Origin of the sequence: Ventrimonas faecis, assembly GCF_040096075.1 — a bacterium.
Classification (GTDB): Bacteria; Bacillota; Clostridia; order Lachnospirales; family Lachnospiraceae; genus Brotaphodocola; species Brotaphodocola faecis.
Map to the genome: position 1 here is coordinate 1 of NZ_JBBMFJ010000017.1, position 56,829 is coordinate 56,829.

Annotated in this window: 59 protein-coding genes and 7 pseudogenes (1 of these 66 only partly in view); 42 read left to right on the plus strand and 24 right to left on the minus strand. The window is 45.0% G+C overall.

The features are described 5' to 3' along the window. Positions 1-4,356: InlB B-repeat-containing protein (locus tag WMO41_RS08975; protein ID WP_349229467.1), on the plus strand; the 4,356-nt coding region annotated here is incomplete at its 5' end. Positions 4,357-4,567: 211 nt separating this feature from the next. On the opposite strand, the pseudogene WMO41_RS08980 reads toward WMO41_RS08975, so the two are convergent. Then, a pseudogene (locus WMO41_RS08980) lies at positions 4,568-4,897 on the minus strand (6-phosphogluconolactonase); the annotation flags it as partial. Here WMO41_RS08980 and WMO41_RS08985 point away from each other — a divergent pair. The 11 genes and pseudogenes from WMO41_RS08985 (at position 4,883) to WMO41_RS09035 (ending at position 11,396) form a co-directional block, all read left to right on the plus strand. Beyond that, complete coding sequence (locus WMO41_RS08985; protein ID WP_349229515.1) at positions 4,883-5,242, plus strand: hypothetical protein; 360 nt, start codon at positions 4,883-4,885, stop codon at positions 5,240-5,242. The pseudogene WMO41_RS08980 and the gene WMO41_RS08985 sit on opposite strands and share 15 nt — an antisense overlap. Positions 5,243-5,293: 51 nt before the next feature. Then, positions 5,294-5,668 (plus strand): TnpV protein, encoded by a 375-nt coding sequence (locus WMO41_RS08990; RefSeq protein WP_001129922.1) that lies wholly within the window; start codon positions 5,294-5,296, stop codon positions 5,666-5,668. A 366-nt stretch (positions 5,669-6,034) separates the two neighbouring features. Continuing rightward, positions 6,035-7,954 carry a tetracycline resistance ribosomal protection protein Tet(O) gene (gene tet(O) / locus WMO41_RS08995; protein ID WP_000691758.1) on the plus strand — a complete coding sequence of 640 codons (1,920 nt, stop codon included), beginning with the start codon at positions 6,035-6,037 and terminating at the stop codon, positions 7,952-7,954. A 54-nt stretch (positions 7,955-8,008) separates the two neighbouring features. Then, positions 8,009-8,179 carry a cysteine-rich KTR domain-containing protein gene (locus tag WMO41_RS09000; protein WP_004614788.1) on the plus strand — a complete coding sequence of 57 codons (171 nt, stop codon included), beginning with the start codon at positions 8,009-8,011 and terminating at the stop codon, positions 8,177-8,179. 490 nt (positions 8,180-8,669) lie between these two features. Then, positions 8,670-9,179: a sigma-70 family RNA polymerase sigma factor gene (locus WMO41_RS09005; protein ID WP_105116765.1), complete on the plus strand. Its 510-nt coding sequence runs from the start codon at positions 8,670-8,672 to the stop codon at positions 9,177-9,179. Between the two features lie 94 nt (positions 9,180-9,273). Beyond that, positions 9,274-9,699 (plus strand): RNA polymerase sigma factor, encoded by a 426-nt coding sequence (locus WMO41_RS09010; protein WP_000323895.1) that lies wholly within the window; start codon positions 9,274-9,276, stop codon positions 9,697-9,699. An 83-nt stretch (positions 9,700-9,782) separates the two neighbouring features. Beyond that, positions 9,783-10,257: pseudogene (locus tag WMO41_RS16085) on the plus strand (RNA polymerase sigma factor). Between the two features lie 154 nt (positions 10,258-10,411). Further along, positions 10,412-10,591 (plus strand): annotated as a pseudogene (locus WMO41_RS16090) (AAA family ATPase); the annotation flags it as partial. After that, positions 10,583-10,825: pseudogene (locus tag WMO41_RS16095) on the plus strand (hypothetical protein); the annotation flags it as partial. The pseudogenes WMO41_RS16090 and WMO41_RS16095, both read left to right, overlap by 9 nt. Then, positions 10,822-11,034: a transposon-transfer assisting family protein gene (locus WMO41_RS09030; protein ID WP_004607965.1), complete on the plus strand. Its 213-nt coding sequence runs from the start codon at positions 10,822-10,824 to the stop codon at positions 11,032-11,034. The pseudogene WMO41_RS16095 and the gene WMO41_RS09030, both read left to right, overlap by 4 nt. Next, the gene (locus tag WMO41_RS09035) at positions 11,031-11,396 is read left to right on the plus strand and encodes a cysteine-rich VLP domain-containing protein (RefSeq protein WP_002569182.1); all 366 of its coding nucleotides are present in this window, start codon (positions 11,031-11,033) and stop codon (positions 11,394-11,396) included. Before WMO41_RS09030 ends, WMO41_RS09035 begins: the two co-directional genes overlap by 4 nt. Before the next feature lie 177 nt (positions 11,397-11,573). Here WMO41_RS09035 and WMO41_RS09040 read toward each other — a convergent pair whose 3' ends face one another. The 4 genes from WMO41_RS09040 to WMO41_RS09055 all read right to left on the minus strand — a co-directional run bounded on the left by WMO41_RS09040 (position 11,574) and on the right by WMO41_RS09055 (position 14,146). Beyond that, positions 11,574-11,825, minus strand: a complete 252-nt coding sequence (locus tag WMO41_RS09040) for a helix-turn-helix domain-containing protein (RefSeq protein WP_002569183.1) — start codon at positions 11,823-11,825, stop codon at positions 11,574-11,576. 63 nt (positions 11,826-11,888) lie between these two features. After that, positions 11,889-13,235 (minus strand): relaxase/mobilization nuclease domain-containing protein, encoded by a 1,347-nt coding sequence (locus WMO41_RS09045; RefSeq protein ID WP_002569184.1) that lies wholly within the window; start codon positions 13,233-13,235, stop codon positions 11,889-11,891. Next, positions 13,196-13,525 (minus strand): plasmid mobilization protein, encoded by a 330-nt coding sequence (locus tag WMO41_RS09050; RefSeq protein ID WP_002569185.1) that lies wholly within the window; start codon positions 13,523-13,525, stop codon positions 13,196-13,198. The genes WMO41_RS09045 and WMO41_RS09050 overlap by 40 nt, the downstream gene beginning before the upstream one ends. Before the next feature lie 267 nt (positions 13,526-13,792). Then, entirely contained in the window at positions 13,793-14,146 is a 354-nt protein-coding gene (locus tag WMO41_RS09055; protein ID WP_002569186.1) for a helix-turn-helix transcriptional regulator, read from the minus strand. A 384-nt stretch (positions 14,147-14,530) separates the two neighbouring features. On the opposite strand from WMO41_RS09055, the gene WMO41_RS09060 reads away from it, so the two are divergent. The 4 genes and pseudogenes from WMO41_RS09060 to WMO41_RS09075 all read left to right on the plus strand — a co-directional run. Next, positions 14,531-14,710, plus strand: coding sequence for a cysteine-rich KTR domain-containing protein (locus tag WMO41_RS09060; RefSeq protein WP_002588768.1), 180 nt, complete (start codon positions 14,531-14,533; stop codon positions 14,708-14,710). 23 nt (positions 14,711-14,733) lie between these two features. After that, entirely contained in the window at positions 14,734-15,723 is a 990-nt protein-coding gene (gene rlmN, locus WMO41_RS09065; protein ID WP_002569187.1) for a 23S rRNA (adenine(2503)-C(2))-methyltransferase RlmN, read from the plus strand. Positions 15,724-15,973: 250 nt separating this feature from the next. Continuing rightward, a complete protein-coding gene (locus WMO41_RS09070; protein WP_009243795.1) occupies positions 15,974-16,159 on the plus strand; it encodes a hypothetical protein in 186 nt (61 codons plus the stop codon). A gap of 101 nt (positions 16,160-16,260) precedes the next feature. Continuing rightward, positions 16,261-16,641 (plus strand): annotated as a pseudogene (locus WMO41_RS09075) (sigma-70 family RNA polymerase sigma factor); the annotation flags it as partial. 100 nt (positions 16,642-16,741) lie between these two features. Here the strand turns inward: WMO41_RS09075 and WMO41_RS09080 are convergent. Genes WMO41_RS09080 through WMO41_RS09090 form a run of 3 tightly spaced genes read right to left on the minus strand, consistent with a single transcriptional unit; the run spans position 16,742 to position 18,488 of the window. Continuing rightward, complete coding sequence (locus WMO41_RS09080; protein WP_002569165.1) at positions 16,742-17,218, minus strand: PcfB family protein; 477 nt, start codon at positions 17,216-17,218, stop codon at positions 16,742-16,744. 41 nt (positions 17,219-17,259) lie between these two features. After that, on the minus strand, positions 17,260-17,481 hold the full coding sequence (locus tag WMO41_RS09085; RefSeq protein ID WP_002569164.1) for a DUF5348 domain-containing protein: 222 nt from the start codon (positions 17,479-17,481) through the stop codon (positions 17,260-17,262). A gap of 23 nt (positions 17,482-17,504) precedes the next feature. Next, positions 17,505-18,488, minus strand: a complete 984-nt coding sequence (locus WMO41_RS09090; protein WP_002569163.1) for a DUF6017 domain-containing protein — start codon at positions 18,486-18,488, stop codon at positions 17,505-17,507. A gap of 285 nt (positions 18,489-18,773) precedes the next feature. On the opposite strand from WMO41_RS09090, the pseudogene WMO41_RS09095 reads away from it, so the two are divergent. The 14 genes and pseudogenes from WMO41_RS09095 to WMO41_RS09160 form a co-directional block, all read left to right on the plus strand. Further along, positions 18,774-20,461, plus strand: a pseudogene (locus WMO41_RS09095) (recombinase family protein); the annotation flags it as partial. Beyond that, positions 20,447-20,797 (plus strand): annotated as a pseudogene (locus WMO41_RS09100) (amidohydrolase family protein); the annotation flags it as partial. The pseudogenes WMO41_RS09095 and WMO41_RS09100, both read left to right, overlap by 15 nt. Before the next feature lie 223 nt (positions 20,798-21,020). Beyond that, complete coding sequence (locus WMO41_RS09105) at positions 21,021-22,391, plus strand: MFS transporter (protein WP_349229469.1); 1,371 nt, start codon at positions 21,021-21,023, stop codon at positions 22,389-22,391. A gap of 58 nt (positions 22,392-22,449) precedes the next feature. After that, entirely contained in the window at positions 22,450-24,351 is a 1,902-nt protein-coding gene (locus WMO41_RS09110; RefSeq protein WP_349229470.1) for a glycoside hydrolase family 2 TIM barrel-domain containing protein, read from the plus strand. Continuing rightward, positions 24,335-25,288, plus strand: coding sequence for a beta-galactosidase small subunit (locus WMO41_RS09115; RefSeq protein ID WP_349229471.1), 954 nt, complete (start codon positions 24,335-24,337; stop codon positions 25,286-25,288). The genes WMO41_RS09110 and WMO41_RS09115 overlap by 17 nt, the downstream gene beginning before the upstream one ends. A gap of 76 nt (positions 25,289-25,364) precedes the next feature. Next, positions 25,365-26,021: a DapH/DapD/GlmU-related protein gene (locus tag WMO41_RS09120; protein WP_349229472.1), complete on the plus strand. Its 657-nt coding sequence runs from the start codon at positions 25,365-25,367 to the stop codon at positions 26,019-26,021. A 45-nt stretch (positions 26,022-26,066) separates the two neighbouring features. Beyond that, positions 26,067-27,347, plus strand: coding sequence for a galactokinase (locus WMO41_RS09125; protein ID WP_349229473.1), 1,281 nt, complete (start codon positions 26,067-26,069; stop codon positions 27,345-27,347). 9 nt (positions 27,348-27,356) lie between these two features. Beyond that, entirely contained in the window at positions 27,357-28,358 is a 1,002-nt protein-coding gene (galE, locus tag WMO41_RS09130; RefSeq protein WP_494338441.1) for a UDP-glucose 4-epimerase GalE, read from the plus strand. A gap of 14 nt (positions 28,359-28,372) precedes the next feature. Beyond that, a complete protein-coding gene (locus WMO41_RS09135; RefSeq protein WP_349229475.1) occupies positions 28,373-29,860 on the plus strand; it encodes a UDP-glucose--hexose-1-phosphate uridylyltransferase in 1,488 nt (495 codons plus the stop codon). A 237-nt stretch (positions 29,861-30,097) separates the two neighbouring features. Further along, positions 30,098-30,631, plus strand: coding sequence for an HAD family hydrolase (locus tag WMO41_RS09140; RefSeq protein WP_349229476.1), 534 nt, complete (start codon positions 30,098-30,100; stop codon positions 30,629-30,631). A 62-nt stretch (positions 30,632-30,693) separates the two neighbouring features. Further along, a complete protein-coding gene (locus tag WMO41_RS09145; protein WP_349229477.1) occupies positions 30,694-30,966 on the plus strand; it encodes a hypothetical protein in 273 nt (90 codons plus the stop codon). A 65-nt stretch (positions 30,967-31,031) separates the two neighbouring features. Next, a complete protein-coding gene (locus WMO41_RS09150; protein ID WP_349229478.1) occupies positions 31,032-31,655 on the plus strand; it encodes a winged helix-turn-helix domain-containing protein in 624 nt (207 codons plus the stop codon). 520 nt (positions 31,656-32,175) lie between these two features. Then, positions 32,176-33,027, plus strand: a complete 852-nt coding sequence (locus WMO41_RS09155; RefSeq protein ID WP_349229479.1) for a tyrosine-type recombinase/integrase — start codon at positions 32,176-32,178, stop codon at positions 33,025-33,027. Continuing rightward, positions 33,020-34,171 carry an IS91 family transposase gene (locus tag WMO41_RS09160; protein ID WP_349229513.1) on the plus strand — a complete coding sequence of 384 codons (1,152 nt, stop codon included), beginning with the start codon at positions 33,020-33,022 and terminating at the stop codon, positions 34,169-34,171. Before WMO41_RS09155 ends, WMO41_RS09160 begins: the two co-directional genes overlap by 8 nt. 277 nt (positions 34,172-34,448) lie before the next feature. Here the strand turns inward: WMO41_RS09160 and WMO41_RS09165 are convergent, their stop codons facing one another. The 5 genes from WMO41_RS09165 to WMO41_RS09185 form a co-directional block, all read right to left on the minus strand. Next, positions 34,449-34,763: a DUF3784 domain-containing protein gene (locus WMO41_RS09165; RefSeq protein ID WP_349229480.1), complete on the minus strand. Its 315-nt coding sequence runs from the start codon at positions 34,761-34,763 to the stop codon at positions 34,449-34,451. 146 nt (positions 34,764-34,909) lie between these two features. Further along, positions 34,910-36,454, minus strand: coding sequence for a hypothetical protein (locus WMO41_RS09170; RefSeq protein WP_494338442.1), 1,545 nt, complete (start codon positions 36,452-36,454; stop codon positions 34,910-34,912). 43 nt (positions 36,455-36,497) lie between these two features. Then, positions 36,498-36,944: a hypothetical protein gene (locus tag WMO41_RS09175; RefSeq protein WP_349229481.1), complete on the minus strand. Its 447-nt coding sequence runs from the start codon at positions 36,942-36,944 to the stop codon at positions 36,498-36,500. Positions 36,945-36,958: 14 nt separating this feature from the next. Beyond that, a complete protein-coding gene (locus tag WMO41_RS09180; protein WP_349229482.1) occupies positions 36,959-37,969 on the minus strand; it encodes a site-specific integrase in 1,011 nt (336 codons plus the stop codon). Between the two features lie 195 nt (positions 37,970-38,164). After that, positions 38,165-38,389: a hypothetical protein gene (locus WMO41_RS09185; protein ID WP_353963971.1), complete on the minus strand. Its 225-nt coding sequence runs from the start codon at positions 38,387-38,389 to the stop codon at positions 38,165-38,167. 152 nt (positions 38,390-38,541) lie between these two features. On the opposite strand from WMO41_RS09185, the gene WMO41_RS09190 reads away from it, so the two are divergent. After that, entirely contained in the window at positions 38,542-39,057 is a 516-nt protein-coding gene (locus WMO41_RS09190; protein WP_349229483.1) for a JAB domain-containing protein, read from the plus strand. An 817-nt stretch (positions 39,058-39,874) separates the two neighbouring features. Here WMO41_RS09190 and WMO41_RS09195 read toward each other — a convergent pair. The 7 genes from WMO41_RS09195 to WMO41_RS09225 all read right to left on the minus strand — a co-directional run bounded on the left by WMO41_RS09195 (position 39,875) and on the right by WMO41_RS09225 (position 43,880). Next, positions 39,875-40,003, minus strand: coding sequence for a hypothetical protein (locus tag WMO41_RS09195; RefSeq protein ID WP_349229484.1), 129 nt, complete (start codon positions 40,001-40,003; stop codon positions 39,875-39,877). A gap of 35 nt (positions 40,004-40,038) precedes the next feature. Then, positions 40,039-40,416, minus strand: coding sequence for an SdpI family protein (locus WMO41_RS09200; protein WP_349229485.1), 378 nt, complete (start codon positions 40,414-40,416; stop codon positions 40,039-40,041). 26 nt (positions 40,417-40,442) lie between these two features. Beyond that, positions 40,443-40,859, minus strand: coding sequence for a hypothetical protein (locus WMO41_RS09205; protein WP_349229486.1), 417 nt, complete (start codon positions 40,857-40,859; stop codon positions 40,443-40,445). A gap of 51 nt (positions 40,860-40,910) precedes the next feature. Beyond that, complete coding sequence (locus tag WMO41_RS09210; protein WP_349229487.1) at positions 40,911-41,282, minus strand: DUF2500 domain-containing protein; 372 nt, start codon at positions 41,280-41,282, stop codon at positions 40,911-40,913. Positions 41,283-41,543: 261 nt separating this feature from the next. Next, a complete protein-coding gene (locus WMO41_RS09215) occupies positions 41,544-41,690 on the minus strand; it encodes a hypothetical protein (protein ID WP_349229488.1) in 147 nt (48 codons plus the stop codon). A gap of 77 nt (positions 41,691-41,767) precedes the next feature. After that, positions 41,768-42,316: a hypothetical protein gene (locus tag WMO41_RS09220; RefSeq protein ID WP_349229489.1), complete on the minus strand. Its 549-nt coding sequence runs from the start codon at positions 42,314-42,316 to the stop codon at positions 41,768-41,770. Positions 42,317-42,554: 238 nt separating this feature from the next. After that, a complete protein-coding gene (locus WMO41_RS09225) occupies positions 42,555-43,880 on the minus strand; it encodes a DUF2812 domain-containing protein (RefSeq protein WP_349229490.1) in 1,326 nt (441 codons plus the stop codon). Positions 43,881-44,418: 538 nt separating this feature from the next. On the opposite strand from WMO41_RS09225, the gene vapB reads away from it, so the two are divergent. Beyond that, a complete protein-coding gene (gene vapB, locus WMO41_RS09230) occupies positions 44,419-44,649 on the plus strand; it encodes a type II toxin-antitoxin system antitoxin VapB (RefSeq protein ID WP_118562441.1) in 231 nt (76 codons plus the stop codon). Beyond that, positions 44,646-45,050 (plus strand): type II toxin-antitoxin system tRNA(fMet)-specific endonuclease VapC, encoded by a 405-nt coding sequence (gene vapC, locus WMO41_RS09235; RefSeq protein WP_349229491.1) that lies wholly within the window; start codon positions 44,646-44,648, stop codon positions 45,048-45,050. The genes vapB and vapC overlap by 4 nt, the downstream gene beginning before the upstream one ends. A 325-nt stretch (positions 45,051-45,375) precedes the next feature. On the opposite strand, the gene WMO41_RS09240 is transcribed toward vapC, so the two are convergent. Next, positions 45,376-45,846, minus strand: coding sequence for a methylglyoxal synthase (locus WMO41_RS09240; RefSeq protein ID WP_349229492.1), 471 nt, complete (start codon positions 45,844-45,846; stop codon positions 45,376-45,378). Between the two features lie 529 nt (positions 45,847-46,375). On the opposite strand from WMO41_RS09240, the gene WMO41_RS09245 reads away from it, so the two are divergent. The 6 genes from WMO41_RS09245 to WMO41_RS09270 all read left to right on the plus strand — a co-directional run bounded on the left by WMO41_RS09245 (position 46,376) and on the right by WMO41_RS09270 (position 52,323). After that, a complete protein-coding gene (locus tag WMO41_RS09245) occupies positions 46,376-47,755 on the plus strand; it encodes an ABC transporter substrate-binding protein (RefSeq protein ID WP_349229493.1) in 1,380 nt (459 codons plus the stop codon). A gap of 83 nt (positions 47,756-47,838) precedes the next feature. After that, entirely contained in the window at positions 47,839-48,729 is an 891-nt protein-coding gene (locus tag WMO41_RS09250) for a carbohydrate ABC transporter permease (protein WP_118586863.1), read from the plus strand. Continuing rightward, on the plus strand, positions 48,719-49,546 hold the full coding sequence (locus tag WMO41_RS09255; RefSeq protein WP_118656217.1) for a carbohydrate ABC transporter permease: 828 nt from the start codon (positions 48,719-48,721) through the stop codon (positions 49,544-49,546). Before WMO41_RS09250 ends, WMO41_RS09255 begins: the two co-directional genes overlap by 11 nt. A gap of 16 nt (positions 49,547-49,562) precedes the next feature. Then, positions 49,563-50,762 carry an ABC transporter ATP-binding protein gene (locus WMO41_RS09260; protein WP_349229494.1) on the plus strand — a complete coding sequence of 400 codons (1,200 nt, stop codon included), beginning with the start codon at positions 49,563-49,565 and terminating at the stop codon, positions 50,760-50,762. Further along, positions 50,731-51,525: a sugar phosphate isomerase/epimerase family protein gene (locus WMO41_RS09265; RefSeq protein ID WP_235388732.1), complete on the plus strand. Its 795-nt coding sequence runs from the start codon at positions 50,731-50,733 to the stop codon at positions 51,523-51,525. Before WMO41_RS09260 ends, WMO41_RS09265 begins: the two co-directional genes overlap by 32 nt. A 3-nt stretch (positions 51,526-51,528) precedes the next feature. Next, positions 51,529-52,323 (plus strand): HAD-IIA family hydrolase, encoded by a 795-nt coding sequence (locus tag WMO41_RS09270; protein WP_349229495.1) that lies wholly within the window; start codon positions 51,529-51,531, stop codon positions 52,321-52,323. 810 nt (positions 52,324-53,133) lie between these two features. On the opposite strand, the gene WMO41_RS09275 is transcribed toward WMO41_RS09270, so the two are convergent. Beyond that, complete coding sequence (locus WMO41_RS09275) at positions 53,134-53,532, minus strand: hypothetical protein (RefSeq protein WP_349229496.1); 399 nt, start codon at positions 53,530-53,532, stop codon at positions 53,134-53,136. Between the two features lie 258 nt (positions 53,533-53,790). Here WMO41_RS09275 and WMO41_RS09280 point away from each other — a divergent pair, with 258 nt between their 5' ends. The 3 genes from WMO41_RS09280 (at position 53,791) to WMO41_RS09290 (ending at position 55,747) form a co-directional block, all read left to right on the plus strand. Beyond that, complete coding sequence (locus tag WMO41_RS09280; protein ID WP_349229497.1) at positions 53,791-55,002, plus strand: AAA family ATPase; 1,212 nt, start codon at positions 53,791-53,793, stop codon at positions 55,000-55,002. A gap of 179 nt (positions 55,003-55,181) precedes the next feature. Then, the gene (locus WMO41_RS09285) at positions 55,182-55,460 is read left to right on the plus strand and encodes a type II toxin-antitoxin system RelB/DinJ family antitoxin (protein ID WP_349229498.1); all 279 of its coding nucleotides are present in this window, start codon (positions 55,182-55,184) and stop codon (positions 55,458-55,460) included. Further along, positions 55,457-55,747, plus strand: a complete 291-nt coding sequence (locus WMO41_RS09290) for a type II toxin-antitoxin system YafQ family toxin (RefSeq protein ID WP_015536524.1) — start codon at positions 55,457-55,459, stop codon at positions 55,745-55,747. Before WMO41_RS09285 ends, WMO41_RS09290 begins: the two co-directional genes overlap by 4 nt. Positions 55,748-55,854: 107 nt before the next feature. Here WMO41_RS09290 and WMO41_RS09295 read toward each other — a convergent pair whose 3' ends face one another. Then, a complete protein-coding gene (locus WMO41_RS09295; protein ID WP_349229499.1) occupies positions 55,855-56,427 on the minus strand; it encodes a hypothetical protein in 573 nt (190 codons plus the stop codon). Continuing rightward, positions 56,424-56,829, minus strand: the 3' portion of a protein-coding gene (locus tag WMO41_RS09300; RefSeq protein WP_349229500.1) for a MobA/MobL family protein. It continues 182 nt past the right edge of the window; 406 of the gene's 588 nt are visible here — the last part of the coding sequence; the start codon falls outside the window, past its right edge; it ends in the stop codon at positions 56,424-56,426. The genes WMO41_RS09295 and WMO41_RS09300 overlap by 4 nt, the downstream gene beginning before the upstream one ends.

Genomic DNA, 56,829 nt, shown 5'->3' on the forward strand with positions numbered 1-56,829 from the left:
ACGCTGGAATGCTATTCACAGGAAATCATATCAGAAAATGAGGCCACCCCATCCGAGGCGGATGAGCCTGTTGAGTGTAGCCATATATGCAGCGCGGAAAGCGGCTGTATCACAAAAAAATTAAACTGTCAGTATGAGGGCAGCACTCCGGCAACTGCGAAAACACCGTTGGAAAATGAAGCTGAAGAAGAAACAGAACAAGGACAAGAAGCAGAAATTGCCACCTCGTCCAATGCACAGGAAGGCGTTACCGTGGAAAGTGTACAGGCCATGATTGACGCATTGCCAGACGCGGAGGAAATCAGCGCCGATAACGCCGAGGACGTAAAAGCCCAGCTTGAAGCCATTGACGAAGCAAAGTTGCAGCTCTCCGACGAGGAATTGGCTACACTCGATTTTTCACGCTATACGGAGGCCGCTGCTGTGCTGGCAGGTCTGTCCGCGCCTATGCTGACCGTAAGCGGAGCAGAAGAAGTCTCTACAGCGGATGCACTGACTTCTGCGCTGGCGGATAGCAGCATTCCTAAGATTACACTGATGGGAAATATTGAAATCGGCGATACCCTGACGGTGGATCGCACCGTATCGTTGGATCTGAATGGTTTTGTGCTGCGAATGACTGACAGCGGCAGCGTAATCAGGGTGGAGCAGGGCGGCAATCTGATAATCGAGGACAGCAACACGATTGCACAGCACAAATTCACTACAGGCAGCAATGGTCTGTGGGTGCTGGACGAAACCAACGGTACAGAAACTGTCTCCGGCGGCGTTCTTACCGGCGGCAATGCTAATGACGGCGGCGGTGTGTATGTTCTTACCGGCGGTCAGCTTACCATGACAGGAGGAAACATCGTTGGCTGCTCGGCAACAGGCGTGGGCGGCGGTGTATCCCTGGAAGGCTGGCGTAGCACGGTCGATCAGACAACGTTTACAATGACCGGCGGCAGCATCACCGGCTGTTTTGCAGCCGCCACAGACGGAGGCGGCGGTGTGAATGTTACGGGAGGAACCTTCACCATGGCTGGCGGTAGCATCATGGAATGTACCGCCCACAACTCCGATGCCTTCAGCACCAGCTATGGCGGCGGTGTGCATATCCGGAACGGTGGCAGCTTCACCATGTCTGGCGGCACCATCCAAAACTGCAAGAGCAGCGGCAATCAAGCAGCTGGCGGCGGCGTGTACGTTGGGAAAGGTCAATTCACCATGAACGGTGGCAGCATCACAGGATGTCGGGCGGAGGGAACTTCAGGAAATGAAAGATTTGCCCGGGGCGGTGGTGTCTATAACTACGGCGGCTTCACCATGTCCGGCGGTTCCATTGAAAGCGACTGCACGGCAGACGGCAGCGGCGGCGGGGTGTACAACATAAACACGCTGTACGCCAACGGCGGCGAAATTGCTGGGGATGTGATGAACGGTGTGCCAAATCAATCAACCGGAACGATCACCGGCAGTGGCGGCACCAGGTTTTCCGGCAAGGTGACCAACAACAAAGGCGACTACGACGACAAAAGTACCATCGAAAGCGGCACGTTCACCGGCGAGGTGATCAACGACGGCGGTACGATTTTAAGAGGTGATTTCAGCGGGGCCACCCTAAGCGGTACGCTTGTAATCACTTTTGACCCAGATAACGGAGAGCCGACCAGTACGCAAGAAGTGAATTGGAGTAGGGACGGAGCAACACTTACCGCACCGACCCCGGTTCCCACCAAAGAGGATTATACGCTTGACGGCTGGTATTACGATAACAGCGGTACAACAACGAAATGGAACTTTGATACGGATAAGGTCAAATACACCATGACGCTTATGGCGCATTGGAAAGAACAGTCGACCGCAAGCCCAACGGCAGAAGTTTCCACGGCGGTGGAGTTGACTTCTGCACTGGGAAACAGTGCGATTACTACCGTCAAGCTGACCGCAGACATTACTATTAACGCCACACTGACCGTCAACCGTACTGTCACCCTGGACCTGGACGGCTATGTGCTCCGGTATGACAGCGCGGACCGGGGCAGTGTCTTCGTAGTCGATGGCGGTCACCTGACCATTCAAGACAGCAACACCGGCGGGCGGTCACACGGCTTCACACCGACCGGCGACGGATTGTGGATACTGAATGAGACAGGCGGCACGGAGACCGTCTCCGGCGGCGTCATAACCGGCGGCACAGGACATCCGATTCTCCTCGGCGGCAGCTCTTATACCTACTACAACTACTACGGCGGCGGTGTGTATATCGCCAATGGGCAACTGACCATGACCGGCGGCAGCATTGTCGGCTGCTCCGCGACGGATGGCGGCGGCGTGTGTATGAATCCGCCGACCGGTCAAATGGACCAGTTCTGGATGACCGGCGGCAGCAGCATCGCCGGGTGCGTCGCCTCCGGTGGCGGCGGCGGCGTGTACGCCTGCGCGGCAGGATCTTTTTTTGACATGCGCGGAACCGCGGTCATCCACGACTGTCGGTGCGGCGGTGGCGGCGGCGGTGGCGTTCGCGCTTACGGCACGTTTCGGATGTTGGACCAGGCGGTCATCCGCGGCTGCACCGCCGAAAGCGCGACCCAAAAGGTTTACGGCGGTGGCGTATACGTCGCCAGCAGCAGCGGCTTTGAGATGTCCGGTCAGGCCAAAATCGAGGACTGCCAGGCAATCTCCACCTCTTCTTCCTACGCCTCCCTCGGCGGGGGCGTCTATATCACAAACAATACTTCACTCACCCTGTCCGGCAGCGCCGTGATTCAAAATTGCACGGCGAAGAATTCTGCTGACTCCAGCGAAGCCTATGGCGGCGGCGTGAGCACCTCTCGCATGAGACAGATCACCTTGGAGGACAGCGCGCGCATTGCCCTATGCAAAGCGGCAAACGGAAGCGGACTATACCTCACCGGCGTTCCGAATAATTCTAGCTATGGGAAGTTTTACGCCGACGGCGGTTCGGTCGACGGCGACGTCGTGCTGGGAAATGGCAAAGATCTCTGTACCATTAGTGGCTCCGGCGGGACGAAGTTCAACGGCAAGGTGACCGTCACCCCCGGCAGCACCAGCGAAAACGGCACATTCAACAGGAAAGTTATCAACAACGGCACGATCTCCGGCGGCACGTTCAACGGCGAAGTCATCAACAACGGCACGATCTCCGGCGGCACGTTTACCGGCACAGTCTCCAATAACGGCTCCATCACCGGCGGCACATTTACCGGAACCGTCATCAACAGCGAGAGCGGCACGATTGCCGAAGGCGTTTCAATCAATCACCTGCAATTTGTCGTGACCTTCGATGCCAACGGTGGAACGGGAGCGATGTATTCCCAGAATTGCACCTCCGGCGAGGAGGAGAAGCTTTTTTACAATACTTTTGTCCGCGACACTTATGATTTTGTTGGATGGAATACGGAGAGAGATGGAAGCGGCACAGCATATAGTGACGGACAATACATTATCGTTTCAAAAGCTATGACGCTCTATGCGCAGTGGAAAAAAACTGTTCCATCCACGCCAATTACTCCAGGCGGTATCCGCTATATCGTGGAGCATTATAAGGCCAGTGGTAGCGGCTATACGCTGGAAGAAACCGAGTATTCCACAGGTAAAATAGGCGATACCGTTACGGCAACGCCAAAAACCTATGATGGCTTTACCTATCATCCGTCAATCTCCACCTCCAGCGGAATACTAAAAAAAATCAGCAGTGCGGCAGATATCGTGACCTTAAAACTTTACTATGATCGAACTGTTTACGCTGTGATCGTAGAAAACGATGGGAACGGTTCCGCATCCGCTGCTCCTGCTTCTGCAGCGATGGGAGACGAAATTACCCTGACCGCTGCGCCAAATAGCGGCTACCGTTTTAAGGTGTGGGAAGTTGTTTCTGGTGGTGTGACTATCAGTAATAACAAATTTATTATGCCAGCAGGCAATGTGACCGTAAAGGCTATTTTTGAACGAAAGTCAAGTGGCAGCTCCGGCGGTGGTGGTGGAAGTAGATCCTCTGGAAGCATTTCTTCCAAAGAGCAGCACCGCCCGTCCATAGTCGATGATCAGGCCCGGTGGGTACAGAATGGGACTGACTGGAAACTGATCTTAAGCAGTGGTGAGACTGCGGCAGACCGCTGGGTACAGAAAGGCGGTTACTGGTACTGGCTTAAGACAGATGGTATCATGGCACACAGCGGGTGGCTGCTTTACATGGGCCATTGGTACTACTTAAATGCAGGCGGAGACATGATCACTGGCTGGTTGTTCTGGAATGAGCATTGGTATTATCTGAAACCGGATGGTATCATGACAGCAGATGAGATGACTCCGGACGGCTACAAGATTGGACCGGACGGAATTTGGGTTCAGTAAAAACTGAAATAAGCCATACAAAAGGAGCCTTGCCTGGCATATGCCGGGTGGAGGCTTTTTTTGTATGGATGTTGTAAACTGAAAAGAGGATTTTTCAAAGGAAAATGCCGAAGAAAGTAACAAATGAATACTAAAAAGAATACCGGGTAGCCACTTAGCAATATGCCAAATGGTTATCCGGTATTTTATATTTGGATGAGATGCAAAGAGTTTACTTAATTTTACTAAGAGCTGCCTCATCTGCAACGATGGTTACATCGTTATGAAGCTGTAGGATGGATGCAGGAACTTGAGGTGTGATGGCACCATAGAGGACCTCTTTTAAAATATCTGCCTTATCCTCTCCGCTTACGACAACCAGGATCTTTTTGGCCTGCATGATGTTCTTAATACCCATGGTGTAAGCCTGTCTCGGGACATCATCTTCTGAAGCGAAGAAGCGCTTATTTGCCTCAATGGTGCTTTCGGTCAGATCAACACAGTGGGTTTCCTTTTCAAATGCAGCACCCGGCTCATTGAAACCGATATGGCCGTTGTGACCTTCCTGAAAGCATCCAATGGGCTTGTGAAATTTATCGGGCTGGCTCCGGAAGAGAGCAGCAATGCAATTGAATTTATTCAGGAAGTAAAAGACCGGGTGAATGTTTCCCTTGCGCATACCAATGCTGATTATGAAACTGTGGCGACTGCATTTGTGGCCGGAGCCAATCATGCGGTTCATCTGTACAACGCAATGCCTGAATTTACGCACCGGAAGCCGGGCGTAGTAGGGGCAGTGTTTGACAATAAGCATGTAATGGCAGAAATTATCTGCGATGGGATACACATCCATCCAGCAACGATCCGGGCAACATTCCGAATGATGGGAGCAGACCGTATGATGTAGGACGGATTTTGCGGACATTCAAAATAAAAAAGAATGTGGAGGTAACAGACAATGGCAAAATCATTATTTGAGGAACTGGGCGGCAAATACGAAAGGCAAGGGGATTATTTGATACCGTGCTTAACTGTACCCGCCGAAGAAGAACAGGCAATAGGCATCTGGGGGCAACGGCATTTAGATTATCTAAAACAGTACCGTAAAGTTACATACACCAATCTTCTTACAAGCGGCAGGCTAAACGCCTACCTTGCCGACATCAACAGACAGGCACAGGAACGCTTTGAAAGGCTCATAGAGGGTATGAAACAGGCACAGGGCATAACGGAACAGCTAAAGGCAGAAAACGCCTTAGAATGGACAGGATGCCTCAATAACATAAGGGCTTGTGCGAGGGAGATTGTGGAAAAGGAAATTATTTTTGCATAAACAGATGATTAGTGGCAGGGGGAAATCCTGCCGCTTTTTCTGCTTTAGTTTGTCAGCTTGACAAATAAAGGGTTAAGGAATATAATTAGATTCAGTATTATACAAGGAGTTAATAAATATGCGGCAAGGTATTCTTAAATAAACTGTCAATTTGATAGTGGGAACAAAAAGTAGCAGTCCCGTTTCACTTTTAATATGGGGCTTAGTTTTTTGTACCCAGTTTAAGAATACTTTTATCATGTAATTTTATATGCCCGAAAACATATAAGTGTTTTGGGGCTATTGGAGTTATTTACCCAGTGATAGGAGTATTTATCACTGGGTATTTTTATGCCCTTTTTTGGGTGTTGATAGGAGGAAAATCACATGAAAATAATTAACTTAGGCATTCTGGCTCACGTTGACGCAGGAAAGACAACATTAACGGAAAGTTTATTGTATACCAGTGGTGCAATTGCAGAACTAGGGAGCGTAGATGAAGGCACAACAAGGACAGATACAATGAATTTGGAGCGTCAAAGGGGAATCACTATCCAGACAGCAGTGACATCTTTTCAGTGGGAGGATGTAAAAGTCAACATTATAGATACGCCAGGCCATATGGATTTTTTGGCGGAAGTATACCGTTCTTTATCCGTATTAGACGGAGCAGTATTATTAGTTTCTGCAAAGGATGGCATACAGGCACAGACCCGTATACTGTTTCATGCACTACAGATAATGAAGATTCCGACAATTTTTTTCATCAATAAAATTGACCAAGAGGGGATTGATTTGCCAATGGTATATCGGGAAATGAAAGCAAAGCTTTCTTCGGAAATTATAGTGAAGCAAAAGGTTGGGCAGCATCCCCATATAAATGTAACGGACAATGACGATATGGAACAGTGGGATGCGGTAATTATGGGAAACGATGAACTATTAGAGAAATATATGTCAGGGAAACCGTTTAAAATGTCAGAACTGGAACAGGAAGAAAACAGGAGATTCCAAAACGGAACGTTATTTCCCGTTTATCACGGAAGCGCTAAAAACAATCTGGGGATTCGGCAGCTTATAGAAGTAATTGCCAGTAAATTTTATTCATCAACGCCTGAAGGTCAATCTGAACTATGCGGGCAGGTTTTTAAGATTGAATATTCAGAGAAAAGGCGGCGTTTTGTTTATGTGCGTATATATAGCGGAACATTGCATTTGAGGGATGTTATTAGAATATCTGAAAAAGAGAAAATAAAAATCACAGAGATGTGTGTTCCGACAAACGGTGAATTATATTCATCCGATACAGCCTGCTCTGGTGATATTGTAATTTTACCAAATGATGTTTTGCAGCTAAACAGTATTTTGGGGAACGAAATACTGTTGCCGCAGAGAAAATTTATTGAAAATCCTCTCCCTATGCTCCAAACAACGATTGCAGTAAAGAAATCTGAACAGCGGGAAATATTGCTTGGGGCACTTACAGAAATTTCAGATGGCGACCCTCTTTTAAAATATTATGTGGATACTACAACGCATGAGATTATACTTTCTTTTTTGGGGAATGTGCAGATGGAAGTCATTTGTGCCATCCTTGAGGAAAAATATCATGTGGAGGCAGAAATAAAAGAGCCTACTGTTATATATATGGAAAGACCGCTTAGAAAAGCAGAATATACCATCCACATAGAAGTCCCGCCAAATCCTTTCTGGGCTTCTGTCGGGTTGTCCATAGAGCCGCTCCCTATTGGAAGCGGAGTGCAGTATGAAAGCAGAGTTTCACTTGGATATTTAAATCAATCGTTCCAAAATGCGGTTATGGAGGGGGTTCTTTATGGCTGCGAGCAGGGGCTGTATGGATGGAAAGTGACAGACTGTAAAATCTGTTTTGAATATGGATTGTATTATAGTCCTGTAAGTACCCCCGCAGACTTTCGGCTGCTTTCCCCTATCGTATTGGAGCAGGCTTTAAAAAAAGCAGGGACAGAACTATTAGAGCCATATCTCCACTTTGAAATTTATGCACCGCAGGAATATCTCTCACGGGCGTATCATGATGCTCCAAGGTATTGTGCAGATATTGTAAGTACTCAGATAAAGAATGACGAGGTCATTCTGAAAGGAGAAATCCCTGCTAGATGTATTCAAGAATACAGGAACGATTTAACTTATTTCACAAATGGGCAGGGAGTCTGCTTGACAGAGTTAAAAGGATACCAGCCAGCTATTGGTAAATTTATTTGCCAACCCCGCCGCCCGAATAGCCGTATAGATAAGGTTCGGCATATGTTCCACAAGTTAGCTTAACAGCTTGCAAAAGTCATATAAAATGAGATTTGAAAGGATTAGAGACTAATTATGATGAAATGCGAATGGATATTGTGTCCTGTTTGTGGGAGCAAAACCCGTAATAAAATTAGGAAGGACACTGTTTTGGAGAATTATCCCCTTTATTGTCCAAAATGCAGACAAGAAAGATTGATTAAAGTTGACAACTTGAAGATAACTGTCATCAAAGAGCCAGACGCTTAAGACGCAGAGCCGATGAAATTGTGGAACAATTCACGAATCATCGGCTCTTTTTGTTTCGTATTTGAAAGAACAAACTCACCAAATAAAAAAAACGATATTCGGGTGGGTTATTTTGTTATACCCTAAATTACCCTCTGAATTTGTTTTTAAATTTGGAGGGATTTTTTTATGTCCTTTTTTCGGGCAGTTATCTATCTGCTCATACGAAGCAAAATTTATCAATACATAGCATATCAGAGAACGGCAGGAAACCAGTTAAAAAAATTTCTGCCAGTGCAACGGTACTTCTCACCTTGAAAGTAGAAGTACAATCTCCATACAATAGAATTACTATTTCCTATAACCGTAAAGGTCACAGAGCCTTTGCGGTTTTTCTTTTGTCGATTTTTGTTGGAAAGTGCCGTAGGGCTGTTTCTGATATGCGGTGTCGTTCTCCGCCTCTCCATCTGGATTTTTTACATTTCAAAAATTCAGATGGGAGGTATTTATGGTGAAATATGCACCAAGAAAGGTATATATCAGAGAAAGTGGCGGCTATGTGGAATTATCCTACACGGAGTTCTGCCGTTGCAGGGAATCCGACCAGACCTATATGGACAAGCTGTTTATCCCCATTCAAGGCTGTCTGCTTGAAGTCGTGAGGGAGCAATACACAGACTTCTACCGTGACAAGGAACGGTGGCGTTATCTGCAAAAATTAGATACAAAGAATAGACTGCTATCTCTCGACGGATTTACGGACAGCGAGGGGAATCCTCTGGACTTTATCACTGATGAAGCGGTGGACATTGCAGAAACCGTTGTCAATGCGGTCATGGTGGACAGGCTGAAAGCCGCCCTGCCTTTGCTGTCGGATAGTGAACAGGAGCTGATACAGGCAATCTTTTTTGACGGACTTTCCGAGCGTGAAGTCGGGGCGAGGTTGGGCATAACCCAGAGCGTTGTAAACAAACGCAAAGCCAGAATCCTAATAAAACTAAGAAAGATAATAGAAAATTAAAATTTAAGGCGTTCAGCCCCCTTGTTTTTTCCTTTGGGAAGATGAGGGGGCTTTTCTCTGCCCTCTCAATCAATTCTGATTGGAGGAAGTAAGAATGGCATACAACCACGGACGGGAGGACAGGAAATGGCGTATCTGGAAAGAAGCGGAGGAAAAGCTGCTGCGTGAGTGCGGCGTTGATGAAGCGACCATTGAGCAGATACGCATGGCGGACAGGGCAGACTTCAATTCCAACAGGCGGTTTTACCGATGGACGAATGACGTTGCGGAATATCTTGAGGACATGGCAGGCAGGGAGCGGCAGGCGGAAGTGGGTACGGTTGCGGAGTTACTGGAAGAGATTGAGAGCGAAAATCTCTATCAAGTATTAGTCACGGTGGACGGGCGTACCTTGAAAATCGTCCTGCTGAAAATGCAGGGGTATTCCACAAAGGAGATTGCCCCGCTTGTGCATTTGACGACTGGTGCCATCTATGCGAGGTTAGACCATCTGCGGAAGAAGCTGCGGAAAATTTTATAGCTTCTAAAACAGCCTGCCATCCTGCGGGCTACTGGGTGAGGGATGGAAATCCCCTCACTCATTTTTTGCAGGAGGACAACAGGATGGCATACAGGGTTAAGGCATACACGCTTCGGGAGGAATCCACGGAAAGCGGCACAAGGTATTTTATCAGCTTTAAGGACGGGCAGGGCAAATCCCACGAGTTGGAAGTGTCGGAACAGTTCTTTATGGAGTTTCGGCAGATGGAGCGCAGGAACAGGAATCTTTTCTAATGGGACGAGCGGCACAGGGAGTTTAACGAGGTATGGGACGAAACCCTTTACAGACGGGCGTTGCGTGTGCCTAAGAGCCTTGATGAACGCATGGTTGAGGAAGAACGGAATGAAACGCTCTATAAGGCGGTTGGGAGCCTTCCAGAGATACAAAGGCGGCGTTTCCTGCTCTACTACGAGTATGAGTTCAATTTTTACCAAATCGCCGCTATGGAGCATTGCACCGCTTCGGCAATACAGAAATCTGTTGCGATTGCAAAGGAGAAAGTAAAGGCGGAAATTGAAGAAATATCTCCAACCGTGACCGACACCGCCCGAAAAAGAAATCTGTTTTTTATTTGTGTGGGATTGGCGGCATTACATACTCTCACTTTTTTCCGTGGGAGTAAATCTATTTTTAAGGAGGTCAACGCCTATGTGCAACGAAAACAAAGACACCGCCCGAAAGGAGGAAAGCCATGCAGAAGTTACAGACAGTCAACGCCGAAACGCTCCTTTATGAACCGCTTGAGAAACCATCCTTTGTGGTGGACAGCCTTATCCCGACAGGCTTATCGCTGTTCTGCGGCTCACAGAAGATAGGCAAAAGCTGGCTCATGCTGAAGCTATGCTTATGCGTGTCGCAGGGAATGCAGCTTGCAGCCACAAAGGACACTGACCGCCTTTTCTCCATGCTGCCCTACAAGACCCTTGCCTTTTCCAAAATCGAGGGCAGACATGGGACGTATGCGCTGATTGACAAGGGGGAGAACCGGGACAGGAAGATAAGGAAGCCCCGCCCCTCTATCCGGGCGCAGCTTAAAGCAGACAAGGCAAAGACCGCCCCGAAAAAGGCGGCGGCAAAAACAAAAAATCACGATATGGAGGTATGAGCATGATTAGACTGACTGTTGAAGAAACAAACCTTTTGAGCATTTACAACGAGGGCGGCAAGCGGGCTTTGATTGAGAATGTCAACGCCGCGCTGCCCTACATGGACGCGGATATGCGGGAGCTTGCAAAGCGCACCCTTTCCAAAGTGGACGCTTTGACCGAAGCGGAATTTGCAGAGCTTCCCATTTACGCCGCTGATGAAGTATGAACGGGGTTAAGCGGCTGACGCCGCCCCAGAGCCGGAAAGTCAACGCCCTTGTGCGCCGGACGTGCTGCAATTATGATAACGGGAACTGTATCTTACTGGACGACGGGGACGAGTGCGTTTGTCCGCAGCTCATTTCCTATTCGCTTCTCTGCAAGTGGTTCCGGGCTGCGGTGCTTCCCGCCGACAGGCTACTCTATGCGGAGCTTTACCAGACAGGGGACAAGAAGAAGTGTACCGAGTGCGGCGCGTTCTTTGCGTCAACCTCTAACAGTGTCAAATACTGCCCCGTCTGCCGGAAGCGTATCACCCGCAGACAAGCTGCCGAGCGCATGAGGAAAAGACGCACCCCTGTTACGCAGTAGGTGCGGAAAATCCCTTGATTTACAGGGCTTTCCGGGCGTGAAAATCGGATAGGCGATACTTTATACCTTTACCCCCGAAAATGGCGTTCTACTGCGTAACATTCACGAAAACAGCACCCATAAAAAGACAGGGCGCGGAAGTCATATACTGGCTTCCGCGCCCTGTTCTTTTTTTGCCTATCTGACATTTCCCTTTTCCATTTCTTCAAGCGGGAACTGCGGGAGGGCTTCTATCAGCTTCTTTGTGATAGACTGGCGCATATCTTCGTTGATTTCCTGTTTCGTGCTTCCGTCTGGCTGTCTGACCGCTACCGTCGATAGCCTGTCGATTTCGTCCTTGTAGCAATCCACGACTTTCTCCACCGCCCATTTCTCCCCGGCAACGGCGGCGCGTATGGTTTCATATTCCGGCATTTTCTGGTTTTCCATGCTCAACGCTCCTCTGCTTTTTGATAGCCCTATCATAGCACAGCGGCGGGGATTTTGCTATCCTTATCCGCGTTCTGTTTCCTTTTCCCGTTCCGGCTGTCTGTCTGCCTGTAAAATGCTGTCAATGTTCTGCTTGATAATATCATATTCCCGGACTTTCTTTTTCAATTTTCCATAGTCGGCGTAAAGGGCTTCTTTCTGCGCTTGGAGGGCTTCATACTCCGATTGCAGCGCGGCGAGGTTCGGGAGCTTCGCAATGCCCGCCGCTTTCAGTGACCTTACGGCGGCTTCATGGAGGATAATTGCCTGTTCCTGTCCGGCGCGGTACTTCTCCCTGTTCCTTGCCTTGCGGTATGCGTCATAGACAGGCTTTGTCTTTTGATAGGTGGAAACATTCTTGATAAGCACCGCCATTTCCGCAAGCCGCTTTTCGGCGTTCTTCAATGCGTCTGCCGCCTGTCCGCTTTCCGCTGCCATTTCCTCAATCCGGCTGACTAAATCCGCGTACTGCTCAATCTTATGTTCCGTCAAGAAATTCATTGTTTTAGCTGCCTGTTTCAGATTGTGGATTTTCGCCCACTGTTCATAGCCCTTACTCTGCGCTGCCTTGATACTGTTCTCAATGTCGATAAGCAGCGACACGCCGCGCTGCTCTCTGGGAGCTTTCGCCACCTTTGTCCGTCTGCCCGCTATCCGTTCCCTTACGGCTTCCTCTGTATAGTCTGCGCCGAGGGTTTTAAGGCGGGTGAAGCGTTCCTGTCCGGGGGCGCGGCATGATACATATTTCCCCGGCTTTATCTCATAGCCCGCCGCCTGTAACCGCGTTAGCAATTCCTCAAAACTGGAAACTTGGGGGATAAGCGCGTCAACAGTGGTTTTCAGCTTGCCTTTCCAACTTGTACCCGTCTTTTCTGCCTGGTACTCCGCATAGCTCTTTCCCTTGCTGCCCTTGCCGGGGACGACAACGGACAAGCCATTTTCCCGGCACAGCTTGTCGCTCATGTTCCGTATGCCGTAATAGCTCCTTTTGTTGGAATTGTATTTATGGTGGTCTACAAAGTTCACCGCGCAAAAAATGATATGGTTATGGACGTGTCCTTTGTCAATGTGCGTCGTGAGTACATACTCATGCTGCCCCTTTGTTACCGCGTCGGCAAGCTGCTTTCCGATTTCATGGGCTTTCTGATAATCGACTTCCCCCGGCTCAAAGGACTGTATCAGATGAAAGGCTAAATTGTTCCCCTTTTGGAGTGCTTGCGACAGGGTATATTCAAACTCAATATCTGCCGTTTCATAGGAGCAACCGAAAGAGGACACAAGCATTTTCCCGTCCGTCTTGTCCGGGTTTTCGATATAGTCAAGGGCTTTGCTTAGAGTGCTTTTAATAGGCTTAATCTTTGTAACCGCCATATCTCCGCAAGCACCCCCTTTATTTCCTCTATGTCCTCTTGGTATGCGTTCCCCGTCGCGTTTACGCGGCGTGCTATCTGGTTGACGTTGACACCGATTTTCTGTATCTCTGCGGTCATAGCCTTTATATCGGCGTGGTCTATCTGAATGATATACCCGTCAATGGCAATCTTCCGCAGATACGCCGCCATGTTCCGGGTGGGTACGAGCTTCATTTTTTCCAGTATTAAATCCCGTTCCGCTTCCGTCACTCTGAATTTGATTTGCACTGTCCTTTTGCGTCCGTCCATGTGTTCGCTCCTTTCCTTTCCGTTCCGAGGGTTTGGGACACTTCCCAACAAGCAATTTTCAACCGACGCGCCGCAGCGCGGGAGGGCGAAAATACGGAAGTGGTACCCGCTTCCTATGCTTGCTACGAATGTTTTTATCCTTTAGGCTCTTATCACCTACTACGGAGAAAAAGCGATTTTGCCAAACTTACGCAAAAGAAAAACGCTGCAACCTCAAAAAAGATTACAACGCTTTCTAAATCCTGTTCAGTTTTAAGTCGGACATTCCTATTCGCCCTCTTTTTCGACTTCGGAAATCTCCTTTGCCGTTGCGGTTACAATCCGTATGCCTGTATCGCTCATACCGTCAAGAAGCGCGTCAAGCTGCCGCCGCTGCGTGTTCTTCTCCGGCGGCGTTTCTAAAAGGAATTGGTCTACGGATATATGGTAACGCTGTATCAGCTCAAAGAATATCTGTAAACTTGGGTGCTGCCCCTTGTTCTCAATGTTCGCAAGGTAGCGCGGCGAGATAAACATTTCGTCGCCTACTTTCTTGCGGCTCTCCTTGCATCCCTCACGCGCTGCCTTTATCGCTGCCCCAAAAGCCTTAAAGTCGTATCGTGGTACTGGTCTTTTTGCCATAGTTATTCACCCTATTACATTTTACTGTTCCCCTTTCTTCTTGGATATGTCTACGTAGTTCTATCAGTTAGCCAAAATAATTCATATATATATATGTTGACAACAAGCTGCTTTTGTATATAATATTATATAAAAGGGGGGGAATGTTTATGTTACATAGCATGCGTATTCGATAAGCATTGAAATCAAAAAAGATTTTTCCCATTTTCAATATGGGCTTTTTTGTCATGCTTATTTTGCGTATGCTATACAACAAAACTAACGACGTATAGACATAGTATAAAAACTATGCCTTAATTTTGTTGTAGTATTATATGTATAAATGCAGGTCAATGCTCATGTTGAGAATTGACCTGCATTTTTTTGCGCAAAAGGAGAAATATTATGCTTGAAAAATATTGGATAAAATGTCCAATTTGTAACGGAAAGACGAGGGTTCAAGTATTTTATAATACGGTATTAAGAAATTTTCCTCTTTTCTGCCCTAAATGTAAATTAACGCATATCGTTGATGTTGAAAAACTAGAAATCATAATCAAAAACTCTGAAAAACAAACTTTTTAATTTTGAAAAGGAAGGATATTTAAATGAAACACTTACCTAAAAGTACACCTACGGAAATATTGAATGACCCATACGGATTTACTTACAAAGAAATGTCGGAAGTAATTGGAGAGGATAAAGCAAGAGCCTTATATACGGAATTGTATAAACAGCCATTTCACAAAGAAAATCTATCAATATCAACAAAAAAAGTCTATAAAAGTAGCGATACTGAAAAGTATGTTTATGAATTGAAAGATAACAGGTATATTGAAACGGTTTTTATTAAACGGCGAGATGGTGGGACTGTTTGCGTAAGTACGCAAGTTGGTTGTTCTGTTGGCTGTATTTTTTGTGAGTCCGGACGCAATGGTTTTGTTCGTAATCTAACACCGTCTGAAATTGTGCAGCAGGTTGTATTGATACGTCAAAAAGTAAATCGTATCGTTTTTATGGGAATGGGAGAACCTTTATTCAATTACGACAACTTGATTGCAGCAATCCATATTCTTCGAGATAGAAATGGACTTAACTTTCCAACCGACGGCATTACCGTATCAACAGTTGGTCCAGTTAATCAATTAAAAAAATTGCGCGAAGAACATCTAAAAATTCAGTTGACAATATCTTTACATGCAGCAACACAGGCTGCGAGAAACTGTATCATTCCTCATATGCACATGTACGCTATTGAAGATGTTGTTAAGCAAGCATTGTCCTATTCTCAAAGGCATAATCGAAAAGTGGTATTTGCGTATTTGCTTTTACCAGGTATAAATGACCGTTCCTCAGATATAAGGCAACTTGCAAAATGGTTTAAGGGCAAAAATGTTATGATTAACGTGCTGCAATACAACCCGACGAGTAATTCAAAAATTAGAGCACCACAAAAACAAGAAATGGTTGCGTTCAAACATCAATTAGAGCAAACAGGACTTGAAGTTACCATGAGAGTTTCTCATGGTAGAGAGATTAAAGCAGCTTGTGGACAGTTAGCTAATACATATAATAAAGCCAAAAAACAACAGAAATAATTTAATTAAAAGAGCCAGACGCACAGACGCAGAGCCGATAATATGCAGTTTGAAATACTGCTGTTATCGGCTCTTTTTTGATTTTAATTTGTGCCCCTAATAACCATATTGGAGCAAAATCAGAACTGTTGCTTGTCGTTCTTTGATTTCCGCAGCAGCTTTGAAAAATCAAAGCCGCCGTTTCTTTTTATCTTCTAATGAAATGACGCGGTATCACTGTTGAAATCGGCGGCTAAAGGAGGTAGCCGCCATGAAGCAAAAAGCATATCGACAAAATCCGACAGTTATTGACTTATCAAAAAAAGCCCGCCCACCACCGGGGGAAACTACGCTTATATATATGAACTGTCTAATCATCTGGATACTGCTTACAATGCCTATGCGCCCGTCCGGGCTTTTCGGACGGGCGCATTTTGTACGTTCAAAAAATTTTTGAAGAAATTTCAAAAAATCTTCGGCGTTTTTGAAAAACGCCGTATTGCCCCGCGAAAAGGGGGGAAGCACCACCAACTTTCCAACGAGAAAGGAGGTGAGAATGTGGAACCTAATAGCAGGGAGTTTTACAAACAGTGTGCTTTTCAGAAGTTTTGTAATACGGTATTGCACAATGAAGCTTGCGACACCCATAGAGAACTTCGCAGACACAAGGCAAAGGAAGTGACCTTTTCCGACATGACCTTAGACGAAGCGCGGCAGCTTCATACGTTTGATGAATATTTCAAACGTGAAGCCGCCGAAACCGTCTTTGAGAAAGCCGGGAAGAAAATCACGCCAAAGCTGCTTCTTGAAGCAATCCGTACTTTGCCGGAAGAAAAGCGCAAAGCCATATTGCTGTATTACTTCGAGGGAATGAACGATACCGAGATTGCGGAGCTGTTCAACACGTCGAGAAGCACGATACAGTACAGGCGGACAACGTGTCCTCAAGGCAGAGGTAAAGCACATCGCCCTCCATTGTCGGCATATCCCATAAAGGGATACGGGAGATTTAGGATAAGCAGCTTCTTGATTTCCGGCTTCATAGCGATACCTCCCTGTCCTTGTTCTTGACCTTTGCCCGTTCCGCGTTCTTGCCCTGTGCGGCTTCTTTGAGCGTAGAGAGCAGCTTTCGGATAGAGGGCTTTTTCTCCTGTGTCAGCTTCTTTGCGGAAAACTCCTTAAAGGCTGCGGTCAGCACGTCCGCGTCCCGCCCCTTGAAAAAAACCAGATAGCGGGGCGGGCTTTCCGTTGCGTCCTTTTTCAGCGCAAAGTCGATACCGTACTTTTTCGCCGTACTCTCAAAGGCTTTGATATTGCCCTCGGTAATCTCAATGTTGGAAACGCCCGCGTTCTGCTTCATAAGCTGCTTTAAGCTCTGCTTTCCCTGTGGCGGTTTTGCAAGCTGCTTTTTGCCCTTTGACAGTATGGCTTTCATTGCCTTTTGGAGCGTCTGGGCGGTCAGCTTCCCGGTCTTGATGTAAAGGGCTATGGTCTTTTCGTTTACTTCGTCCTGCAATTCCTCGCGTCCTCCTTTCGCGTTTCTTTATGGGGCGGCGGTCAGATACGCACCCGCAGCCCGTTCAAGTCCTCGGCTCTGATACCCACAAGATACCAGTTGTCGCCGTACTCAATCCGGGTCGGCTTCCACTTGCCCCGCACGAATACGTCAAAGCACTCACCGCAATGCAAGCCCCCGTAGTAGCTGTTTAAGTCAAAGCGAATGTCGTAACGGTCGGTGCGCTCGTCAAATACCAATGCTCCTGTCATTTTCTGTGCCATAATAAAATCCTCCTTTTGTTGTTTTACAGGCTTTCGCCCGGTTTGAATGAATAATAGTCCGGGTCGCCGTACTGCGGCTTCTTCGGTGACAGTGCGCCGCTTGCCATGTCATGGGCGACAAGGGAAGTGTAATAATTGCCGATAGTGGACGGGGCGTTGAAAAGGGCTGCTTTCAGATATTGCTTGATGTTGCGGATTTTCGTTGTGTTCTCCCGCATACAGTCAAGCACAAAGCGGATATGCTCGCCGTCCAGTTTCATAAACTTAGATTTCACAAGCTCTGCCGGGTAGTCGTCCCCCGCAATCCGTACCCGCTTTCTGGCGGTGCATACGGTTTCAAGCATGAGGTCTACAATCTCGTCCAGCCTGTCCCCGTCAAACTTCATGTCCTGTTTGAGAATGTGGTAGTCGATATTGTCCTTGATGATTTCCCGGTATATATCAACTGCGCTCTGTGCTGCCGCTTCCGTTCCTTTCCGTTCCGGCGGCGTAGCCGCTTCTCTGCAAGGAGAGGGGTTAGGGGAAAGGATAGGAATGGAATGGGTACTTGATAAATCTGTATTTGATTTTTCTTTTTTTGGTAAGTCAGTTCTTTGTATATCTTTATTTAATTGCGTTGGATTTTCCAACGTAGGTTTTTCCAATGTTGGTTTTTCCTGCGTTGGATTATCCAATGTTGGATTTTCCAATGTAGGTAAATCCGGCGTAGGCGGCTGCGGCTGCTCGAATATCACATAGTCCGCGCCCCGCAAGCGTCCTTTCTCGTCGCGCTCCCTTGACCGAACGATATACCCGGCGCGTTCAAGCTCCTTAATGGCTTCGCGGATAGCGTCTATCTTCTCCCGGTTGATAAGGGATAAGCCTTTCAAGGTGTAGTCCCAATCTTCGGGGAGTGACAGCATTTGCGACAACAGCCCTTTTGCCTTTAAGGAAAGCTCCTTGTTGCGTAGGTGGTGGTTGCTCATTACGGTGTAGCCCTTGTTCCGTTCCACTCTGAAAACTGCCATAGTAAATCACTCCTTTTGCTGTGGATTTGTTACGCAGTAGAAGCGCGGTTTCGGGGGATAAGGTATAAATCCCTTGCCGCGCCAGATACGCGCCCGCAAAATCGCTTGTAGCAAGGCTTTTTCTGCCCTTACTGCGTAACAAAGGGCATAAAAAAGCGGCGTTCCTGTTCTCCCATGTAGAGAGTAAGAAACGCCGCTTCTGCGTCGTATTCAGTTTTTAGTACAATACCCTGCTTGTCCGTCGCTCGAAAAACCTTGATTTTCCAGTGTTTTCAAAAGTATCGTTATCTAACGTCAGCTTTCCAAAGACCAAGTTTCCAGAATATGATAAAAGACATTGAAAGCGGTCTGATAAACTGCGTGATTACGAAAGATTTATCCCGTCTGGGGAGAAACTATCTTGATTGTGGGTTATATCTGGAAGTTTTCTTCCCAGAGCATAACGTGAGGTATATAGCGGTCAATGACGGCGTAGATACCTTGAATAAATCTGCTATGGACATCACGCCTTTCCGCAACATTTTAAACGAAATGTATGCCGCTGACATATCTGTTAAGATAAAATCGGCATATCGGGCGAGGTTTCAACAGGGGAAATTCATGGGAACTACCGCCCCTTATGGCTATATCAAAGACCCTGCCGACCACAACCATCTGCTGATAGATGATAAAGTGGCACATGTTGTAAAAGAGATATTCGACCTTGCATTAAAAGGGAATGGAGTTGCCAAAATTTGCAGACATCTTAATAAACAGCATATCCTACGCCCTGCCGCTTATGCGGCGGAGCGTGGCGAAACAGGCTTTGAACGTCATTTTGAGGGGAACGAGGACAAACGCTATATTTGGAGTGGGAACAGCGTGAGGAGCATTTTAAGAAGCCCGATATATGCGGGAAATCTTGTAGGCTACAAACGGATTGCCGCCAATATGAAAAGCAAGAAACGCCCCTCTAAGCTGCCCGAAGAATGGGAAGTGATACCCAATACCCATGAGGGAATAGTCACGCAGGAGGAATTTGATATTGTCCAACAGCTTATTACAAGTCGTAGGCTTCCACAGAACAAGGGAGGATTTGTAAATATTTTTGCAGGCGTTATCAAGTGTGTGGACTGCGGATGTGCTCTGCGGGCAATGAACGTACACAGGAGGAAACGCCCAGAGATTATCGACTGTGTACAGTATTCATGTAATAATTATGCAAGAAACGGAAGAAGCGAGTGTAGTGCCCACAATATAGAAGCAAGGGATTTATTCAATGCCGTTCTTGCCGACATCAACTGTTTTGCGGATATGGCAGTGAATGATGAAAAGGCGGTCAGGGCCATAGAAAAGCGGCTCACGGAAACAGACCAGAGCAGGGCGAAAGCATTAGAGAAAGAACGTAAGAAGCTGAACAAACGCCTTGCGGAACTGGACAGGCTGTTTTCCTCTCTCTACGAGGATAAGGTCATGGAGCGTATTACCGAGCGGAATTTTGAGATGATGTCGGGGAAATACCAGAAAGAGCAGCTTGAAATTGAAGCAAGGCTGAAAGAGGTGACGGAAACTCTTAATGAAAGCTACGAGAAATCACGGGGAATCCGTGACTTCCTCGCCCTTATCCGAAATTATCAAGGCTTAAAAGAACTGGATGCAACAGTTATAAACGCACTCATAGACAAGATACTTGTTTCGGAGCGTGAGAAGATGGCAGACGGAACAGTGAAGCAGGAAATCAAGATTTACTATAAATTCATCGGCTTTGTCGATGAATTACATATCATACCTACAAAACGGTGGGCAGCAATGCCCGCTAAAAATTGTACGGTGTGCGGCGTTGAATATGTCCCGGGCTCTGGTGCATCAAGGTATTGTCCTGCTTGTGCCAAGAAGATACGGAGGGAGAAATCAAACGAGAGCAAACGCAGGAGCAGAGAACAGAAAAGGATAGCATGTATGAACTGTCCGCAAAAAATGACCGACTGATCTTGATCAGTGACAGTATTCGGGCAACGAGAATGCCGGATGGTCAGTATACTCTCGGCGGGCAGGATGTAAAAGTGGTTGGAAAGAGGGCTACGCTTGGAAATACTGACACAATTGCTGGATCCGCAACAAACCTGATGGATTGTATGAGAACTGCGGTGAAACAGATGGGATTGCCTTTAGAAATAGCTGTAGGCTGTGCAACTATCAATCCAGCCAGAAGTTTGGATATCGACGATTAGTATGGATCTATTGAAGCAGGAAAGAAGGCACATGTGGTTCTATTGGATAAAGAACTTAACCTGACTGCTGTGATTAAGGATGGAGTAAGAATCTGTTAAATTTCAGGTGTGGATGATTCAAAATAAAAAGGGTGAAAATTCATGTTGGATTGAATTTTTGCCCTTTTATATTTGGCAGGTAAAACAGGTGTTTTAATTCTATCATTTTGTGCATATTCTATCTCATAAAAGATATGGAGTTTTCCCACGCATTTTTGTATAGTAGTTACAACGTATTGAAAAGGCAGGATGACAAAGACTATTATATGAAAAGGGGATTAAAATGGAAGAGAAGACATACCTGAAATGGCATAACAAAGTGGGGTACGGAAGCGGTGATATCGCAGGAAACGTAGTTTATGCGTTCCTGTCATCTTTTGTCATGATTTATCTGACAAATACAATTGGCTTAAATTCAGGAATTGTTGGCACATTAATTGCAGTATCCAAATTATTTGATGGTATAACAGATATCTTTTTTGGAACCATGATCGACCGGACAAAGAGCAAAATGGGTAAGGCAAGACCCTGGATGTTTTATGGTTTCTTTGGCTGTGCTATCACGCTCTACGGAGTTTTTGCAATTCCTACTAATATGGGTAAAACCGCGCAGTATGCCTGGTTCTTTATTTGCTATACCCTTTTAAACGCAGTATTCTATACGGCAAATAACATCGCATATGCAGCACTGACTTCTCTGGTAACAAAGAACAGTAAAGAACGAGTGCAGATGGGTTCTTTCCGTTTCATGTTTTCCTTTGCTACAAACCTTGCAATTCAGTCTATTACTGTAGGAGCCGTTGAATATCTTGGAAACGGTGCAGCAGCATGGAGAATCATTGCACTTATTTACTGTGTGATCGGTATCATTACCAATACGCTTGCAGTATTTTCCGTAAAAGAACTTCCGGAAGAAGAATTAAAATCCAATGGTTCCATGGGGATTGAGGATGATAAGCTTTCTTTCAAGCAGACTGTAAAGCTGCTGTTTGAGAACAAGTATTTTTCCATGATCTGTGTGATTTACATTTTACAGCAGCTTCGTGCGGCAATGGTTAATGTGGGAATCTTCTTTATGACCTATGTTCTTTTAAATAAGAACTTATTTGGCGTGTTCTCCTGGGCTAACAATATCCCTCTGATCATTGCTCTGGCGATTACACCAATGCTGGTAGCAAAGGCAAATGGAATGTACAAGCTGAACAAATACAGCTATGTATTTGCAAGCTTCTCCCGTCTGTTGGTAGTGTTTGCAGGTTATATGGGAAGTATCCCGCTGATGTTGTTATTTATCGCAATGACCTCTTTAGGTGAAGGTCCATGGCAGGGAGATATGAGTGCTGTTATTGCACAGTGTTCCGAGTATACCTATTTAAAGAGCGGCAAACGTATTGATGGTTCCATGTTCTCCTGCACTTCCATGGGTATAAAACTTGGCGGCGGTATTGGTATTGCTCTTTCCGGATGGTTGCTTGACATCAGTGGATATATCAATATGGATAATGCTGTTCAGCCGGCCAGCTGTATCAAAATGATGTACTTTATGTACCTCTGGCTGCCATTTATCTTTGATATCATCATTACGGTTATCCTTTCCTTCTTAAATGTGGAGGGTGCAAACCGCGAATTAATTGAAAATATGCAGGAATCATAAATCAATAGCCTCTAAAGTTTTCTTTAGGGGCTTATTTTAGAAAAGGAGAAGATAGAACATGAATGCAGATATGAAATGGTTGGATAATCCGGAAGTATTCCGGGTAAATCAGCTGGAAGCGCACAGCGATCATACTTATTATGAAAGCTATGAAGCACTGGAAAAGAAGGAAAACGCACTGATCCAGTCTTTAAATGGACAGTGGGAATTTGCTTTCAGTAAGAATGTTAAGAGCAGACCGGAAAACTTCTATGAAGAGGATTTTGATGCGAAAAACTTTGATAAGATCATGGTGCCGGGCCATATTGAACTGGCTGGATATGATAAGATCCGCTACATCAATACCATGTACCCATGGGAGGGAAAAGAATACCGCAGAGGCGCCTACAGCATGGAGAGCACCGGAGACGGAGCCGGAATGTTCAGCGAAGCTGAGTATAATCCGGTAGGTTCCTATATCAAACGCTTTGATCTGGATCCGGAGCTGTGTTCTAAGAGAGTCCGTATCTGCTTTGAAGGCGTGGAAGAGGCAATGTATCTGTGGCTGAACGGTCAGTTCGTAGGATATGCAGAGGATAGCTTTACTCCTTCCGAGTTTGATCTGACACCATTCATCCGGGAAAAGGGCAATGTACTGGCGGTACAGGTGCATAAGATGAGTACGGCAGCATTTCTGGAAGATCAGGATTTCTTCCGCTTTTTTGGAATTTTCAGAAACGTTACCCTGCGTGCGGTTCCTAAGATCCATCTGGAGGATGTGTGGTTCCGCCCGGAATTGTATAAGGATAATGCGAGCGGCAAATTATCCGTAAATCTGAAAGTATCCGCACCTGAGAACCGGAAAATCAATGCCCGGTTTGTGTTAAAGGATCAGGAAGGCAGTGTTGTGCTGGAAAAATCTGCTGCCCTGCAGGAGAAAAACGGAATCTACACTGAAGAAATTCAGACAGATGATGCGCAGGTAAAAGCCTGGGACAACCATCACCCGTATCTCTACCATGCATATGTGGAGCTGACGGATGAAAACGGAAATCTGGCTGAAGTAGTACCGTATGACATCGGCTTTAGACGGATCGATGTGATCGACAAGGTGATCCATTTAAATGGGAAACGCCTGGTCCTGACCGGTGTGAACCGTCACGAGTGGAGCCCTAAAACAGGCCGCTGCATCAGTATGAACGAAATGAAATCCGATATTGAATGCATCTTAAGAAATAATATCAATGCCGTGCGCACCTGCCATTATCCGGATCAGATCCCGTGGTATTATATGTGCGACGCAGCAGGAATCTATATGATGGCTGAAAATAACTTAGAAAGCCACGGAACCTTCCAGAAGCTTGGTGCGATCGAACCTTCCTGCAACGTGCCGGGATCAATCCCGCAGTGGAAAGAGGCTGTGGTAGACAGAGCCAGAAGCAACTTTGAAACGTTTAAAAACCATACCGCCATTTTATTCTGGTCCCTGGGAAATGAGTCCTATGCTGGGGATGATATCGAGGCCATGAACACCTATTATAAAGAGAAACAAGACGGCCGCCTGATCCATTATGAAAGCTCCTTCTATAACAGAGCTTATGAAGACACAATTTCCGATGTGGAAAGCCGTATGTATGCAAAACCGTATGAGATCGAAGAATATTTGGACCATGATCCGAAGAAGCCTTACCTCTTATGTGAGTTCATGCATGACATGGGAAACTCCATGGGTGGACTTGGCACCTATATGCACCTGATTGATAAATATGACATGTACCATGGTGGATTTATCTGGGACTTTATTGATCAGGCTCTTTATGTGAAGGATGAAGTTACGGGGAAAGAAGTGCTCCGCTATGGTGGAGACTTTGATGACAGACCTTCCGATTATGAATTTTCAGGAGATGGAATTGTATTTGCAAACCGTGTAGAGAAGCCGGCTATGCAGGAAGTGAGGTATTATTATGGCTTATACAGATAATGGGAAATTGAGAGTGGTCTATGGTGATTATGTGCTCGGTGTACACGGAAAAGGGTTCGACTATACGTTCTCTTATGCTCAGGGCGGTCTGGAGTCTATTGTAAAAAACGGCTATGAATGGCTGTACCGTTGCCCGAAGCCGACCTTCTGGAGAGCACTGACAGATAATGACCGGGGAAGCAAATTCCATATTAAAAGCGGCAGCTGGATGGCAGCAGATACGTTTATCGACTGTCAGAATGTCGAAATCATCATGGACGGTGAAATGCAGAAGCAGTATGCTCCGGACAATAACGTTTATGGTGGCGATGTATCTGCAGATGAGATCATTGTAAAATTCACCTATAAGACCATCAGCAATCCTTCCGCGACGGTTCTGGTAAGCTATACTGTGACCGGAAACGGAAAGATCAGAGTGGATGTAGAATACCACGGAGTAAAGGGTCTCCCGGAGCTTCCTGTGTTTGGCATGAGATTCATTATGCCGACACTTGCAGACAGCTACATGTATGAGGGCTTATCCGGAGAAACCTATCCGGACCGGAAAGCAGGCGCTGTAAAAGGGGTATATCAGGTGAGTGATTTAAGCCTTACCCCATACCTTGTTCCGCAGGATTGTGGAATGCATATGGATACGGACTGGCTGGAGGTTACGAGATATACGAGCCTTGATAACAGCAGAAGGGATTATTCTTTACAGATCTTAAGAATTGAAAAAACAGACGAGCTATTTGCTTTTTCCTGCCTGCCATATACAGCAGAAGAGATTGAAAACGCAACACACCATGAAGAACTGCCGCCGGCAAGAAGGACTGTTCTGTGCGTTTATGGCGCAGTAAGAGGTGTTGGTGGAATTGACAGCTGGGGAAGTGACGTGGAGGAAGCATACCGCATCAATGCAGAAAATGTTATTTCCTATTCCTTTGCCATCTGCTAAGCCTCCGCGCAACCGGAAAAATAACCATCGTGTGAAACGAAATGGAAACATCTGTGTATTGTATGGGGAATGAAAAATGAATCTGGAAGAACGTATAAAAGCAGGCATACTGTTTTATGAATCCGGGCATGTAGATCCGGTCAATCAGGAGATAGAAGAACGCCTGGAAAATGAGCGGAAAGACTGCAAAGAATGGATGTTTGATTATAATCACTGCAGACCGGGAGATCAGGATCGGCGGCTAAAAATTTTAAAGGAACTGCTTGGTTCTTGTGGGGATCATGTGTATATCGAAGATGGGCTCCATATGTCCTACGGGAAGCATGTATATTTAGGTGATTATTTCTACGCAAATTTTAATCTGACAATCATTGATGATGGAGAGGTACACATTGGAGACCTGACAATGATCGGCCCCAATGTGACCATCTGCACAACTGGGCATCCGGTCGATCCCCACTACAGGGAAATGGCAGCGCATTACTCCCTACCGATCTATATTGGTAAAAATGTGTGGATCGGCAGTAATGCTGCCATTTTGCCGGGTGTTTCCATTGGCGATAATACCGTGATCGGGGCCGGCAGTGTGGTAACAAGGGATATTCCAGCCAATGTAGTAGCAGTAGGAAATCCCTGCAGAGTTTTAAGAGAAATCAGTGATCGGGATAAAGAGTATTATTTCCGGGATATGAAAGTAGATTTCCCGTATGCATCAGAAAAGAAAATGGATTAAGACAGAACCAGAAATGGCTTTCGGATAGCAAAAGGTGGATGGATTATGAGAACGAACAAGATCATTGAGGCAATCCATGAAGGACGGTTGGATGAACGATTAACTGAGATTTATGCGGATTCGTATATTATTCCGTATGAGAAAAAGCGTTATGAGCAGGCACTTTACCAGTATAATGCCACGTTCGGTGCGGATGAAGTAGAGATATTCAGTGCACCGGGCAGAAGCGAGATCGGAGGAAACCATACGGATCATCAGCACGGGGAAGTGCTGGCAGCATCCATTAACCGCGATGCCATTGCCATAGTCAAAAAGTTAAACCGGCCGAGGGTAACGATTTTATCGGATGGCTGTACATCGGAAATTACGGTCGATATTGATGATCTGGATAAACGTAAATCCGAGGAGGGAACAACCGCCGCACTGATCCGTGGCGTTCTCGCGAAGATACAGATAAACGGATACAGCATAGGTGGATTTCAGGCGTATATTACAAGCGATGTGTTAATTGGCGCCGGTTTATCCTCTTCCGCAGCGTTTGAGACACTGATTGGAACGATCGTTTCTTACCTTTATAACAATAATGAAATATCCGCGGTAGAAATCGCAAAAATTGGCCAGTATGCGGAAAATGTTTATTTTGGCAAGCCATGCGGGCTGATGGATCAGATGGCATGTTCTGTTGGAAGCCTGGTCCATATTAATTTTGCTGATGTGAAACGGCCAAAAATCGAGCAGGTACAGCTTGACCTGGATGCTCATGGATACAGCTTATGTATCACCGATACAAAGGGTTCTCACGCAGATTTAACCCCGGATTATGCAGCAATCCCACAGGAAATGAAGCAGGTTGCCGAATTCTTTGGTAAAGAAGTGTTGGGCCAGGTATCCAAACAGGAGATTCTGAGAGACATACCACAGATCCGGGAAAAAGCCGGTGACCGAGCGCTTCTTCGGGCCATTCATTTTATGAATGAGAATGAAAGAGTGCGGCAGGAAGCGGAAGCATTAAAACAGGATCATTTTTCAGAGTTTCTGGAACTGGTAAAAGAATCCGGGAATTCTTCTTATAAATATTTGCAGAATGTCTATACCAGCCGGTATATCCGCCATCAGAACCTTTCGGTAGCGCTGGCTGTAAGTGACATGGTTTTGGGCAAACAGGGAGCCAGCCGAGTGCATGGCGGCGGGTTTGCAGGAACGATCCAGGCATTTGTTCCAGAGAATATGGTGGAAGATTACCGGGAAGCAATGGAAGATATATTCGGTGAAGGCACCTGCCAGGTGCTTAAGATCCGTAAATACGGTGGTGTGAAAGTTTTATAGAAGGAGGACATGAAGATGGGTAGTATTTTGGTATTAGGTGGAGCCGGTTATATCGGATCTCACACGGTATATGAGCTGATCGATGCAGGAGAAGACGTAGTGATTGTTGATAATCTTCTGACTGGTTTTAAAGAGGCTGTACATCCAAAAGCAAGATTTTATCAGGGCGATATCCGGGACAGAGCTTTTATGGATTCTGTTTTTGAAAAAGAGGATATTGACGGAGTAATCCACTTTGCTGCAAGCTCCCAGGTTGGCGAAAGCATGAAAGAACCGCTTAAGTATTACAGCAATAATTTATGCGGTACCGAAGTCCTTCTGGAGAGCATGGTGGCCCATGGAATTGATAAAATTGTCTTTTCTTCCACCGCGGCAACGTATGGAGAGCCTGAGAGTATTCCGATCCTGGAAACAGACCGAACTCTGCCTACCAACTGCTATGGCGAGACCAAACTGTCTATGGAAAAAATGTTCCACTGGACATCCGTTGCCCACAATCTGAGATATGTTTCCCTGCGCTATTTCAATGCCTGCGGAGCACATCCGAATGGAAAAATCGGTGAGGCCCACAATCCGGAAACACATCTGATCCCGCTGATCCTTCAGGTCCCGAACCATCAGAGAGAGTATATTTCCATTTTCGGCACGGATTATGATACAAAAGATGGCACCTGCGTGCGGGATTATATCCATGTCAATGACCTCGCCCAGGCCCATATCCTGGCCATGAACTATCTGCGTAATGGTGGAAAGAGCGATATCTTTAACCTTGGAAACGGAGTCGGTTTTACTGTGAAAGAGGTTGTGGAAACTGCCAGAGAAGTAACCGGACATCCGATCCCGGCAAAGGAAGAAGCACGAAGAGCAGGAGATCCATCAACTCTGATCGCTTCCAGTGGAAGAGCAAAAGGTATCCTGGGATGGAAACCACAGTATGCAGATCTGAAAGTGATCATTGAAACAGCCTGGAAATGGCATCAGGTCCATCCGCATGGTTACAAAGCTGATTAAGGGGGAAGATTGCTATGATCAATACGCTGATCAATGAACTTGTGGTTTATGGCTTAAAATGTGGTCTGGTGTCGGAGGATGATCAGATTTTTGTGACAAATCAGTTATTAGATCTCTTTCGTCTTTCGGAGTTTCATGAAGAAGAAATCCTGAATAGCCGACCATTAGCTGAAATTCTGGAGAATATGGTCTCTTATGCTCACCAGCAGGGGATCCTGGAAGAAGATACCATTACATGGAAAGATTTATTTGATACCAGGATCATGGGGCTGTTAACTCCGCTTCCGTCTGTCGTCAGAGCCCGGTTCCGAAGCCTTTACCAGGAAGACAGCAAAAAGGCCACAGATTATTTCTATAAATTGAGCCAGGATACGAACTATATTCGTACAGACCGCATCGCAAAAGATGAAAAATGGGTAACGGATACCGAGTATGGCCCGATTGATATTACCATTAACCTGTCTAAGCCGGAAAAAGATCCGAGAGATATTGCCCGGGCCGGCGCGGTGAAAAGTACTGGATATCCGAACTGCCTCTTATGCAAAGAGAACGAAGGGTTTGCAGGAAACCTTTCTCATCCGGCAAGGCAGAACCACCGGGTGATCCCGATCAAACTGGGCGGAGAACAGTATTTCCTACAGTATTCTCCGTATGTTTACTACAATGAACACTGCATCATTTTCAATGAAGCGCACCGGCCAATGAAGATTGACCAGGCTGTATTTAAGAAACTGCTGGAATTTGTAAAGATGTTTCCGCACTATACGGCCGGCTCCAATGCGGACCTTCCGATTGTCGGCGGTTCCATTTTAAGCCACGATCATTTTCAGGGCGGCGGCTACGTTTTTGCAATGGCCAAGGCACCTTATGAGAGTAAATTTGTCATTCCGGGCTATGAGGATCTGACTGCAGGTATCGTGAGATGGCCTATGTCCGTTATCCGGTTAAGAGGAACTGATACAGAGCGGATCGCTCTGGCAGCAGACCATATCCTTACCGCATGGCGTGGGTATACCGACAAGGAAGCTTTCATTTTTAGTGAAACAGATGGAACACCGCACAATACGATCACTCCGATTGCAAGAATGCATGAAGATCTGTATGAATTGGATCTGGTACTTCGAAACAACATTACAACGGACGAGTGCCCGTGGGGCGTATACCATCCGTCAGCAGACCTTCACCATATCAAAAAGGAAAATATTGGCCTGATCGAAGTAATGGGACTGGCTGTTTTGCCGGCGCGGCTGAAAAAGGAAATGGCGCTTCTGGAACAATATATCCTTGAAAAACAGGATATCCGCAGCAATCCGGAGATTGAAAAGCATGCGGACTGGGTAGATGCATGGATTGGATCCTATGAAATAACAGAGGAGAACATTCATACCATTCTGCAGAAAGAAATTGGAAAAGTCTTTGTCCGGGTTCTGGAATGTGCCGGTGTATATAAGAATACAGAAGAGGGCAGAATTGCTTTTGGAAGGTTCATTAAAACCTTATAACCCCTTACAAAAAGCAGTTGGACATCAAGCGTTTGAATTTCATAATTAAAAATCCCCTTTCCATTAAAAGACTTCACAGAGTTGGCCTGTACAGCGTCATCTTTGTGAAGTTTTTTGCTAGGGCTTGCGCAGGCAGAGTATATTTGCTAGAATTAAGAACAAATGTTTGCAAAATAAAGAAATAGCTTCCGGAAGCTTGAGATTTTTGAACCAGAAACAAAAAAGGACTGATTATATATGCAGAAGAAAATGATACTAAAAAGTAATATGCGGGTGTATTTTGATATGGATGGGACGATTGCAAAATGGCGCGATGTTCCAGTGGAGGAAAGCAGAAAACCCGGATATTATACAGACCTGGAGCCCGAAACAGAATTATTGGATTTTTTAGGTGCTGCTCTGGAAGCAGATGAGAATATGAATATCCTTTCCTCATACTATACAGATACCAGAGCGCTTTTAGAAAAGAAAAAGTGGCTGGATAAGTACCTGCCGGGAATCAGCTCTTCGCACTGTCTCTTTGTCCCTTATGGAAAGAATAAGGCAGAATTTGTTGAGACCATGCTGCATCGGAAACTGGGGAAAATGGATATTCTGGTGGATGATCATACACCAAACTTGAAACGATGGGAAACGGCCGGAGGTACAGGCATAAAATGGTTGAACGGAATTAATGGAAAGAATGGCCGGTTTGAAGGTATTCGGGTAGGCAGTGTAGAGGAGCTGAAAGTAGCATTCGATAAGATTGCAGATAGAAAAGCGGTTGGATAATAGAAACAGGGGGTCATTCGTGATACAACGGAATACACGGGGAAGCATATGCCAAAAGCGAAATGGAAGCTGAATGCCATACACATATCAGAAAGACTGTAGGAGAGTTTTCGGCCTATCTCCCGCAGCGCTCTGACCACGGTGGTTGTGCCCATGGTTACGGAAAGACAACCGCGGTAAACTGGTATCTGGCTGAGTGCACCAGGACAGAAACCTTAAAGGTTATCCGCATCAGCGTTTATTCCGATAATCTTGCCATCTTTTGGAGAAGTGTGCAGGATGCTTTTGCCCGCGCTGGTTTTGTATTTTTACGTGATTATATCTGCCCGGAATAGCCTGAACCATACGGAACTGGCTGTCTACGCGCACCGGTGCAGAACCAATCTTTCTGAAGCGCAGGTTGAAAGCCTGCTTTATTCCAGCGAGGGGATCCGCGGTTTATCTGAATCTGCTGACACTTTCTGAGTACGGTGTATTGCCGGGACGCACTTCCGATATTTATACCACATTTACCGCGGCTATGATTGATCCGCTGCCAGAGAAGCAGCGGGAGTTTTTGGCAGTCATGGGTCTGGCCGATGAATTTACAGTGGAAATGGCACAGTTTATTACTGGGGATGCGCAGGCAGGACAGACGATTTCTAGGCTGACGGAACAGAATGCCTTTGTAAAGCGGCTACCGGATGGCATTACATACCGTTTTCATCACATGATGAAGGAATGTGCGGAGCACAGCTTTCTGGCTCTGAGTGCAGAAACACAGAAGTTTTATTGGGCGCGGTTTGGCCTGTGGTATGAAACGAGGAAATATTCGGTGAATGGAAAAACATACCGGTACAGCAGCCGTCAGTCAGTTTCCAGTAAACGAGATGTGGGAAAGCAGGTGGTTGGATATTATAAGCCAGACCGGCCGGATCTCATCACGGAAAACCGCCCAAGAAAGCCAGTGTTTGGTGGATTCTTATATTTCTACGGAGCTGTAATCTGTCTGTTTTTCGGAATTATGTCATTTACTGGAATGTGATGGCCAGATGTTGATATCATATAGGGCGCGACTTATAGTGATGTATTACTGGAATATACCAAAGGGGAAAAATTGCAGATATACTGGCTTGCTTCGCCAATATAGCGATTGCGGCGGCATGTTCAGCCCGCTGTTCACCACTACAACGCGTGAACAGCGGGCTGAACATGCCGCAAACATTTTTAAAGATTTACTGCTTATAGGCCGTTGGGATATGCGGTAATATTAAATTGTCAGCAAGTTCTTAAAACTGGAATTGAACAAAATCGCTGCGCGATGGCCTGCCAAGGCTGTGGCATAGCGATTTTCTTTTTCCTATAACAAAACAGTGGAAAGCAAGTCCTAAAAGTAGTATTGTTAAGTCACCACAACGAAACAATCAAACAGGATCGACCTTCCCACTGCCTATGAAAAGAATACCACCCTTCCGCTTGGTTGGCAAGCGGTTTTATGACCCAAATGCACCTCCATATAAAGCAGTGTTTCGGATAACTACTGATTTTATATGGAGGATTTTATTATGTATGAAAAATATTTAGAACAGCTTGAAGAAGCCGGGAAAATCCGTAACCTCAAAGAACGTTCCATCAGTTGCTATAAAAACTATGTTTCTTACTTTCTGAAATATCAGAATAAGAATCCCAAAGAACTTACCTGTCAGGATGTCAGGGCTTTTTTGCTTGCGAAAAAAGAGGAAGGACTGAAAGCCACAACTCTGAATCTTTACAATTCTGCCATCCGTTTTTTCTATCGGAATGTCCTACATATCCTTTGGGATGACATCACAGTTCCACGTATGATTCTAGAACATAAGCTTCCTACTGTACTGACTGCCTCTGAGATTGACCGCCTGTTAGATGCTGTTGATGATATCAAATATAAGGCTATGTTCTCAGTCATGTATTCCTCAGGTATGAGAGTTTCTGAAGTGATCCATCTTCATTATGACGATATCTCCCGTTCAAATATGCAGATCCATGTCCGGGATACCAAGAATAGAATGGACCGTTATACCATTCTCTCCAAACGTTGTCTGGATATCCTTACACAATACTGGTTTGAGAAAGGTCGTCCCCGTGGCATCCTGTTTCCGAATAAATTTACTGGTAATTATCTAACAGTCAGTACTCTGGAACAGGTAATGCGACGGGCAGTAGCTGATGCAGAACTTCCAAAGGCAGCAACCCCTCACTGTCTCCGCCATAGCTTTGCAACCCATCTGATGGAACAAGGCATAGAACGGCAGAACATTCAAGCTCTGCTTGGACACCGTGATCCGAAATCTACGGAAGTTTATCTTCATGTCAGCAACAAATCCCTCATGGGCATTCAAAGCCCTTTTGACAGGAAAGAAGGTACTGGCCATGAATAAACCCACCGTCCAGGATATTTTCCGACGTTTTTATCCAGCATACCTTGAAAAGTATTCTCCATCCCCGGAACAGGCAAAAGCTGTCCGGAACATCCTGAACTGCAAAACAGGAGCCTATGGCGCAAATATCAGTGTATGTGAAGACTGTGGTGCTGTCCAGATTCATTATAATTCCTGTCGTAACCGCTGTTGTCCCATGTGTCAGGCTATTCCAAAAGAAATGTGGATGGATGCTCGCAGAGAAGATGTACTTGATGCACCTTATTTCCATCTGGTGTTTACAGTCCCTGACATTCTGAATCCGGTCATTTACAGTAACCAGAAACTGTTATATGACACGCTCTATCATGCAGCCTCTGCTACCATTCAAGAACTTACATCAGACCCAAAGCACCTCGGAGCTTCCGTTGGTTATATCTGCATCCTTCATACATGGGGCTCTGAAATGAACTTCCACCCTCATATTCATACGATACTGCTCGGCGGTGGACTGACACCGAAAAATGAGTGGAAAGATAATGGTACGGAGTTTTTTCTCCCTATATGGGCTATCTCCAAAGTATTTCGTGGTAAATATATGGATGAACTGAAAAATCTCTGGAATACAGATCAGCTTGAGTTTCATGGAACAGCAGAAAAATACCGTAATCATTATGAATTCAAAGAACTTATAGATTCCTGTTATGACGCAGAATGGGTTCCTTACTGTAAGAAAACTTTTAACGGTGCACAATCTGTGATTGATTACCTTGGAAAGTATACCCATAGGATCGCTATCAGCAATCACCGCATCATCCATATGGATGATGAAAATGTTACTTTTTCCGTTAAGGATTACCGGAAAGAAGGACAATGGAAGGAACTGACCCTTTCCGGCATTGAATTTATACGGCATTTTCTGATGCATGTGCCACCCAGACGTTTTGTCAGGATCCGGCATTATGGACTTCTATGTTCCCGCAGCAAGCACAAAAAACTCACTTTATGCCGGAATCTTCTCGGATGTAAAAAATATCTTTCAAGGCTCAGGGCTAAGGAAATGCCGGAAATACTGAAACAGCTATACGGGATAAACATCTGTGTATGTAAATCCTGCGGTGGACATCTTGGAAAACCACAACTGAGAATACCGCAAAGGTGTTAAAATCCAAATCTTTTATATGTTTTTAAGCCTCAAAATCCTGAGGTTTTATTGTTGTACCTATTTATCTGAAAACACTTGATTTCTGTAGCGTCTGCACAGGAAATCCTGTATAATTATGGATAAGAACAAAAGATTGAAAGTCCATAGGTAGCAACTACCCGGACGCTCACTTTGTTCAATTAGGTCAAATCGAAAATGGAGTAAACGAAGGGGCAGTTCACTGGAATGCCAAAACTGCTTTTTCGTTTACCCCATCATCGATTCTAACCTAAAGAATTTAACGTTCTCTTTTATGTCTATCAATAAGCAACAAAACAAACATAATAAGCCATATCCCCCATGCGATCCAACAGCCTATTCCTTGATATTGGATATCTATGATTATTCCAATAATAAAAGGAACTGACATAAACATCATTCTTTTTCCATATGCCTTACACATAGCATTCTCATCGTATTTCTTTCGTTCATCCGCTGATTTCATATTATAACCAGATAAAAATCGGGCAGCTTTTCCTTTTGATTTGTAAAAATATATTCCAAATAGAAACATGAGTACTGCCATTGAAAAATCATAAATAATAATGAACATATTATCCAGCTCCTTTCGCTCTGTCAAATACCAATTTGCTAATCTAATTATGCACTATTTCTATCAGCCGCTCGACGATATGTTCCTACATATCTGTGGTAATCTGTCTGTCCATTTTACCCAACGTGGAATTAGCTGAATCCGCGTTACATGAGCAAGAATGTTTTTTTCAAAGGATGGAGAATATTATACTCAACCCGCCATTCAATATCGTCCGATACTGGTTCAAAGTGTAGGGCAGAGCAAGCGACATGGAGATTTTCTGGCTTGCTGTCACCACACAGGATTGTGGTTGGCCCATGCGCACCGCCGATAATGCCGATGCAAACAATATCATTTTGTGATTCCGGCGCAAAGTGATTTGCTATAGGAGCGATTTCTAAAGGCTTATCGCCATCAGCACAATCACGGATTGAAATATCATCGTCCGGTTCAGGCGAAATCGTATAGCTCATAGCAGTAAAATGCGTGGGATAAAACCAACGGTCAGAGCCAATGCGCTTTTGAGAAATTATCTGCTGTTCCAATTCCTGTACGGTCAATGTGTATTTTATTCCGTTGACCGGATGGGAGAAAGAAAACAAATCACCGGGAGCGTGTGTCTTGAAATGTGGTCCTGGGACACGTTTCGATTGCTGCTCCATCGTAAGGGAGAGTGATTTTATCTCAGGACGGCGTTTACTTGTCCATGGAAAAGCTGCCCTAAAAATCATCCACCCATAGGATATATCCAAATTATAGTGTTCCAACGCCCACTTTGCTTCCAATTCATTGATCATCCCATCTGGCAAACATGGATTAAAGACCACCGAGCAACCGTGGGAAGTCTGCATTATTTTCCCGTTCAATTCCAAACGAGGAATAAAGTCAAGGCAAAGTGGATTGTCTAAATTTATTTGCATTTGCTGCTCCTGCGTGAAGTATTCGCAGGAGTCATTTTCGGGGTGTAAATCCCACTTCTTCATAAACTTACGCATGTCCTCAGCAGGGATACACATACAGAAATCCATAACAAGTCCCTTGCTACAAGAATACGCCGCAGGAATAGTCCAATGGTGCCCAGCCCATTCAAATTGCTTATCCACTCGGATTTCTGTCCCCGCACGGTCTTTTCCCGAATGTCCCCAAAAGTTTCCATCAAAGTAGACCTTCCACTCCGGGATGGTCGGTTCTGCATCCGGGTTCATATCAGTATCATAATAATCCTCGGTATATTTGATTTTGCCATAATCAAAAGATGTTTGCAGTTCTTTGATATATGCCCATGGTTGCTCCATAGGCTTCAATTTCATTTTCTCGGCAAGCTCCGAAAGTGTTCTTTGCTGTTCCTGCGTTGGAGAATTGTCCTGCAAAAAAGCTTTAAATTGCGCTTCGTTCCACATCCACGTTTGCTCCAAAGCTGATGCATCGCCGCAAGTAAGGAGCAATCTTAAAAAGTCTGCAAAATTCCTCGCCAGCGGCTGAAGAAAATTAGGTGCAGAGTTCATAGGGCTAATGGCAAAAACCATACTTCCAAAGCCCCGAATAAAACAGAAATGGATACCGTCCACACCTGCCCAACCAAATATAGATGCTCCTTTGGGCGTACAAAAGTATGGTGCATTATCTTCACGGAACTCTACACCCACAGAGGAGAGATCAATTTTACTCTGCAAAAGCTTCTGAAATGTTCTGTCCATAATAATCTCCATAAATATTGCTGGTTTGTCTAATTATAGTGAATAGATGACAAAACTAAATCTGGGTGACTTGGCTGATCTGCCAGCCAAACCTTGTGCTATTTACGGCCACGCAGTGTAGAGTGTATGTCCGGAATTCTTTTATGGTATATTGAAATACAAACTGGATACTGGCAATGGAATGCAAACAGGAGTCATCATAATCCTTAAATGAAGCATCTGTTAATTCAATTTCCTGGATTGAAGGAATAGCAGAGAAATCATATAATCTCTTAATGATATAATCCTGCGATTCGTAGAAAAACTTTTCTGTTAAGGCAGCATCCGGCAGCAGGTCAATATCCTGTTTTAATTGGGCGAAAAGCCACTGTCGTAGGCTGTGCTCAATGTGGGACCGGGTAAAATCTATGTTAATGGCGGCCGGCTTTACAGCAGTTGCAGTTAAGAGCTGCTCAAATGAATTTGATTTTTGTTTTCTTTTGAAAAATGGTAGCCGGTTCAAGATTCATTTCCTCCTCAGCTATTATATCGCAGGGATAAGGCCACATAATCACAGGGGGCAGCATTTAGGCTCGGGGCAGCCTCTTTGTATTTGGACATCCATCTGGAGTCTGTTGAAACATAGTCTGATACCAACTCCTCAGGGGCGTGGCTGCGCAGCATTAAAAGAATGGCAAAATTACGGAGCTGCTGCAGAGTGAAAGGACGAACTCCGGCCCGCAGGCAGGCCTTTTTGATTTCCAATAACAGGTTGCGCTGAGTAAACGGGCATCGTTTGAGTCCGGTCAGAAAAAGATTACCTGTTTCATTGCTTGTTTGTTCGGAAAGCAGTAGCAGCAGTGAGAAGAGGTCGGAAGGAACTTTGATAAAACGGTTCCTGATCCCCAAAATCATAATCCCACACTGATCAGCCTGACCATTGGTAACCAGCTGCTGGATCTTTAAGCCACAAATTTCTTCCGTTGTTATGCCCGTGCGAAGAACCAGCGAAATAATTGCAAACAAGGTTACATTCTGTTCATCCATAAGTGTAGATAATACGCGGTCAATATCCCGCATGGTGATACCAACAACAAGTGACTGTTCACATTCGAAAGAAAACTCCGGAAAAAGTCCGGCAAATCTTCCAGTATCTGAAATTTCTGCCAGCTCCTCACGCTGAAGATCCGGTACTACCATATCGAAATCATCCGTGTCGTTGCTGGCTTCTGCATCTAAATACCGTGCAAATGCCCGCAATGCACGGATTCGTGTGCATAAGGAATGATTGGAATATTTATCGCGGACAGAAGAAAAGTAATAATGCACATCCTCTGCAGATATCTGCAGAATATCTTTTTTCAGTAGGTTGAAAAAATCAGCAAACATATAAGCATATTCATTCGCTGTTCTCGTATTTTTGAAATGTTTACGGTATTGAGAAAATGAATCCAGTGTAAAGTCGGAGCAATAAGGAGTAAGACGAGACAAATCCACCGGATTTGGCTGGTCTAAAATTTTCTGGAATAATTCTTCGGATATTTGCATGAAATCCTCCTCAAATCGGGTGATGATACAGTCCTATTATAGATTTATTATACTATGAGAATGAAGTGAAATCAACGAAAATAGAACATATATTCGGACCAATGGGATCAGATACACACTCAAATGAATTCAGCATCGGTGTACAAGTGGTACAAACGAGATAAAATAGAAATGAGGGGCGATAGAGCGGAAATGTCAGATTTTCCACTCTATCTGAACACGGTCGCTGGTGGCCTTGATTGTAGAAATCAAGCCATCGGCGGCTTTTCTTTTGTCGTTAAAATCTATGCTCTCCCAGTTGTCGAGATAATAGGACAACTTCTTTATCTGCTGGGGCGATATGGTTTCGACGCTCAAATCGGCTATTGCCTTTGAAATGGTCTGACGGCGGGTGTCTAGTTCTTCGATTTTCTTGTCCATTCATATTCCTGATCATCATTGTTGGAAAAATATTTTCCTACAGATAATAGGCTATTACTTATGAGAATGATAAGGTGTGAGCTATGAAATGCGAAAATAGCTGCAGTTGGAAAGAATAGTGCTTGTAAAAACATAATAGGGGAGAAGAAGTGATGAAGGGGAAAAAGGTAAAGAAAGATACGCAGAGGATCAGTCTATACAGGGTCCGGCTGGAGAAAGATCGTGACTTAATGAAGCAGCGCAGGGCGACCGGCATTGCAGCTCCGGAAGAAATTGTGGAAGTAATAAGGCCGGTTTTTGATGGAATGGACCGGGAACAGTTCGTGGTTCTGTATCTTAATATGAAGCTGCATCCGATTGGTGTGGAAATTATAGCGATCGGGGGAAGCTATGCATGCAATGTAGAGATCAAGAACGTATTCAAAGGTGCGATTGTAGCCAATGCAGTAGCCATCGCGGTTGCGCATAATCATCCAAGCGGTGTACCTAAGCCGTCTGAGGGAGATTTTACATTAACACGTCAGATTGCATGGGCCGGGGAAATATTGGGGATTCGCTTAATAGATCATGTGATCATCGGTGAAGATACATTTTACAGCATGAAAAAGGAAAACCCAGGCGTATCGTTGACCGACATAGGATTAGATCAGGAAGAAATGGATGCGTAAAGCAAACTGCAGAAAACCGAAAAGTTGTGAATACCTGTGAGGCCTGGATGAATCAGAATGATCGGAAATTTTTTTGACAGATTTTTGCTACGTTAGGAAGTGAATTTTTAAACTATTGTCAATTTAGGTAAAAATGGTACAAAGTTGATTGCTCAAGATATCGATTTTATTTGACTTTGTAAATTGTTTGTACCATAAGTAACTTATATTATTTAGGTATAATATAGTACAAAGTCAGGCAGTAGAGGCAAAACCAGTACAAAACCGAAAATTAATGGTAAATAAGGTACAAAGTCGAAAAGAAGCTGAAATAGCTTCTTTTCTTATTTTAACATAAATACAGCTTCGCGACTTTGTACCATAAAATCCTAAATATACATCAAAATAGATAAAAGGAGAGGAATAATTTTATTTATTATTCACGTGCGATTTTGTACCATGATTGCCTAAATATTACGGCTTTGTACCATGTTATACATAAATTTTATTCGACTTTGTACCATAATTGCTTTAAAATAGTGAGTTAGTACCATATATAAGCTAAAAATATTTTAACACAAATGGCAAAATCATGGCATAAAACGGTAGAATAGACCTTTGTACCATGATTATCTAAATTTTTGTACTGGAATTGCTTATATTGACAACTATGATACCCAAAATCACGATGGGATAGTGACATCTAACTATTCGCTAAACACTGGTTTAACGAATAGTTGGAAATGAAGAGGGGTTATTCGGAATTAAACCGACCTCCCTATGTGGTACAGTCACCGTGACATCTGGATTTTCACCTTCTCTTGTTTTATCACACGTTCTACTTGGCTTTAAGACTTTCGATTAAGTCTACTGGTTTTGCAACGATACTTTCTGTCACTTCCAGATTATCACTAAGAATATTAATGTGCCAGGAAGAAGTAAATTCATCTTGTTCAATAATGTTCATATTTCTGCTAGGTGAATTTCTGCCTGCGCTATATTCTATCTGCGTGTTCCGTCATCATGAAATCTCTTCTTTAATGCATGTTCTGTCAGTAAAATAGAAAGAACCAAAGCAATGCATTGAACGATCACCAGAATGAGACTGACATTTCCTATCGTGTCTTCATCACTGTGATAGAATGGAATATGCACCAGTACGGAAGGTACGATCATCCATAAACCAAGCTCCCACCAAAGTCGGCCGCAATAATCATGTGCGAATTTCCATGTCTCTATATTTTTCATGGAGCGCCGTGTCCGGTATCCGATCACACCATTAATGTGTTTCGGGCAATGCTTCCACATCATCCTCCCTGCAATTAGCATTGTAAAAGGAACCAATAAGTCGCAAACCAAAATAAACCACCAGAACCACATAAAAACCACCTCTGAAATTTGAATTGTCATTCGCTCTTTTTGAAGGAAATGGAATCAATTTGGAGATATTTTTTTTGATGACGTGAAATAGAAAGCTCAAGTATATACTTGTCAGTACTGCCATCATCATTTGTGCACTGAAATATCATTTCACCATTTCCGTCATTCAAGGCAATTATATGAAACTCTGAAATAGTTCCCACAATGTTGTGATAATCGCTTACAAAGATTTCTGGTTTCAATGTGATTGACCATTCTTTACGATTATCATCATTATTCAGCTCCAACAGCAAAGAATCTCCATTGACAACTTCGCCCGACCAATTATTTCCATCGACAACAAATGATGTTTGCTGATTATCTGGTATGTTTAAGATAACTACTACTACACCAACTACGATTATCAATATAAGAGCAAAAAAGATACATTGTTTCTTTTTCATAGTGCCCCCTCTTTGTAAATCTCTAGGTTATTTCACACTATCACTCCAGAATCACACGCGCTCAAATGACAGATATCTCGTTCCCTGAAACGTAAGTTTCCCAATGTCGCCTTCCGCCAGCATTCCATATTCACTGCCAGAAACCGGCAGTTCCATCCGGTCACCGCTCTCTACCTGAAACGTGACATAGTAGCTGGTACTGGAAGTCGAATGGTAGCCATGAGTTCCAGACAGGTCACCCGCATTTGCATGGCTATGATGTGTGATATTTTCACGCTTTGCGACGATGGTTGCACTCACCGACAAACGCGGTGACTGATGGTTTTTATGCCATGTTCCGATTCCTGCCACAAACTGAAAGATGATCATGCCAAAAACCATTACGAAAATAATCGGAAACATAATCTCAAACAGCATAAACATATAGCTCACCTCTTCTTCATCTTTCGTCCAATGATTACTCTGAGCATAAAACATACGACAATCACGAAAAGTGAGATAGCGATATACAGTAATGCTTCTGTATACCACGGTGCAGAATACGATTCGTATAGTTTCGGAAAGCGCTTATACTCATAGAAATCCATACCCGTTTTAATCATAATCACGTAGAAACTCGCATAGATAATATATTTTAATAAATCGTATAGCTTATTCATGCCATCGTCTCCGCGATATACTGTTTTAACCTTTTGGCATCGGTAAACTGTAAGTTGTCGATTTCTTTGAACCATTGTTTTTATTGGTTTGTTTTTGTTTCTTTTTTTCTTTTATGCGCTCTTTAATCTTAAAAAATAATTCTAATGCCATTTGATTTGCTATCTGTCCCATAAGCAAACTCTTCTTTCATAATTCAGATTTTCTTGATTCTGCAAATTTGGAATTTATCGCAATATACCATTCGTGGATTATACTCGCTTATAGATAATTGGTTCATCATATCCAAAAGTTTTCTTTCCATTAACTTCCATGCTTTCAGATACTTCCAGACAACTATCAGAAAACTTTTCCCAAAGCTTAAATGTCATTACCGGTGAAAACTGGCTTGTACTGCCTCCTTCCCAGATTCCATCTTTTTCATGATAGAGCGCCGGAGTGAATTTTTCAGATTTTTTCAATTCAGTGTAGTCAGCATTTTTCATAGAATCATATGAAAACGTACTTTTATCTTCTCCTTCTGGTATTTCATAAGAATACAACACAATTCCATCTTCTTTCTCTGTAATAAGGAAAAGATGTGGGGAAGCATGGCGTTTCCCATTTGTCTCATAGTAGCTTTCTTCAACAACAAATTTACCATTAAAATCTTTAGGAAGGTTCAAAATTTTCTCATTACAGATTGTATTAATGTGTTCTGCATAAGGATATGTTTTCCCTTCTTTCTGCATATTATCAAACTGCTCTTTGTTATTAAAGTATCCCGTCATCATATTAATAAAATTATCGAGCTTCATCATGCTTTTTACCTCCCAATCCCAATTTCACAGCCCTATAAGCCAGTAGTTGTCACTTAAGTGCATTTCCTTCGGCATCAATGAAAATGTACCACGAAGGGATAGATGCCCAATAGAATACATACAGATAAGCATCTTCTTCTATAATTTCTTCATTAGTACCTGTTTCATCCGTAATCTTTACAGAACTTTACAGAAACACAATTGGAATTGTTCACAATAAAGGAAATACCCTTGATTCTCATGAACCATGATCCCTCCCTTCGAAAGTAGCCACTGCTTCCTTCAGGCCGGCTAGATCTGTTCCACCATCGAAATCTAGAATGATCAGGTGCGATTTATCTTTTAAAATTACCTCATCCAGAGCAGGTTCCTCCTTATTCACGGAAGCATTGCTTTCTGGATCCGGATTAGTTTCATCTTTCTGGAACATATAGCGGTACCAGGCCACTTCCATACCATTTGAAAGATGTTCCATTTCGTCCGGTAACTTCTGCTCTATCTGGTCCCACCAATCTGACATATCTTTCGGATAACATTCGCTGGTTTTGCGAATGATCCATGGGATGGGGCTTGTGTATATGGTAACGCCTACCGGCGTTCCAGAGCCATTTATTTTAAATTCATCATTCTGACAGCTTGCAAATATGGTCTGCTTTTTATCGATGTCCGCCTCTTCTTCTCCCAGAAAATGTGATGCGGCAGCATTACACAGGGGAATGGTAACCATGCAGAGCACAGTGACACCAACCAGGTATCCCATCCAGTCATCGTGATTATCACCGCTTCCATTATTCCGAATCCAGCTTCTCACAATAAATGAAACTACTACAATAAGTACAGAAGAAATCATAAAACCGGCCAAGGCCCTCATGGAAGAAGAAAATGTCAATGCTAGAACTCCCAGTATCAGGATACCATCAAAAATTATGACATGCTTTTTAAAATTCATCTTTCGATGCAGATCCATTTTAGGAAAGGTTTCATCGTTTTTGAAAACCCTGGAATACCTTTTGACCCATCGATACAGCTGGACATATGTTACTGTCCAGAAAACACAGATCCCAACCATAAGAAGCGTAAGAAGGAGTTGCAGCGGATCAGAAAACATTTTCCCAGGGTTTTGTATGTATCGGTATATCGCCCATGCTTCTAAGATAATCAATACAGGATAGAAAAGTTTCACCGACCAGGTCCAGGAAAGTGACTTCTGGATCAGGAACTGCTTTTCTTCGGTCATGTCCCCTGTGCGCTCCACTGCATCATCCGTCGTATAAAAAATCTGCCAGAAAGTACCGCTGCATTCAAAATTCCAGCCGGCTTCCTGGCACTGCTTACGGAACTGCTCTGCTTTCCAGCTGTCCGCGCCTGTGAGGGAAGAACTTCCCGGAACCAGAAGGGCTGCATATCTTCTCTTTGCAGGTTCTGCTCTATGAAATTTCATGACAGAACCGCCAACGCTCTCCAGAAACCAGCCCTGCGCTGCCATTTCTTCCAAGTACTGTTCAAATACATTTGCCTCCCATAAATCAAAGGACCACCAGACTCGCTTCTTTTGTTTCATCATGTCATCTCCTTTCCGGAAAACAGGCGAATTTCCAATTTTGTATTTACTTTCATTATAGAAATAATAGGAATATCTGACAATAAAGATGAGATTAACAATTTCTTACATATTTCTGTTTATTGGGCAGAATTATCAAATTTTACATATACGGGCATTCGGAAAGCAAAAAAATGTTGGAATGGACTCAGGAAGGAGTTCTTCAGAAATTGCCGTATCGTTGTATTTAAAGAAAGTGTGAACAGCCGAAAAAGTGTAAACCGGAAGTTTTGTGATGAGCTATTGTTGGAAAAAGTAAAATGTATCTTGTATGAAAAAGGCGGATAATATGTCAGTGGAAAAATAAAAACAGGCACCTTGAAACGAGCTAAGGGGGAACTTTGTTTGCATTCAGCTATTCAGGAAGCAAAAGAAAAATAGTGTTGGAGGGGCACTATTTATAAATATACAGTGCTAAAAGCGAAATCCCTGGAAATGCAGAGAATAACTTGACAAAATATATACCATGATATATACTAATAATATAAGGAGGTGCATTACTATGATGACTGCAAAGTTATTTGAAAATGGTCGGAGCCAAGCGGTTCGACTTCCGAAGGAATATCGCTTCAATGGTGATGAAGTGGCGATTAATAAGGTCGGTGATATTGTTATTCTGATGCCGAAGGAAAACAAGTGGTCCGCTTTCCTGAACAGCTTGGAACTGTTCTCGGATGACTTCATGAGTGATGGCAGAGAACAGCCTGCGGTACAGGAGCGTGAAGCTCTATGAAGTATATGCTGGACACTAATATTTGTATCTATGCAATCAAGCATAAGCCGCCCGAAGTCATAAAAAATTTTCTGAAGCATGATCCAGACGATATGTGTATCTCGTCCATTACTTATGGAGAACTGATGCATGGAGTGGAAAAGAGTCAGGCGGTGGAACGCAACCGTGTAGCAATTACATTGTTTTTGTCGTCTATTTCTATCCTTCAGTTTGACAATTATGCTGCAGAAGAATACGGAAAGGTTCGTGCAGACCTTGAACGAAAGGGAACACCAATTGGTCCGATGGATATGTTGATTGCCGGTCATGCGAGATCAGAAGGGGTGGTTCTTGTGACAAATAATACCAGAGAGTTCTTCCGAGTTGATGACTTAGAAGTTGAAGATTGGACAAAAGAATAGGTGGCTCAGTTTGTGTTAAAAACCGCAAAATTCATAGACCGGGAATTAGAGGATTAACGGCGCAAAATGAAACAGGAAAATGTACAGGCATCGGAGTTTCGGTTCCGGTGCCATTCTTTTTCCCCGAAATGAACCAAAGCGGTTCAAATTTTTCATATACGGGCATTCTGAAAGGGAAAAAGTATTGGAATTGGCTCCTGAATGAGCTCTTCAGAAGCAACAGAAACAGCTAAAATGTATGACCCAGGCTACAGCATATCTCAGATAAAGAAAAATATAAGACCGGCGTGACGGACCGGTCTCATTGCGTGGCTCAGGCAGGTACCTACAGTGTTTCTGCCCGATCTGCAATATGCTGTTTGAAATTGATTACTTCATGCTTGTAATCACGATTCATATAACAGGATGTAATCATAAAATCCGCAGTGGATTTATTGACGGCCATTGGAATATCGTAGACCTGGGAAATCCTCATCAGGGCTTTTACATCTGGATCATGAGGTTGCGCTGTCAGCGGATCCGAAAAGAAAATCACGAAGTCAATGACACCCTCCACAATCTTAGCACCGATCTGTTGGTCTCCACCTAATGGGCCGCTGTTATAACCTTTTACTGTAAGTCCAGTCTGATCCGTGATCATGCGGGCCGTTGTACCTGTTCCGTAAAGATTATGCTTCTCCAGCTCAGCTTTATGTTCTTTACACCATGCAATCAGTTTCTGTTTTTCGTTGTCATGAGCAATCAGGGCAATATTCTTTTTCTGGCCGATTGTAAAGGTAATGTATTCTTGAGACATGAAAAAATCCCCATTATCTAAGTATGGAAAGTGCAGATAGATACAACTTATCACAGAATGGTTTATTACACAAGTGCAAAAATATCAAACTGAAGATTAGAACTCAAATTATTAGAATTTCCCCAGAACAGTCAAAATCAGAAGATTTCTCCGAATATTTGATTTTGACTGCAGTATAAGAATCGAATCTTTAATCCAATCTTTTCCGAACTCTCACATCGAAGAAAATCCGTATTCATTATCATCGTACTCGATGCTGATGATATTGGTGTTTTGCGGAAATAATCTATTGCCCGTTCCCTAATCTTAACATTCCACTAAACTCAAAAATTCCAAACTACCAAATTTGGTATTTTTCTTAGAATTAACATACTTAACAATTATTTGCATTTTTCCTAGTTTCTTGTTTAAAAACTTACAATGTTTTTACTGTTTCATGATAGATGTCAAGGCCTTAAAACACTATAATCGGAAACTGTTAAACACATAACCAATCCTATTGCCAGACTAACACGAGGAGAAAAACATTATGAAAAAAAATCTAAAATGTCTCACAGCACTTTGCATGGCTGGTGCCATGATCTCTCTGACCGGATGCGGTTCAGCCAGTCAGTCTACTTCCGCAGATACCACAGCAGGTTCCGCCTCTTCCGAAGCCACCACTTCCGCCGAGAGCACCGCTTCCGGCAATGGTTCCAAAACCGTTATCGAGTACTGGCACTGTAATGCAGAGAACCAGGGCGGACTGACCGTAGATGAACTGGTAAAAAACTTTAATGAGAACAATGACCACATTGAAGTTGTTGCTAAATATAACCCGGATATGTATAAGGGACTGATGCAGAACCTGCAGGCTGAAGCCGCTACCGGCAATACCCCGGCACTGGTTCAGATCGGCTGGGCTTTCCTGGATTATTTTTCCAACAACTTTTCCTACACCTCCCCACAGGAGATCATCGACCAGTATGATGCTTCTGACAAAACCTTCCTGACCGACAATTTTCTGCCAAACGTCCTGGATCTGGCCGTCAACAGCGATGGCGTACAGGTCGGAATACCGTATTCTTTAAGCAGCCCGGTCCTCTACATCAACCGCGATCTGCTGAAGGAAGCAGGGCTTTCCGAAGAGGGACCGAAGACCTGGGAAGAAGTTGATTCCTTTGCCAGAACTGTTCAGGAAAAGACCGGAAAATATGGTTTCTATATGCAGGAGCCAGCAGATTTCTGGGCACAGCAGGGACTCATCGAGAGCAATAACACTTCCATGCTGACCAAGACCGCAGATGGCAAGATCCAGGCAAGCTTCGCAAGCCCGGAAGGCATTCAGGCTATGCAGATGGTTGCTGACCTCATCAAGGACGGTGCCGCTCTCCATGTTTCCTGGGATGAAGGCTGCCAGAGCTTCATTGATGGCAACTGCGCAATGCTCTACACCACCATTGCCCGACGCGCATCCGTTCAGAAGAGCGCGCAGTTCGATGTCGCTACCGTAAAATCCCCGACCTGGGGCAGCAGCCCGCGTAAAGTTCCGGCAGGCGGATGCTTCTTAGCTATCACCGCACAGACCGATGAGCAAAAGGAAGCCGCATGGGAGTTTGAGAAATACCTGTACAGCGTGGAATCCATGGCTGCATGGACCATCGGAACCGGTTATGTACCGCCAAGAAAGGATGTTGCAGACGCAGAGAACGGACTGAAATCCTTCCTGGCTGAAAATGAGATGATGAAGGCTGCCATTGAGCAGATGGACGGCGTGGTTTCCTGGACATCCTTCCCGGGTGATGCAGGTCTTCAGGCTGAGCAGATGCTCCTGGATATGAGAGATCAGATCTTCGGTGGACAGGTAACTGCCGAGGAGGGTATGACTTCCACCCAGGATGCCATCAATGCCCTGTTAGACGCACAGTAAGCTGACATTCCAGATGCAGACCGGTACTTTCCCTTTTGCTCACGGGAAGGTACCGGTTTTCCTGAATTTACGGAGGTAATCACTTGAATAAAGAAACAAAAAAACAAACGATTCTGGGCTATCTGTTTCTGATCCCGTCCCTGGCCGTGTTCGCAGTCTTTATGTTTTACCCACTCCTTTATACCTTTTACTTAAGCTTTTTTGAGTGGAACATGGTAAAGCCTGTAAAAAAATTTGTCGGTCTGAACAACTACATTGCCGTATTCCGGGATCCGAATACCTTTAAGATTCTGGGCAATACCCTTGCTTACATTCTGGTTCTGCTGGTCCTGAACTTTGTGCTGCCCTATATTCTCTCCTTTATCCTCTCCGCCGTGATCCGGCATGGAAAGAGTTTTTACAAGGCTGTGTTCTTCCTTCCCAGCGTCATCTCCCTGGTGGTCGGCTCCATCCTCTATACCTGGATCTTAAACCCGATTTCCGGACCGGTGGCCATCATTCTCGGTAAATTCGGCATCCAGATGCCCTTCTGGTCCAAAACCGACGGATGGGTCATTGCCGTGCTCTGCATCATCACCACCTGGAAGACCTTCGGCTACAACTTCATCAATATTTTAGCCGGTGTCTCCGGCGTATCCCAGGAAGTTATTGAGGCCGCACGGCTGGATCAGGTTCCCATGTGGAAAATCTTTCTGGACATCATTGTGCCCATGAGCTCCGCCACCGGAATTTACGTGTTCATCACCACCATTGTCCAGGGACTCCAGTATGTGTTCACCCCCATCAAGGTCATTACCCAGGGCGGACCGAACTACGCCAGTTCCAACCTGATCTACGCTTCCTACCACGAGGCCTTTACCCTGTACCGGACCGGCACCTCATCGGCCATTTCCATTCTGACCATGCTGCTGTTCATTGTCCTTTTACTTCTGGAATTTAAATTTGTGGAGAAGGGAGTCTACTATGAAAACTAACAATCATTCGGAAATTGGCTGGCACATGATCCTGGGTGCCATCGTCTTCCTCATGCTGGTTCCCATCGTGTTCGCTCTGTCCAACTCCTTCAAGACTCTGCAGGACGCGTTTAATACCATTTTTGAGATCATTCCGTCTCACCCGACTCTGGAAAACTATCGGCATGTATTTGAAAAACTGCCATTTGTCCAGATAACCTTAAATACATTTCTGATCGCGGCATCCGTTACCACATTCAAAACCATTACCAGCCTGTTTGCCGCCTATTCCTTTGTTTATTTTGATTACAAGGGAAAACAGTTTTTCTACTTTATCATGCTGAGCACCATGTTTATCCCGTTCACCGTGACCATGATCCCAAACTACCTGATGATTTCAAAACTCGGTCTGCGGGATTGCATCTGGGGCGTGGCACTTCCGCAGTTTGCGGATGTTTTAGGTATCTTCCTGCTGCGCCAGGCCATGCGCGGAATTCCGAAGGCCCTCATTGAGGCTGCACGGATGGAAGGCATCGGCAGCCTCAAGATCATGCGCGATATCATCCTTCCGCTGGTGCGCCCGTCCATTCTCACAACCGGGATCATTTTCTTTATCAATTCCTGGAACGAGTATGTATGGCCGGTTCTCATCTTAAAGAGCAAGGAAAACTACACGCTTTCCCTGGCGCTCCAGATGTACATCAGCGCCGAGGGCGGCACCGAATTTACCATTGCCATGGCCGTATCCGTCATCACCATGATCATTCCGCTGGCTCTGTATCTCATTTTCCAGCGCTATATCATCAACACCTTTGCCGCATCCGGCGTAAAAGGCTAATCTGTCAGGAGGACTTATGAATAATATCGTTTTTGAACACGTCGTAAAAGCATACGGAAAAAATGTGATCGTCAATAATCTGAATATGGAAATCCGGGAAGGTGAGCGGCTGATTCTGCTTGGACCGTCCGGCTGCGGAAAGTCCACCACCCTGCGCATGATTGCCGGTCTGGAGGATATAACCTCCGGTTCCCTGCATATGCGCGGCCAGGTAGTCAACAATGTTGCCTGCGGAGACCGCGGCGTGTCGATGGTATTCCAGAACTACGCCCTTTTCCCGCATATGACCGTAAAAAACAACATCATCTACGGCTTAAAGGCTCACAAAATGGAAGCGGCTGAGATTAACCACCGCCTGGAGGAAGTACTGGAAATGCTGCAGCTTAAAGGTCTGGAAGACCGTAAGCCGAAGGATCTTTCCGGTGGACAGCGCCAGCGTGTTGCCCTGGCCCGTGCCGTCGTAAAACGCTCTGACTACTTTCTTCTGGATGAACCGCTTTCCAACCTGGATGCACAGCTCCGCCTGCGTGCGCGAAAAGAACTGGTCAAGATCCACGAGATGTACCGTCCGACCATGGTTTATGTCACTCATGACCAGATTGAGGCCATGACCGTGGGACAGCGTGTTGCCATCATGTACCGCGGAAATATGGAAATGCTGGACACGCCAAGCCATGTATACAATATGCCGGCAAGCATCTTCTGTGCCCGCTTCATTGGCTCTCCGTCCATGAACATCATATCCTGCCAGTATGAAAACGGCAATCTCTCCATCGGAGACCAGATGATCAGACTGGAGCCGATGTGGCGTCCGATCGCAGATGCCTGTCCATCCGGAAAATACTGCGTCGGCATCCGCCCGGAACATGCAGTCTTAAGCAGCCGTCCAACGGAAACTTCCATCTGTGGAACCGTAAAATACGTGGAGGACTATGGCAACCGCTACGGCGTTTATATTGATGTCAAGGGTGAAAAGAGCGAGCTGATTGCTATCTGCAACGACTCGGTCCCGCGCCCAGGCGAAAACATTTTCATCAATATTGATTTCCGCAAACTGCATCTGTTTGATGCCCAGAGCGAGAAGTCCCTTGGATATCCGGAAGAAATCCGCCGTCTGAATGCAGCCCTGGATTTTTTCATGCCGGATGCCCAGAATAAAAACCAGAAAACAGGAGGTAAATATCATGAATCTTTTGGTCAGTACCAATGTGTATAAACCGGGTCAGCTTGCCCGGGTCATCCCGCATTTACATGCCTTCCGTGGTCAGATTGGCGTCGAGCTGTTCCCCATGTTTGACGCAGACTGCTATGAGGAAGAGCTTCTTCATTGCCTGCCGGAGTTTGAAGGAATCCCAGTTAGTTTCCATGGCCCGTACTATGAAACCGAGCACAGCGCAGCCCCCGGCACCCCGGAATATGCGCACTCCATGGACCTGATCCGCCAAACTCTGCCTTACTGTGTGCGCCTTCGAAGCCAGTATCTGGTCTTTCATCACAACAACATCCCGGTGACGGAAGAACGCCGGGAAGAGATGATCCGTGTTTCCAGAGAAAACTATAGGGAAATTGCGGAGCTGTTCAAGCCGCACCAGATCCCGGTGGTGGTGGAGAATGCCGGTGTCCTGGACCGCGGCAACATGCTGTTTGACCAGGATGCGTTTATCCAGCTCTGCAGGGAAGAACATTATCCGGTGCTGATCGACATCGGTCATGCTTACGCCAACGGTTGGGACCTGGCGCAGACCATGGAAGCGTTAAAGGATCAGATCGTGGCTTACCATCTTCATAACAATGACGGTGTTCACGACAGCCATCAGCGGATTTTCCACGGGACCCTGGATTTTCCCCTGTTTCTGTCTGATTATCAGAGACTGACTCCAAACGCAGATCTGGTTCTGGAATACAGCCCGGATGTAGCAGATGATGAATCCGGAATCCAAGAAGACATTTCCTGGCTTCTGGAGCAAATCCGGAGGTAGCTTATGCTTTCCGAAAAGAAACTCTTCTTATTTGATATTGACGGAACCGTGGCCTTGGGCGATGTCCTGCTGCCTGGAGCGGCGGAATTCTTTCAGGAAATTAAAGAGCGCGGCGGGCAGTTTGTATTCATTACCAATAACTCCACCAAAAGCATTGCGGACTACATCAAAAAATTCCGTCAGATGGGTGTCTCAACCGATCCACAGAATTTTGTAACTGCCTCCACCGCTTCTGCCATCTGGCTGCGGAAACACGCAGCTGGAAAGAGTATCTATACACTTGGAACACGATCACTGATCCGAGAACTTGAAGGACATGGAATCCGCGTCACCACGGATCCGGACACTCAGGATATTTCTTTTGTGCTGGTTGCCTACGACAGCGAACTTACCTACAAGAAGCTGACTGACACCTGCCGCATCCTGCAGACCCGTTCTGTCACCTTCCTGGCCACCAACCCGGATCTGGTCTGCCCGGTCCCATTTGGCTATGTACCAGACTGCGGCTCCATATGTCAGATGATTACTAATGCCACAGGCCAGGTACCACATTATATAGGAAAACCTTCTACCGATATGGTGGATATTGCGCTCCGGGAAAATCCGTTTTCCAAAGAGGAAACCGTGATAGTGGGTGACAGGTTTTACACTGACATTGCATGCGGGAACGCTTCCGGGGTAGAGACAGTCCTGGTACTAACCGGTGAAGCGAAAAAAACAGATACTATGATTCACACGTACACTCCAACTTATATTTTCGACTCCATAAAAGAAGTAAAGAAAGCCTGGAAGAATTAGTAATCCAGGCTTTCTTTACTTCTTTAAAATCTCCAATGAGGTATGTGTAATGATTGAATAGATGAAATAACACAACATATGGCATTGCTTACTTATAAAAAAGTAATCGACTCAGCAACGAGAACGATTACTTTTTTAGATAGTATGAATTTAAGTGCTTCTTCATTCTACTGCAAAATCGCAAAGATAGCAAGGAAATGTGGCATCATGAGAGAGGTATTGATATATTTTCTGCTTAATAATGCCGCCTCATATCTGAAAGAGAGTAGTGTAGATAAATTATATGTATTTAATTTCGCCATATGCAATTCCAAAACCCAACTTCCTTCTCTCCCGCTATTTTCCTGACCTCTCGAAAAAATATTTCTCCACTAGGTTCTCCTAATTTGTTCGCGCGCCGTCAGGCGTTTGCCGCCATCAGGCGGCTCACTCAATGGATAAATAGAAAGATAAATGGAAAAGAAAATAAAAACGGCGCTGATGCGCCGGCAATCAAGGAATTTATACAGCCAATGCACTCTCTTATTCAATGAAAAAGCCGAGGGAGCAATGAAAATTTAGAGATATCTGCTTGCATATGGCGAAAATAAATACATATGATTATCTCAGCATTCATACACATCCTATATATTTTAGTGTAGAACATTATCGGCCATATAAAAAACGGCCAAAAACCCGCTGTTGCATGATTTCCATATAGCAGCGGATTTTTGGCCGTAATTCTTTGCTAAAAATCTTCAATACATATCCCAGCCGGGCCTAGGAATATTCCTGGCATCCAGTGATAAATTGAAGCGTTTTCTCATCACATTAATTTGCTTTCTCCACAGAAATAATGGTTCCTGTAAACGCATCCACTTCGCTGAGCTCTCCCGTATAGGTTACCGTTACCTCATCTCCTTCTTTAACATCTGATAAGCCTTCCGGTGCGGTATCGAATGTCATTGCATAGGTACCCTTATCGCTTTCAATCGTGAACATAAAATCCTTGATCTCCTCAATCTTTCCTGTCACAGATTCCGTTTTTTCCTCTGTTTTCTGCGATTCAGACTGAATTGTCTCGCTCTGGGTAGTTTCTGCCTGCGTTGTTTCTGCCTTGGTCGTTTCCGCCTGGGTAGGCGCTGCTGTGGTTGTGTCAGCCTTGGCACCGCATCCAGCAGCCAAAGCCGCGGTCATCATCAAAACTGCAATAAGATTTCTTTTTTTCATAATAAAGCCTCCAAACTAAATAGATTTGATTTTTTTTAATTACACTAATTAGACGTATTGAAACCCTGAAAAGTTTCAAAGCTCTAAAAATTTTTCATTAATTTTTTTATGGCTATCTGACGTATGAATAAGATCGTAAAGAGTCGTAAAATCATCGTTTTATAATCTATTTCATAAATTTATTTTCTTATATCGAATATATAATTTGATATTTTGATTTTTTGTGGTTATACTATAAGGGAAAGGAGGCTTCCAATCATGTTATGCCAGTTCACTTTTCAAAATTTTAAATCTTACAAAAATGAAACTACTTTAGATTATCAGGCTGCAGTACTTCCTGAATTCAAAAATACACTGATCACTGAGACTTCTGCCTCTGATCTTCTGCCAGTTAATGTCGTCTATGGCCCAAATGGCGGTGGAAAGTCAAACCTGCTGCAGGCGCTTGCTTGCGTCATCTCTACGGTCGTAAAACCGGTGAATGAATTAAGGAAAAACAGACAGGGTTTCATCCTCCAGCAGAAAATTGATGCAGTTCCCTTTCTGTTTGATGAGATTTCCAAAAATGAACCGACCGAATTCCGGCTATTTTTCAGGATTGAGAAGAATGAATACTGCTACTATCTCGCCTTAAAAAATGATGAGGTTATATCGGAATCCCTTTACAGAAAAGCTGTCACCGGGAAGAAAACTGCCATGCTTTTTGAACGTGAGGCTGACAGCATTTCCCTTGGCTATACGATTAATAAAAAAAGCCTGAACACCAGCATTAACCCTAAGATGCCGTATCTTTCTTTCCTGGCCATTAACTATGACATTCCGGTCATCAGCGAGGTTATTACATGGTTTGAAAGCTGCATTATCCGCAGCTATGCAAATCCCGTAGTGGAACATCAGATTCTGTTAGCCAAAGATGCGCCATATAAGGAGCAGTTCATCCGCGCTTTAAATGATATGGATATTGATATCACCGGGTACCGCTATGATGAAGATACAAAGCAGCTCTTCATGCAGCGCACGTTATCTTCCCAGGAATATGAATTGCCATTCTCCCAGGAATCCGATGGAACCAAGAAACTTATCGCGGCCCTTCCGGTGATCTTGCTTGCCCTCAGAGAAGGACGCATGGTGATCATTGATGAGCTGGATGCAAAGCTTCATCCGAAGCTTTTGCGCTATGTCATTTCCTTGTTCAAAAATAAAGAGATCAACAAATATGGGGCCCAGCTTTTATTCACATCCCATGATATGTATACTTTAAAAAATACCATATTCCGCCGTGACGAGATCTGGTTTGCCGCGGAGAATGCTTCCCACGAAAGCGAACTCTATTCGTTGCATGAAATCCGTGGGGAAGATAACGACCGCGTCAAAAATACCGCGGCCTACGATAAGCAGTATCTGGAAGGACGCTATGGAGCTGATCCATACCTTTCCAACATGCTCGGAGGTGATTTTGCAAGAGCCTAAAACTTCGAAAGAAAAGTGATCTGGATAAAAGCTAGATGAACGCCCGGATTTCTGCGGTAATCTCAATCATAGAGTTTCATCCTCCTTGAATGAATTTATTGTTAAATATTCGTGCAAAGTATTGTTTTCTTCGTGCAAATGGCATATACTATAATTGCCAGCAGAAAGGGGTTGATCGTATGGCTGGAAATACCACAAACATCAGTATCCGCATGGACGCAGATTTGAAAGCACAGGCGGACGCACTGTTTACTGAACTTGGCATGAACCTGACTACGGCGTTTAACATCTTTGTGCGCCAGTCGCTTCGTGAAGGCGGCATTCCCTTTGAAGTAAGGCTAGAACAGCCGAACAAAGAAACGGTTGCTGCCATGCTGGAAGCGGAAAGGATTGCAAAAGACCCGTCTGTAAAGGGCTACAATGACCTTGACGAGTTATTTACTGACCTGAAAAGATGAAAGAAACCAAATATACCGTCAAGTACACGACCAGTTTCAAAAAAGACTACAAACGAGCAATAAAGCGTGGCTTGAAGATTGAGCTGCTGGAGCAGATCGTAGCGTTGCTGGCGATGGGCGAGCCGCTGCCGGATAAGAACCGTGACCATGACCTGTCCGGTGATTGGGCAGGCCATCGGGAATGTCATATTCTCCCGGACTGGCTGCTTGTCTACCGCATAGAAGATGATGTTCTGGTGCTGACGCTGGCCCGCACCGGCACACACAGCGACTTGTTCGGCAAATAAACAGTCTGCCGCCGTATGGGGAAACCTGTACGGCGGTTTTTCTGTGTGCAAAAGTATGTCGTGAAACGCGACGCACTTGACAGGGGTACGCCAAAATACGGTAGCCCTTACCGCTCCGGCTCCCGGCCGAGCAGCTGTCCCGTTCCTGTCGGGACAGCTGCTCGGCGGTTTTGCGGAGCCGTTCCACTGCTTTCAAATCTTCCCGCATGGATTTTCATGGCAAGCGTGTCAGTCTGCTTTCCAGCGGTCAGCTGGTCGATCTCACGCTGCCATGCCTTCTGGGTGATCCCCTCGCCGCTGTCTTTCAGTTCTTTCAGATACCGGGCCGCTGCGTCATAGAGGATCAGTTCCCAGCTGTGGCGCTGCTCAAACTGTTCCCGTTTTTCCGGCTTTACTTTGGCAAGCTGCTTGTGGATGGACTTGTACTGGTTGTACTGTTCCCACATCTCCCCTCGCTCGGTAAGGGTAGCGATCCGGCGCTCGGCCTTGACGATCTTTCCCCGCAGGTCATAGTAACAGCTGTTCATATCAGCGATTTTTTCATGGAGCTGCTGCATAGACTGGATGCCGTTTGCCTGCAAAAAGCTGAACAGTGCAGCGTTTTCCTGCAAAGTCCGGATTTTGCCGGTGCGGGTGCGGGGAGCGTTCAACTGCTGCTGGGTCTCCCACAAGACGGTCAAGCTGCTTTGCTGCGTTTGTGGTTTTCCGTTTCGGCTTTCGACCAGCGATAAAGACGGGTAATGCGGGCTTTGATTTCTTTCAGCAGCTTGTTGTCGGCAGCGATCTGTCGGTTTACCGCCCCCTTGTCGGTACGGATGCCGCGCTTTTCCATTTGGCTGACAGCTGTCCCTAGATGAACAGAGGGAATCTTATCAATGCCCTGCCGCTTGTAGCTGCGATGGTAAATGCGCTCCGGTCTGCCGGCAGATTCCAGCGACCGATTGGTGTAGGCCGCCCACGCTGCCCACGAAATCTCCACATTTCCTTTATCGTTCCAGTCGGACGTATCCGCTCTGTGATTTTTCCAGCCGCCTTTCCCATCCGGGATACGCTGTCCATTCTCGTCCAGATCGTATGCCTTG

Bases quoted from the DNA above. Each gene is read 5' to 3' on its own strand.
- WMO41_RS08985 (WP_349229515.1), top strand. From the start codon at position 4,883: ATGGCCGTTGTGACCTTCCTGAAAGCATCCAATGGGCTTGTGAAATTT.
- WMO41_RS08990 (WP_001129922.1), top strand. From the start codon at position 5,294: ATGGCAAAATCATTATTTGAGGAACTGGGCGGCAAATACGAAAGGCAA.
- WMO41_RS09000 (WP_004614788.1), top strand. From the start codon at position 8,009: ATGAAATGCGAATGGATATTGTGTCCTGTTTGTGGGAGCAAAACCCGT.
- WMO41_RS09010 (WP_000323895.1), top strand. From the start codon at position 9,274: ATGGCATACAACCACGGACGGGAGGACAGGAAATGGCGTATCTGGAAA.
- WMO41_RS09030 (WP_004607965.1), top strand. From the start codon at position 10,822: ATGAGCATGATTAGACTGACTGTTGAAGAAACAAACCTTTTGAGCATT.
- WMO41_RS09035 (WP_002569182.1), top strand. From the start codon at position 11,031: ATGAACGGGGTTAAGCGGCTGACGCCGCCCCAGAGCCGGAAAGTCAAC.
- WMO41_RS09040 (WP_002569183.1), bottom strand. From the start codon at position 11,825: ATGGAAAACCAGAAAATGCCGGAATATGAAACCATACGCGCCGCCGTT.
- WMO41_RS09045 (WP_002569184.1), bottom strand. From the start codon at position 13,235: ATGGCGGTTACAAAGATTAAGCCTATTAAAAGCACTCTAAGCAAAGCC.
- WMO41_RS09050 (WP_002569185.1), bottom strand. From the start codon at position 13,525: ATGGACGGACGCAAAAGGACAGTGCAAATCAAATTCAGAGTGACGGAA.
- WMO41_RS09055 (WP_002569186.1), bottom strand. From the start codon at position 14,146: ATGGCAAAAAGACCAGTACCACGATACGACTTTAAGGCTTTTGGGGCA.
- WMO41_RS09060 (WP_002588768.1), top strand. From the start codon at position 14,531: ATGCTTGAAAAATATTGGATAAAATGTCCAATTTGTAACGGAAAGACG.
- rlmN (WP_002569187.1), top strand. From the start codon at position 14,734: ATGAAACACTTACCTAAAAGTACACCTACGGAAATATTGAATGACCCA.
- WMO41_RS09070 (WP_009243795.1), top strand. From the start codon at position 15,974: ATGAAGCAAAAAGCATATCGACAAAATCCGACAGTTATTGACTTATCA.
- WMO41_RS09085 (WP_002569164.1), bottom strand. From the start codon at position 17,481: ATGGCACAGAAAATGACAGGAGCATTGGTATTTGACGAGCGCACCGAC.
- WMO41_RS09090 (WP_002569163.1), bottom strand. From the start codon at position 18,488: ATGGCAGTTTTCAGAGTGGAACGGAACAAGGGCTACACCGTAATGAGC.
- WMO41_RS09105 (WP_349229469.1), top strand. From the start codon at position 21,021: ATGGAAGAGAAGACATACCTGAAATGGCATAACAAAGTGGGGTACGGA.
- WMO41_RS09110 (WP_349229470.1), top strand. From the start codon at position 22,450: ATGAATGCAGATATGAAATGGTTGGATAATCCGGAAGTATTCCGGGTA.
- WMO41_RS09115 (WP_349229471.1), top strand. From the start codon at position 24,335: ATGGCTTATACAGATAATGGGAAATTGAGAGTGGTCTATGGTGATTAT.
- WMO41_RS09120 (WP_349229472.1), top strand. From the start codon at position 25,365: ATGAATCTGGAAGAACGTATAAAAGCAGGCATACTGTTTTATGAATCC.
- WMO41_RS09125 (WP_349229473.1), top strand. From the start codon at position 26,067: ATGAGAACGAACAAGATCATTGAGGCAATCCATGAAGGACGGTTGGAT.
- galE (WP_494338441.1), top strand. From the start codon at position 27,357: ATGAAGATGGGTAGTATTTTGGTATTAGGTGGAGCCGGTTATATCGGA.
- WMO41_RS09135 (WP_349229475.1), top strand. From the start codon at position 28,373: ATGATCAATACGCTGATCAATGAACTTGTGGTTTATGGCTTAAAATGT.
- WMO41_RS09140 (WP_349229476.1), top strand. From the start codon at position 30,098: ATGCAGAAGAAAATGATACTAAAAAGTAATATGCGGGTGTATTTTGAT.
- WMO41_RS09145 (WP_349229477.1), top strand. From the start codon at position 30,694: ATGGAAGCTGAATGCCATACACATATCAGAAAGACTGTAGGAGAGTTT.
- WMO41_RS09155 (WP_349229479.1), top strand. From the start codon at position 32,176: ATGTATGAAAAATATTTAGAACAGCTTGAAGAAGCCGGGAAAATCCGT.
- WMO41_RS09160 (WP_349229513.1), top strand. From the start codon at position 33,020: ATGAATAAACCCACCGTCCAGGATATTTTCCGACGTTTTTATCCAGCA.
- WMO41_RS09165 (WP_349229480.1), bottom strand. From the start codon at position 34,763: ATGTTCATTATTATTTATGATTTTTCAATGGCAGTACTCATGTTTCTA.
- WMO41_RS09170 (WP_494338442.1), bottom strand. From the start codon at position 36,454: ATGGAGATTATTATGGACAGAACATTTCAGAAGCTTTTGCAGAGTAAA.
- WMO41_RS09180 (WP_349229482.1), bottom strand. From the start codon at position 37,969: ATGCAAATATCCGAAGAATTATTCCAGAAAATTTTAGACCAGCCAAAT.
- WMO41_RS09185 (WP_353963971.1), bottom strand. From the start codon at position 38,389: ATGGACAAGAAAATCGAAGAACTAGACACCCGCCGTCAGACCATTTCA.
- WMO41_RS09190 (WP_349229483.1), top strand. From the start codon at position 38,542: ATGAAGGGGAAAAAGGTAAAGAAAGATACGCAGAGGATCAGTCTATAC.
- WMO41_RS09195 (WP_349229484.1), bottom strand. From the start codon at position 40,003: ATGAACATTATTGAACAAGATGAATTTACTTCTTCCTGGCACATTAAT.
- WMO41_RS09200 (WP_349229485.1), bottom strand. From the start codon at position 40,416: ATGTGGTTCTGGTGGTTTATTTTGGTTTGCGACTTATTGGTTCCTTTT.
- WMO41_RS09205 (WP_349229486.1), bottom strand. From the start codon at position 40,859: ATGAAAAAGAAACAATGTATCTTTTTTGCTCTTATATTGATAATCGTA.
- WMO41_RS09210 (WP_349229487.1), bottom strand. From the start codon at position 41,282: ATGTTTATGCTGTTTGAGATTATGTTTCCGATTATTTTCGTAATGGTT.
- WMO41_RS09215 (WP_349229488.1), bottom strand. From the start codon at position 41,690: ATGGGACAGATAGCAAATCAAATGGCATTAGAATTATTTTTTAAGATT.
- WMO41_RS09220 (WP_349229489.1), bottom strand. From the start codon at position 42,316: ATGATGAAGCTCGATAATTTTATTAATATGATGACGGGATACTTTAAT.
- WMO41_RS09225 (WP_349229490.1), bottom strand. From the start codon at position 43,880: ATGATGAAACAAAAGAAGCGAGTCTGGTGGTCCTTTGATTTATGGGAG.
- vapB (WP_118562441.1), top strand. From the start codon at position 44,419: ATGATGACTGCAAAGTTATTTGAAAATGGTCGGAGCCAAGCGGTTCGA.
- vapC (WP_349229491.1), top strand. From the start codon at position 44,646: ATGAAGTATATGCTGGACACTAATATTTGTATCTATGCAATCAAGCAT.
- WMO41_RS09240 (WP_349229492.1), bottom strand. From the start codon at position 45,846: ATGTCTCAAGAATACATTACCTTTACAATCGGCCAGAAAAAGAATATT.
- WMO41_RS09245 (WP_349229493.1), top strand. From the start codon at position 46,376: ATGAAAAAAAATCTAAAATGTCTCACAGCACTTTGCATGGCTGGTGCC.
- WMO41_RS09255 (WP_118656217.1), top strand. From the start codon at position 48,719: ATGAAAACTAACAATCATTCGGAAATTGGCTGGCACATGATCCTGGGT.
- WMO41_RS09260 (WP_349229494.1), top strand. From the start codon at position 49,563: ATGAATAATATCGTTTTTGAACACGTCGTAAAAGCATACGGAAAAAAT.
- WMO41_RS09265 (WP_235388732.1), top strand. From the start codon at position 50,731: ATGAATCTTTTGGTCAGTACCAATGTGTATAAACCGGGTCAGCTTGCC.
- WMO41_RS09270 (WP_349229495.1), top strand. From the start codon at position 51,529: ATGCTTTCCGAAAAGAAACTCTTCTTATTTGATATTGACGGAACCGTG.
- WMO41_RS09275 (WP_349229496.1), bottom strand. From the start codon at position 53,532: ATGAAAAAAAGAAATCTTATTGCAGTTTTGATGATGACCGCGGCTTTG.
- WMO41_RS09280 (WP_349229497.1), top strand. From the start codon at position 53,791: ATGTTATGCCAGTTCACTTTTCAAAATTTTAAATCTTACAAAAATGAA.
- WMO41_RS09285 (WP_349229498.1), top strand. From the start codon at position 55,182: ATGGCTGGAAATACCACAAACATCAGTATCCGCATGGACGCAGATTTG.
- WMO41_RS09290 (WP_015536524.1), top strand. From the start codon at position 55,457: ATGAAAGAAACCAAATATACCGTCAAGTACACGACCAGTTTCAAAAAA.